A 57,671-nucleotide genomic window follows, 5' to 3' on the forward strand; every position below is an offset into this window, starting at 1 on the left:
TTATGGCCTGGCCCAAAGAATCGACAACAACAACACCCGGTATTGACTGAATCGATTGACTAATCACAATATTTAGCCTGCCTGGAAGAGGTTTGCCTATCGATTCATAAGTTTTTCTGCCCATGATAATAGGCTTACCCATGGTAATCGATTTAAAGTGCTGCAAGTCGGCTGGCAAATAGCAGAGTAATTGGTTGTTAATACCCAATCCTCCTGTTTCATCTATGGCTGCTATCAGGCTAATCAGAGACATTTCATTTTATCCTTGTTAAAGCCATATCTTTCGCCATCTTAACCGCCGCAAGCATACTCCCAGGGTTAGCTTTGTTCTTACCAGCTAATTCTAATGCTGTTCCATGATCTACAGAAGTACGAATTATCGGTAATCCTAGAGTTATATTTACTGCTTCATTAAATCCAGCATACTTTAAGACTGGCAGTCCTTGATCATGGTACATTGCCACATAAGCATCGCAGTGATTAATATTGTTTGTTATAAACATCGTATCTGCTGGTAACGGCCCTAGCACATCGATCCCTTGTTTTTTTAGAGTATTTAAGGCTGGAATAATAATTTCAATTTCTTCTCGACCTAAATATCCTGATTCTCCAGCATGCGGATTCAGACCAGCCACGTTGATTTTTGGATTTTGAATTCCAAAATCATGTTTTAATGAATGATGTAATTGTTGAATTACCTTTATGATATGCAAAGAGCTAATGGCATCAGGCACCATACGCAGAGGAAGATGCGTTGTGACTAATGCCACTTTCATTTGAGAACAGGCCAACATCATCACCACTGTTTCCACCTCAAAGAAATCAGCAAAAAACTCCGTGTGGCCAGTAAACGTAATACCGGCTGCATTAATGTTTGCCTTATGAACAGGCGCTGTCACTAATGCGGAAAACTCACCTTTGGAGCATAGCGAAGCCCCTAAAGTTAAAAGCTCCATAACATAAGACGCATTTTGCGGATTTAACTCACCACTGATGACCGGTGCAGCGCATGAAACAGGCCATACAGTTAAATATCCTGCTTTTTTTTCGAAGCTTTGGCGAGGGACGTACTCTAAAAATTTAATACTGAGATTTAACTCACTGGCTCTTGCCTCTAATAAAGACAGATCACCCAATATCACTACGGGAAAATCGGTTTCTGCCAAAGCCAGGCATAAGTCCGGGCCAATTCCAGCAGGCTCTCCACTACTAATAAGCAGTGGGTTCATGCTAAATCCTTATCAACTATATTAATATAAGCTTGAGAGCGCAAATGTTGTTGCCAGTTTTGTACTGCCTCTACAAACTTACGCTGTTGTAGAAATTGCCTGACCTGTTGCTTCTTAAAAGCTTCTGAATCATCCTTCTGTCTGCGTGCAATCACTTCAATGAGATGCCACCCGTATTGGGTTTTTACCGGTTTACTGACTTTATGTAATGGCAAACTGTTCATAGTTTTTTCAAACTCTGGAACTAATTCACCAGGATTAACCCATCCTAAATCACCGCCTTTCACTGCGCTGGCAGCATCGAGTGAATATTGTTTAGCCATAAGAGTAAAATCTTTGCCTGACTGTATTTGCCGGTAAATGTTATTAACTTGCTTAATTGCTTCAGTTGGCACCATGCTGGCATCAGGTTTAAGCAGTATATGTCTGACATGGGTTTGAGTGATCACATGACGCTGATTCTCGCCGCCAACAGCTACTAATTTGATCAAATGAAATCCATTTCCTGCTCTTATCGGACCGGCCACCTGACCTACTTTCATATGTACTACTTCCTTGGCAAATACCTCAGGCAGCTCAGCCAAATGACGCTCACCCAAATCACCACCTTCCAATGCAAACTCCCCACTCGATTCTTCTATTGCCAAACGGCTAAAGTCTTCACCTTTTTTAATTTTATTTAACAAGTTTTCTGCCTCGATTTTAGCTCTTTGAAGCTGTTTAGTCGTTGGTTCTTCGCTTAAAGGGATAACAATATTTTTTAAATGATAAGTCAAGTTAGAATTTTCTATGCGGCCTGAAGTTTTTAGGTATTGTTCCACCTGCTCATTAGTAACAATAATATCTTTACCTACTGCTTTTTGCTGAACCCTGGAAATCAGCATTTCTTTACGGATATTTTGTCTGTATTCTTGCCAGCTAATTCCTTGCTTTGTAATTTCATCGCGCATTTGCGATAAATTTAGATGATTTGAAGCAGCTATTTTTTCTATCGCTTCATCAATTTCAGCATTTTCAATAGTAATACCATTTTGTTTTGCCATTTGCATTTCCAGATCTACGTCTATTAAATGTTGCAATACTTGCTTACGTAATACAGACTCATCTGGCATTTGCATATTTTGAGCGATAATCTGCTTCTTAGATAACTCGACTTGAGCGTTCAATTCGCTGGAAGTAATGACATTATCATTTACTATAGCAACCACTTTATCTAACAGCTGCTTTCCTTCAGCGAAACATACTCCTGAAAACAAAGCGCATACCAATGCTATTCTTTTAAACATGCCATAATCCTCATTTACATTTTTCGGGCAATTTATGTTATTCTTTGTCAAAATACAAGCAAGTTTGCTTAATTTACACCATAATTCACAAAAAACAGATTAAAATATTTTCAACCTGTACTAACCTAAACACCTAAACCTGACTCGCTTTTATTGCGCCATTTATCTTTGGATTTTAACGGCGTCGGAAAGGGTCATAGTATCCTGGGATATAGGTATTCAATATACCGCTTGGATCACTGCTAGCTACTGATCCTAAGCCTTTTAGTAATATTTGCAAATAAATGTTGTTATTGTACCGAGGCTCAAATTCTTCATTTAAACTTCTAAAAGTTCGCCCTCCCAAAATACGCATGGCCCAGCAACAACTATCATATTGAACGCCAAGAAATGACATCATACTGTAATTTTTACTGATATTATAACTATAGGCTCCAATACCACTCCATTTTTCACTAAGCGGCCAGGCAGCGGATAAAATGGCTTGATGTAAGGCATTATTTTCAGTGTCATTATTTCTTACTTGAGTGACGTCACCATTAACTAAATAACTATACCCGCCATTGATGATAGCATTACGAGCTGGCTGATAGTGCAAATTCAAATCCGCATTATTTGTAGCCCTTGTTGCCGGATCCCAAATGTAATCCCCTGTTATTCCCCAAGCTGGATTAAATTTATATACCGCCCTTGACGCAACAGGCGATGTTCCAAAAGTAGAAGATAAGTTTCCAAAGGTATCTGGATTATCGGTACAAAACCCGGTAGGGCTTTGACAAAGTTGTACTCTTCTCTCACTGAAATATTTGATTTGGCCAATAGAAAAATTCGCTTTCTCAGCACCTGATTCATCTTCTAACCACCTTGTGGTAAGGGCATAACTTAGCTGATTTGCATCTCCAATTCTATCAAACCCTGAAAAGCGATTGGCTCTAAACAATTGATCGACATTAAAAATCATAAATCCTGAATCGTAAACTGGAATAAGTGTTTGGTTATAATATGGTACTCTTAAATAGAATAACCTAGGCTCTAAAGTTTGTATGTAATACGTACCATTAAGATGCAAATCTCGTTCGAAATACAATCCGCCATCAAGACTATAGCGAGGTATTGTCAGGTTATAATTAGCTCGAGATGTGCCCCAAGTATAATTTCTTGAAATATCGTAATAATTTTCCACAAATTGTACTGAGGGAGTAACATATCCCCAAGGCTTCATCATTGGCACTGATAAAATGGGATTCAAATGAAACCGGGGCCCCTGAGGCATATTATTAAGAGCTATATTCCAGGAGTCATTAGGCCAGTGAAACTGGTCGTATTGACCAAGGATGTTGAAATTGGCATTAAAAGGTAAATCATCATAATAACCTCGTGCCATGAGTTGCGGTAACCGTTCATAAACAGGTGAAACCGGGATTTCGTTAATTGGATGTAACGTTTGATAACTTTGTCCCATACCTCTGAAAGTCCAGTTTTCGGTAGTGTAGGTTAAATCAGCCTGGCGCAATAATTGTCTTTGAGTTACTGATGCCAAATTTGTACTGAAATCTTGCAAGTAATAATCATCAGAAACCTGTTGAAAATTAACATTTAATTGAAGATCAGAGAGAAATTGGGTTGAATCGACAAAATTTACTTCCCAACGATTCGTGGAAAGTCCTCGAACCTGAGGGAATTCTGCCTCATTGTCCTGTAAAAATCGGCCAAAGGCTTTATCTTTTGGTAAAAAATTTCCATTAAATGTTCCATTGCTCTTTGAAGTCAAATATCTAAATTGCCCTCCCAGCATCAAGCCGCGTTTTGTATAAAGGTGAGGAACGAGAGTCATGTCATAATTTGGCGCCATATTCCAATAATAAGGGATGCCCAAATCAGCTCCCCCTACATTGGAATAACCCACTATGGGCATCAGAAACCCCGATTTTCTATCTCTATTGGTAGGGAAACTTAAATAGGGGGTATAAAGCACCGGCCATTCGTGGATACGTAATTTGGCATTGCGAGCAATGCCCTTTCCTTTTTCGTTGTCTATGCTGATGGATTCGGCCTCGATAGCCCAAGCCTTATCTTGAGGCGCGCAAGTCGTGTAAGTTGCCTCTTTCAAGAAGTAGTCCTGATTTGCAAAACGCTTGATTAAACTTGCCCTACCCCAGGCAGGCAGCAATGCATTGCTTCTATTGGTATTAAATCGATAAAGAACATCTTCCACTTCACCCGATTTATCTTGAGGATACACAACTGCTTTTCTAGCGATCATCATTCTATCAGGTTCTAAATAACGTACATGATTCAAAAATTCAATTTTTGTTACTTCATTCGTTTTAGGATCCCTGTACACATAGGCTGTTTGAGCGTTAACTACTCTTTGGCCCTGCTGCATTTCTACATGCCCAGATAAAGTGGATCTTTGAGTACGATAGAAGGAAGCCGTATCTGCCAAAATACGTACTTCATCAGGACTAGATAACGGCGTCACCGTAATGGGTTTGTAAAAACCGAGACACAAAGGGGAACTTTGATCAGCTTGCCAACCCAAACATTGGGCAAATTTGGTTCTTATATCGTCTGTTAAATCAACTTCTCGCGCAATCACGCAAGCTTGAATAGGTTCATTTATCAAGGCAGCGGAGTAGGCTAACCCTTGATAATTTATCAAAGATAAAACACAAGCAGTTATCCCTATGGCCATTAAGACCCATTTCACTGAAAATAAAGATTCAAGCCATTTTTTAAATGGCCTTTTTAAATGGCAATAGAGTAAACCTCGCAATAAGGCGATAAATGAAATAAAACCGGATATAATTAGCTTTTTATAAAACCTCATGTTCACAGCTAACAAAATACCTTATTATTTGTGCGAGAATGAAATTACTCTTTATTAAGAAGGGAGTATATCAACCGCACTCTGTAAATAAAAACGGGAAGTATACCATGCATGAAAGAGAAAACGCACTGAAAGAGTGGTTAGCTCAAACGATTCAACAAAAAGACTTTGTCCTCCTTCCTTTAGCAGGAGATGCAAGTTTTAGAAGGTATTTTCGCATTCAATACAATGGATTATCTCAAGTAGTTATGGACGCTCCACCTGAAAAGGAAAATATTGAACCTTTCCTCCATATCGCTAACGTTCTTGATAAAGTTAAAATACCAGTCCCCGATATTCTGGCAATAAATAAAAGAGAAGGTTTCCTATTACTAAGTGATTTAGGGGATCAATTACTATTAAATAAGCTGAATCATGAAACAGTAGATAATTATTATAGCCAGGCAATGAATTTGCTATTACAAATTCAAAAATGTCCCACTGACGATCCTGAATTTCCCTTATTTGATAAGGGTTTCATGCTCAAAGAAATGAATTTATGTTTGGAATGGTTTTTGAAAGCCTATCTATCTCTTGATTTAAGACAAGACGAATTACAACTAATTCAGCATACCATCGAGTGGATCGCAAGTGAAGTAGCGACTCAACCAAGAGTTTTCATTCACAGGGACTATCATTCAAGAAATCTGATGCTAGTCAAAAATAAGGATAGCTGTTTAGCAACTATTGATTTTCAGGATGCTATGCTAGGTCCTGTTACCTATGATTTAGTTTCTTTACTCAAAGATTGTTATATTTCATGGCCGAGAGAAAAGGTTTTAGAATGGATAACCTATTTTCATGAAAAATGCCCCCACGCCAATATTTATTCTCTAACCGATTTTATTCGGGCCTTTGATCTATGTGGGTTACAAAGGCATTTAAAAGTGTTAGGTGTTTTTTGCCGTTTATATTTGCGTGATAATAAAGCAGGATATCTTAGGGATTTGCCTCTCACGTTAAAATATGCATTAGAATGCGCAGAAACATATGAAGAATTACACCCATTTTTTAATTTTCTGCAAAAACGGGTTTATTTACCATGAAAACCGCTATGATTCTTGCAGCAGGACGTGGAGAACGATTACGCCCTTTAACCGATAAAATTCCTAAAGCACTTTGTATGGTAAGAAACAAACCGTTAATTGAACACCATGTCATTAACCTGGCCAATGCCGGCTTTGAACGATTAATAATCAATCATGCCTACCTGGGCGGACAAATTCGCCAATATATAGGAAATGGAAAACAATGGGGCTTGAATGTTATCTATTCTCCAGAACCGCCTGGAGGCCTTGAAACAGGGGGAGGGATTGTGAACGCCTTGCCTTTGCTGGGCGAGGAGCCATTTTTAACAGTAAATGCCGACATTTATACTGATTTTGATTTTGCCAAGCTCCAACTCAAAAATATTGATACATTTCATCTGCTTTTAATTCCCAAAAATCCTTCTTTGCTTCATCATGGCGATTTTGGTTTAATCAATGGATCCCACTTAACCAATACAAATCAGGCTTACACTTTTTCAGGTATTGCCTACTATAACCCAAAGGTTTTTGCCAACTGCAGACAAGGAAGGTATTCTGTTACCCCTTTACTCAGAAAATATGTGGAACAAAATAGTGCCACTGGAAGTGTTCACTCAGGAATTTGGTATGACATAGGCTCTTTCGATAGACTGCAGGCAGCAAATCAGTTCACCTAAAAACCAAGATTGGTTTTTAGGTGAACCAGTATATTCCTATCTGATGGATTGAGTGGTTGGGGCTTCAGCACCGGATTCAATTTCTTGTCTGATTTCTTCTCGCTTGGTTTCCAATGCTTTGGGTTCTTGGTAGGTTCGTTGTGCCACATCCATGCTCACTCCTTTATCTGCAAAATATTTGGCGACTCCCTTTTCGCTATCGTTGATTAATTGTCTGATTTCCTCTGGATCTACTTTGGTTTGGTTGCCCGTGTTGTCTATTTTAACAACCGCACCTCCTGAAATAGCAAGACCATTCTTGGCAAGCCATCCTTCTAATAATCCATCCATCGTTTTGAGCTGATCTCCTTCTACCATTTTTCCATTGGAAGAAAATCCTCGCAATATTTTGGCATCGTCCCCAATAGCAACTTCGAGTTTTAATCCACTTGGCAACCCTTCCAAATGGCTTGCCAAAAATTCGGCTTTGTTTTCCTGCGTGTTTTGGTAATCTGAAGTTGGCCTTTCTTGGCCAGACCAAACTTGAGCAGAGGATAATAATTTGAATTTAACGAATTGAGCATATTCTTTTATTTTTTCCAGCATATCATTACATTCTGGTAATAACTTCGCTTTTGTTAAAATCTGCTCAAACCTTGTTGCCATATATTCAGCAGCTTCAATGGATGTTTCACCTACTTGCATCGCTTTTAATAAGGCATCTCTTGTGGGCAGTGTGTATTTTGGCATAACTTACTCTCAACAATGTATATTTGGTCCAGGAAATATAGTTTAATTATAGCAAACCAGCCTCATTTGGATTGATAGCTGGTTGGCAAATCGATGTTAAAAGTCTGTAAAAATCACTCCAAGGGAGATTTCATTTTTTCTATCACGGAATGCAATGCCTTCTTCTTCATGGAGTCGAAGGTAAATTCATCCACTAAAATGGCATCCCAACGTGCGTCTTCAACAGCAAGCAACTCTTCCATTTCCTGTTGTGACAACTGGCCAGATTCTACTTTTTCTTTTAACTTCCCTTTCAACTTACTCCACTTATAGCGCTTCAAATCACTCACTTTTTTGCTTAATCCATCCGCTTCAATAATAAGCTGTAAAGCATGTTCCATACGATCCACAGGCTGCTTCGAATCACCACTGAGAAAGACCGATTTTTTCAAACGGTCACGATAATGATTGTTGCCCGTCATCAAACGAGCCAACTGATGATCTAGTTTGTCTGAAGGATAACGCATGGTTTGCCCAAATGGAAACGCAACTACTCGGGCAATAAAACCTAAAAATTTGGAAGGGAAATTGTGACAAAGTGCAATCATGGATTTTTGCGCGTGGTAAAAACTATAGCTTACCGCCCATCTGGCATGCAATTGCTCATCAGGATGGTCTTGATTTAATTGCACATTTCGTAAAGCCGCCATTGCCATATAGAGATAAGACATGCCATCGGCCAATCTTGCAGATAATCGCTCCTTGCGCTTTAAATCACCTCCCAAATAAATTAAAGACAGATCAGCAAGCCAGGAATAGGCATAACTCAAACGTGCCAGTTTCTTATACTCTCTTTTCATTGAATTTTCGGGAACCGCAATAAACAAACCACTTGTCCATGCTGAACAGACTGTTTTAGCAAAATTCTGCATAAAATAATGGATATGCTTCCAAATTATCTCTCTAAATGCTTCTTTATTCTCACTGGAGATGGCGTAGAATTCATCACGAATAAACGGATGACAGGCCATAGATCCCTGCCCAAAAATCAATAAATTGCGAGACATAATATTAGCCCCTTCTACCGTAATAGAAATAGGAACACTTTGATATAAACTATTTAAGTAATTGCGTGGCCCAACAACAATGGCTCGTCCAGCATGAACATCCATAGAAGCATTCACAGTGATTCGTGCCAATTCCGTATTAAAATATTTGGTAATCGCCGAAGCTACAGAGGGTTTCTTATGCTCATTCACTGCAGCAACCGTTAACAACCGGGTAGAGTTGATCAAATAACTCAAACCCGCTATTTCTGCAAGTTTTTCCTCTACTCCTTCAAACTGAGCGATTTCTACATTAAATTGGCGACGAATTCTAGCAAAAGCACCTGTTGTTAAATAAGAAATAGAAGAAGAACCTGCTCCAAGTGCTGGCAGAGATATTGAGCGCCCTATAGATAAGCACTCAACCAGCATTTGCCAACCGGATCCCGCTTTCTTTTGACCACCAATGATGGTATCAATAGGCACAAAAATATCTTTGCCACGTAAAGTTCCATTCATAAAGGGCTGATCAGCTGGTAAATGCCTATTGCCAATTTCAAGATTTTCAGTATCTCTTGGAATCAGCAAGCAAGTTATGCCTTCCTCGCCTTCACCCTTCAAAAGCCCATCCGGATCTTTCAAGTTCACGGCCAATCCAATTAAAGTCGCAACAGGAGCTAAAGTAATCCACCGTTTATCCAAGGTGATATTTAAGCCAAGTACTGATTTTCCATCCATCTTCTTTTTAACTACAATGGCTTCTGACTGGATGGAGGTCGCATCACTTCCAGCCCCTGGCTCTGTCAATGCAAAACAGGGGATCTCAACACCTTTGGCAAGACGTGGAAGATAATATGCCTTTTGCTCATCGGTTCCATAATAATTTATTAACTCACCCGGGCCCAGGGAATTAGGAACCATTACCGTCACTGCCGCTACTCTTGAGCGAGTTGCAATTTTCATTACAATATCGGAATGGGCTCGAGCTGAGAATCCCTTGCCACCGAATTCCTTTGGTATCACTAATCCTAAAAATCCTTTCTCTTTAATGTAATTCCAAACCTTGGGAGATAAATCATATTCCTGGCTAATTTCCCATTCATCCAACATACTGCACAAAGTATGAGTTTCATTATCCAAAAAAGCTTGTTCTTCTGCTGTGAGCTCTGTAGAAACTGCTGATAATCTTTGCCAATCAGGTTTTCCTGTAAAAATATCTTGTTCCAGCCAGGTATCCCCCGCGTTTAAAGCTTCTTCTTCCGTTTTAGAGAGCTTGGGTACCGATTTTCCTGCAGTTTTATACAAATAATCGCCGATGAAAAGGCGTAATGGCTCCACTCGAACTACCAGCACGGCAGCTATAATAAAGAACCAAATGAATAAACCGATAATCCAGGGGAACCCAAAATAAAATGTTGCGGGAATGAGGTAGATTATGCTTCCAATTTCCCAAACCAATGGATTAATTCTTCTGGACAGTACTCCCAGAGTAAAAGCCAAATAAATTAAAAAGAACACAATAGCCATAAAATACCTTCCTTTGCTATTTTATTAATAGGTTTATAGAATAACCAGTATATACTTTTTACGCTTTATTTAGCGAGCAATAATCCTTTAAAAATTATAAGAAACATTTAAGTTAACCTTGCCAAAACAAATCAAATCATCTAGCGTAAGCAAAACAGAAAATGAAATACTAATAATGCAAAGACTGGTTTGGAACTTTGAATTTTCCTCTGAACAAACAACACCACTTACCACTTTAGGTCATGATGCTCAAGACAATCTAAAATGGGAAAAGCGCTATTTTTGGCCTACAGATCAAATCATCCGTTTAAATACTATTGACAGTTCGTTGCTTGATCTAGCCAACTATCAGAAAAAACATAAAGAAGACTATTATTATTTACTACCTGATTCTGATCATAATATAAAGCAAAGGCGTAATGAATTATTGTATAAACCTGTTATTAAGCAATCTGGCTCTGCACTAGGTTTTGGGCCTAAAGTTCATCTTGAAAACCCACAAACGCTCTCTTGCCATGACGATGCTGGGCAGTTAAATCGACAAGAACTATTGAAAAAAATAAAAGAAAAAGGAATCGTTGTTTTTGTTAAAAAAGAAGCCTTTGTTTTTAAATTACCCACAACGCCAACTGTCAAGCTTGAGCTTGCTCGTCTTGAAGTCAAGGATAAAGTGTATTTCAGTGCCTGTATTGAGGGGAGATCATTAAACCTGGTAGAAACCATCAGCGTCCTTTTACTCGGAACCCAACCTTCTTTTGAATACGTTACCTTCTTAAAAAAGACTTTAAAAATATGATAAAAACTTTCATTGAAATCATTTACAGTTTTGGGAAAATTGGCCTGATATCCCTAGGCGGCGGCAATTCCATGTTAAAATTATTAGAATATGAGGCGGTCACATACAGGCACTGGATAGGAAAAGAAGAATTTGTAGGTATGTTAGGTTCAAGTTTTTTATTCCCAGGATTAACGGGAATAAAACTGGCCGCACTAATAGGCTATAAGGCGGCCGGAGTAACTGGTTTAATTCTTGCGATCACCTGCCTGAATTTACCAGGATTAATCATGGCTCTTGTGGGATATCAGTGGCTTAATTCTCATAATGGTCCAATAACACGCAAAATTATGATCTCAGTCCAATACGGAGCATTGGCTTTGTTAGCGGCTGCTACATTTTCAGTAGTTCAAGGTGTTATTGACGTCTATTACTCTATTCCTATGGCTATTTGCTGTATTTTGTTTTTTCTTGCCTTGGCCTTTTGGAATCTATCACCCTTTTATGGTTTTTTAGCATTTATAGCCGTATGTTTTTTTGTGGTGCGTTAATATGAAAACAAACACTATCGCTTTTAATCCATTTTTTGAATAAAATTCAGGAAAACATTAATTTAAAGGAAAGTTATGAAAAGGATTTTTTTTGTTGTATTTTTGCTTTGTTTAGAAACCGCTTGCAATACAGCAAAAAATAATCCTCTCCCAGCACAATTGGCAGATAAGGCCTTAGTGCCTGGATTTAAAGAGGTACGCACTGAATTCACCCGCAGTGATGACCCAATAATTAAAAAGCAATCTCTTGAACGTGTAAAACAACTGGCTAAAGCTTACCCTGATACCATGTTCCATCAAAAAGGCTCTTTCAGCTTGCTGATTATTTCAGGTGGTGGCGATTATGGTGCTTTTGGTGCTGGATTACTGAATGGGTGGACAAAATCCGGTTCTCGGCCAACATTTACAACCGTGACAGGTATAAGTACTGGGGCATTAATAGCACCTTTAGCTTTTGCTGGACCCAAGTATGATGCTACATTAAAAAAAGTGTATACAACCATTACCACGAAGGATGTACTGAGTAATAAACCTGTATTATGGACTCTGTTAACAGGAGGCAGCGCCCTTAAAGGAACCAAACCATTACAAGACCTGATTGCTCGTCATGTCGATGAAAAATTGCTTGATGACATTGCCAAAGGCTATTATCAAGGACGGCGGCTTTATATAGGGACATCCAATCTTTACTCTCGAAAACTGGTGGTATGGGATATGACCCGCATCGCGGCAAGCAAAAACCCCGAGAGAGTTCAGTTATTTCGAAAAATTCTACTTGCTTCTGCCAGCATTCCCGTGGTCATGCCGCCTGTTTATTTTGATGTCATGGCCAACGGAAAACCCTACACAGAAATGCACGTCGATGGCTCAACAACGTTTGCGGTCTTTTTAAGTCGTCTTGGTTCTGATATCAAAACCGCGAAAAAACATTTCAAATTAAAACAAAAACCAAACGTTAAAATTTATGTAATACGCAATAACCAGAATCAATTCCATTACAAAGTAATCAAGCCCAAGTTATTGGTAATTGGCAAGCGAGCGATAGAAAGTGTCACGGCATCCCAGGGGGCTGCCGATGTTATTTTTATCTATCTTTGTGCTCTTATAGAGGGAGTTGATTTTAATTTAGCCAATGTTCCAAATGAGTTTGATTCGAACTCGGAGGAATTGTTTGATACTCAAAGAATGAATCAGTTATATCAAATTGGTTATTCCAAAGCGGTAAAAGGTTACCCCTGGCAAAAAATCCCTCCAGATGTAAGGGCTTTGCATGGTGACTAAATTGCCTATGAACATGAAATGAAAATACCTGGAGTTCCTCATGGATACTACTCTGGATAACCCAGATTATTATATTAATAGAGAATTTTCTGCTGTTGCGTTTAATCAGAGAGTACTCATGCTTGCTAATGATGAACGCGTACCCTTATTGGAAAGAATGAGATTTCTCAGTATCTGCAGCAGTAATCTTGATGAATTTTTTGAAATTCGGGTAGCCGGGTTGAAAGAAAAAATTGCCATGTCGTCAGGCAAGCTAACCATAGATGGATTACGGGCTGATGAAGCATTCAGCCAAATAAGCCATAAGGCTCATGCTTTAATCGATCAGCTTTACAATATTTTTAACAAACAACTACTTCCGGCATTGCGCAAAGAAAATATCCATTTTCTTGAGACAGATCAATGGACTGATGACATTCATTTATGGGCAAAGCATTACTTTAAACATGAAATTCTACCTGTTATAAGCCCTATTGCTCTGGATTTGGCCCATCCTCTTCCAAGGCTTATCAATAAAAGTTTAAATTTTATCATTTCATTGAGTGGGAAAGATGCTTTTGATAGAAATATCAATTACGCCGTAGTACATGCTCCCCGCTCGATTCCACGCATGATACATTTGCCTTCTGAGCTTTGTGGGGATGCCCATTACTTTGTTTATTTGTCTTCCATTATTAAAACGCATATTAATAGCTTATTTCCAGGGATGGAAATAAGCGGGTGTTATTCATTTCGGTTGACGCGAAATAGTGATTTATTTTTAAGAGAAGAAGAAATTGACGATTTGGCTAAAGCGGTGCAAAGAGAGATATTTTCCCGTCATTATGGCCATGTCGTGAGATTGGAAATTGAAAACAAATGCCCTGAAAAAATTGTTGACTTCCTCCTGCAGAAATATCATTTGCGACATGAAGACACCTATTATTGTGATGGGCCCGTTAATTTACAACGATATATGAGTGCTATTAACAGCATCGATAGACCTGATCTGAATTATCCCGCTTTTACCCCACAGTATCCCAAGTTCTCCAAATCACAACGTAATTTATTTAATATTCTCGACGAACAAGACATTTTATTACATCACCCCTATCAAGCATTTGATTTAGTCATTGATTTTGTCAGACAAGCTGCTTCAGACCCTAATGTACTGGCAATTAATCAAACGCTTTACAGAACCCACTCTGAATCAGTGATGGTCGATGCGCTGGTTAACGCCGCCCATTCAGGGAAAGAAGTAACCGCTGTCATTGAGCTAAGAGCCCGTTTTGACGAGGAATCCAACTTAAAATTGGCTAACAAACTCCATGCTGCGGGGATCCTGGTACTCTACGGAGTAGTAGGCTATAAAACTCACGCGAAAATGACGCTGGTAGTTCGAAGAACGCATGGTAAATTAAAACGATATGTGCACCTAAGCACAGGAAACTATCATGAACAAACAGCCAAGAGATACACCGATTTGGGATTATTAACTAGTGAACACACTATTACTTCTGACGCCCAGCTCATTTTTCAACAATTAACCGGTCTTGGAAAGGTTGTTAAGTTAAAAGCCTTGAGCCATTCGCCATTTACCTTACAAAAAACTCTTTTACAATTCATCGAACAATCCAGTACTGCTGCTGCGGGAGGCATTGATACTGAAATCATCCTGAAAGTGAATGGATTAACTGATAAAGTGATGATTCAAGCATTATATAAGGCATCACAGGCAGGCGTTAAAATTAATCTTCTTGTACGTGGGGTATGTTGTTTAAAACCAGGATTGCCTGGTGTGTCTGAGAACATCAGAGTCTTGTCTTTTATTGGCAGATTCCTCGAACATCACAGAGTGTTTTATTTTCGCATCAACGAAGAAGAACACTATTTTTGCTCCAGTGCCGATCTGATGGAAAGAAATTTATACAATCGTATTGAAATCATGTTCCCCATTTATGATGAGGGATGTAAAAAAAGAATAAAAAACGAAATCATTAAAAACTATCTTAAAGATAATAATAATGTTTGGGAAATGCAAAGTGACGGGACTTACAAGCACCTCATGCAAAACGGCGGCTGTGCTCAGGAAAAGCTGATTGCGCTTTATGAGGAAGAGGACAAATCGATTTAGTCAGAAAAACATGGCTATTGAATAAAACCATAAATAGTCAGGACATATCAAGCTCTTTAAATCAGCAAGGTTTTACTGGATCTTCCCGGCTCTTCTCGTGCGAGGCGAGGCAATAAATATCCTGGCACAAGGGATTGTAATTGATGGTAAATTGACTGAGCCCTAGGAAGCGGCATATCGAAATGTGCCGAGCCTTTTACTTTATCGAGCAAATGCAAGTAGTAAGGCATGATCCCGTAATCAAAAAGAGCATGACTTAACTTGGATAAAATCCCTGCATCATCATTAATCCCGGCTAATAAAACAGATTGATTCAGTAAATAACATGCTGCTTTCTTCAAATCAGAGCACGCCCGTAATACACTCTCATCCAACTCTTGCGGATGATTACAATGGACAACAATCACTTTCTTAAATCGCGTATTTGTTAATAAATCAAGTAATCCTTTGTCAATACGCTCCGGTAAAACAATAGGAATTCTTGTATGAATTCTTAAAGTATGTACATGAGAAATTTCTTCCAAAGATTGGAGTAATTCTTCCAAAACCAAATTGGCAGCGAGCAATGGATCGCCACCACTTAAAATAACTTCAGTAATACTGGGATCATTTGCGATGTAGGCACACACCTCTTTCCATCCCCGGCGGCCCGGATTATTCACTTGATAAGGAAAATGTCTTCTAAAGCAATAACGACAATTCACAGCGCAAACACCGGTTAAAGTTAATAAAACACGCCCGTGATATTTATGTAACATACCTTTAATAAGGGTATTACTTTCACTCAGGGGATCGATAACATAATCATCTGCTTCAGTAAGCTCATCTTCTTTTGCAAGAACCTGTAAAAGCAAGGGATCTTTGGGATTCCCTTTTTGCATTCGCTTAGCAAAACCTAAAGGAATACGGCTTGGAAATTGTTTTTCCGCGAATAGGTTTCCTTCAGATCTCGGCAATTCCAGAAAATCTAATAAATCAGTCGTTGAAGTAAATCCTTGTGCCAAAATTTTTTGCCAACTCAAAGAGGTATCTCGCATTAAAGTTACAGACTTGATAAACTGTGCGAACTTTAGCGAAAATACAGCAAAATCTCAACTATGGAGCAGAAATGGCAGTCTATAGCACAAATGAATTTAAAAACGGCTTAAAAGTAATGGTTGATGATGCTCCGTGCAGCATTCTTGACTGTGAATTTGTAAAACCTGGAAAAGGTCAAGCATTCACCCGTGTTAAAATTCGCAATCTAAAAACCGGGCGCGTTGTGGAACGTACCTTTAAATCTGGGGACACCTTACCCTCTGCTGATGTGGCTGACGTAGAAATGCAGTATCTATATAATGATGGGGAGTATTGGCATTTTATGGTTCCAGATACGTTTGAACAATATGCCGTGACTGAAAACGTATTAGCCGATGCAGCACAATGGCTAAAGGAACAGGACGTTTGTGTACTTACTCTATGGAATAATGAACCTATACAGGTCACGCCACCCAATTTTGTCATTTTGGCAATCACCGAAACAGATCCTGGATTAAAAGGAGACACTTCTGGCGGAGGCGGAAAGCCAGCTACATTGGAAACAGGTGCCGTTGTTCGTGTACCATTGTTTGTTCAAACTGGCGAACTGATTAAGGTAGACACGCGCAAAGGCGAATATGTGTCTCGCGCTAAAGAGTAATTATCAACAGAAATAGCCTTCATTTGATTTGAAGGCTTGCATTCTCCCCGGAAATTAGAAATCGTAATCTCCTCCCCAATATCCATAAGGACCTACAAAAGAAGGTGACGAATAGTAGTTGTTACCCCAATAAGGGCGATTGCTATAATATCCAACCGAATAAACGTAGTCATTGCTATAACCTGAATCGTAAGAAACATCATCAACAGCCACGCCATCAACCGCACATCCAGTTAGCAGCAACAATGATGCACCAGCAGTGACCTCAACAATTAACTTGTTCATAATTGCTTCCTGGCAAAATAGTTGTTCTTTAATTATAAGATAGTATTATTAATTGCTCAAATTGTTATTTATTTTAAACAGAAAGTGTCAGGATTGACTTTAGCCGGATTTACGCAAAACCATAAGGGGCATTAAAAAATTTTTTAATGAGAGAGCTTAATTAAACCAAATGACTGAATTAAAAACATTTTTAACTAAGCTATTGTGGGTTTGTCTATGATCTGTTCGACTTAACTCATTCTTTGATAAGAAAAAAAATTAGTTTATACAGATAATAGAAAAGAGTTTAGGTACAGGCAACGACTTCCCGGTTTCTGAGCCGCAACTGAAAGACACTGTGGAGATTTATGTAGAGCTTCAGGTTTCCTACCCTTTGTAGGCTTACACACCACCCTCCAAAACGACCTCCTAATCTGGCACTACTTACTGGTTCAGCCAGGATCAGTCATCACCTATATTTTAAATAATAGACTAACAGCCCTATTTTTGGCAAATTTTTGCGCAATTATTCGCCTGATTATCTGCCTTTCCTTGACAAATGATTTGCAGAAGCCTGAACTGTTGGCATAATAATCATTTGCTCAATATCGACATGCAGAGGTCTTGTGGCGCAATACAAAGCAGCATCAGCAACATCTTCGGCCATAAGCGGTTGAAAATCCTTATAGAAATCTATAGCTCGCTGTTTGTCTTTCCAGCGAACCTCGCTAAACTCTGTCTCAACAGCACCTGGTGCAATTTCAGTCACTCGAACTGCACTTCCTAACATATCCAATCGCATGGACTTTGATATCGCATGAACAGCATGCTTGGTGGCGGAGTAAACATTTCCATTAGGATAACACTCATGACCTGCTATAGAACCGATATTAATCACGTGCCCACTATTCCTTTCTAACATCCCTGGGAGAATTAACCGGCTAATATAAAGCAATCCTTTAATATTGGTATCTATCATGGTGTCCCAATGCTCCAATATTCCTTGATGCAAAGGCAAAGTGTCCAGAGCCAAACCCGCATTATTGATTAACACATCAATAGAGTTCCACTGACCGGGCAACGATTCGATTTGTTGTCTCACCAAATCTTTCTTACAGACATCCAGAGGAATAATATAATGTTCTTGATTATTATGATGTTTTAACTCGCTGGATAATTCATGTAAACGTTCAACTCGTCGTGCCGCCAAGATGAGTCGTGCTCCTTGTGCAGCAAAAAGTCGGGCGCAAGCCCGTCCAATGCCGCTGGACGCACCTGTTATCATTACAATTTTATTGTTTAAAAAATTCATCCTCTCCCCTATCATTATCAAGTACAGTATATTTGCCGTTAAATTGAACCAAAACATGAACAAAAACAACAGCAATAGAGTTCATTACAATCAAGATGAGCGCCCCATCAAATTCGATGAAACTCTGTGGGGACAGAAATCACAGGATCCTCTCCAAGATCAGAAGCCATACTCGATGATTGCATCAATTGATTTGCCAACTTAACTTCACTGAAACCCGATATCCCTACCCCTAAAGCATTTACAAATTGGATTGTAAATTCAGTAGAGTCTTCATCATAGACCTCTGTATTGGTAAAACAAGTCCAGTCGGAACGTATTCCAAAATACTCATTCCTTTTCATGTTTGCAAAACAATAATCTTTCAAATCTCCCACAAAATTTAACCAGGGGTCACACACGATATCGTTATCAATGATTAAAAAGGCATGGTTGGAAATGGTGATGATAGAAATTGGAATGCAAGTGGAAAAATTAGATAGCTTATCCTCAATCAATCGCGTCAATAAACGTTGAAATGCTAAAAAAGTTTGCTGCATACAATTTCCTGATTGCAGATCATCGATAATTTTTGCGCATTTTAAAAGACGCTCCAACAAACTGATTTTGGTGTTACTCAAGATCTTATCGCATTCTGTTTGACATAGATAAACCAAAGGCGCAAAAAATTTATTTTCTTTTTTTTGATTGGGGATATTACACGCTTTTATGTTGCCATGAATGTAGTCGACAATCTCCAGTGCTGCTTTCTTAATTCGTTCTTTGCTCATCAATGTTCCAATTATAACCATAGGTGGTTTTTCTTTTGTTATCTATTATAACTTTTTTAAATCAAAAATCGCTTACAATTTGACAAAAACACATCCCGTTAGGTCAACTTAAATGCAAAAATTAATGTTATCTTAATAATTAACTTATAAAATAGCAGTCTCAGTGAACCAGGCTCTGTTTTTACAGCAGTCCAACTCATTATCATCAGCGGTTCAACTTGTCATATCGTAATTAACTATTATAAAGAGAGTGTAACATGTTCACAAAATCCTGTGCCAAAGCGACTGATCAAAATAGACAGGAATTATTTATGAATGGTCTTTTAGGTGATTTTCAAAAAATGAAAGAAAAAGCACTTAATCAGCAACAAGAAAAACGCTCCAAAAAAAGAGAACTTCACTGCAAATCTTCTGAAAAAACAAAAAAGCCGAATCAGTATGCCGCCCTGACTCATTCTCAAATTCAGGAAGTTAAAGCAAAAGCCCGGACAGTTAATGATAAATTCCATCTCAATGCTGAAGAAAAAAAACTCTGGGAGCTGATTCTGCTTGGCAATCAATTGGCACAAAACATCAGTTCCTGTGATTTACCCACCGATAATGAAGACGATGCTTCACTGGTTAAGCTAACTCAAATTTTCGCTGATGAAACTCTGGAAAGGACTGATTTGACCTGGCTAAATAAAATTCTGAAGATAGCTCTGTATAGCAGAGGCTCCGGTTTTGGTAATTGCCAGGAAAAAGCTTTTTTTGCTTTTGCACTTCTGTTACACCAGGCGCAAAAACCAGAAAGCTTAATTGACTCCCTTCGATTAGCGACCTTTAATAACCATTTTATATTAATAGTCAATGAACGGTTTTTAATGGATCCCTGGTTGAATTTGGCCTTCCCCTTATCAAAGGGTAATCAACAACTGGAAATAGGTTATGTTTTTGAAGGATTCGGCCGACTTATCAATTATTTTTCAATCAATCAGGAAGGTCAATGTTTTACCCATGCAGTGCGGGAAGGAGTCACTACAGAGCGTGACCCATCATCTGAAAAAGACATGGCAAACTGTATTCATTCGCTACTTGATCACAGGGATTATTTTGATCTATCAATCGTTTCGGAGAGAGAAATTCATAACAATACAAAAAGAAGAAAATATGAGACTCAGGAACAAGAAGTGCCTCAACCTAGACAAGAAACATCCAATCAGCCTACAGAAACAGTATATACAGACTCAAACCATAACACTTGGGATATCGAAGGAGCCGCAGACGATTTTCTAGAGCATTTTGAGCAAACACACCCTGTCTACAATCCAGGTTTCTTTTCATTTGGCCAAGACGATGTTGGTTTACAACCAGACCTTCCAAAGAATTTATTTAAATTTTAAATCATCCACTGTTTACCCCTTTTCCCTGAGCTGCCGCTGTCTTTAAAGGCAGCGGCTACTTTGAATGAAAACAGAAAGACATAAGACAGCATAAGCGACGAGGAATCAAACCAATTCTACTGCTTGGTCAGTTCCTGTAGTAGTATTACCCGCACTATAAGAATGAGAACCAACCCCGGCTAAGCGGCCTTGAGACACGATCAGATATTCCTCCCTAATTGGTTTGTTCCCTAACCAACACTCTAATATTTCTCTGACTCCCGCCGCATATCGCGCTTGCGCGGACAGGGTAGTTCCTGATGTATGTGGTGTCATGGCGTGATTTGGCATCGATCGCCAAGGATGGTTTTTGGCTGGGGGTTGTGGAAACCAAACGTCTCCAGCATAACCAGCCAAATGCCCAGATTCCAGAGCATCAGCTACAGCACGCTGATCGCATATTTTTCCACGGGCGGTATTAATTAAATAAGAGCCTCGTTTCATCTGTTTTATTAATCGCTCATCAAAAAGATATTCTGTTTCCGGATGCAATGGACAATGAATCGATACCACATCACAAACTTTCACCATGGATTCGACAGAAGGGTGATAGGTCAAATTCAGTTCCTGCTCCAACTGTACTGGTAGTCTATGTCTGTCTGTGTAATGCAGTTTTACAGCAAATGGCTTTAAACGTCTTAAAACAGCTAATCCAATTCGGCCTGCAGCAACACACCCCACCTGCATGCCTTCCAAATCATAAGAACGACTGACGCAATCCGCAATATTCCACCCGCCATCAATTACCGTGTTGTATTGTGGAATAAAATCCCGCACCAAGGCTAAAATCATCATCACGGTATGCTCAGCAACACTGATGCTGTTACAATAAGTAACCTCACAAACGGTGATATTATGCTCCATGGCCGCTTGCAAATCGACATGATCTGAACCGATACCTGCGGTGATAGCGAGCTTAAGCTTGGGTGCACTTTCAATACGATCACGAGTTAAATAAGCGGGCCAAAAAGGTTGGGAAATGACGACAGTAGCTTCTTTTAGCTCCCTGGCAAATACTGAATCAGAGCCATCCTTATCAGAGGTAACTACCAATTGATGCCCATTGCTTTCAAGAAATTGTCTTAGTCCCAATTCACCACTCACAGAACCTAACATTTCACCTGGAATAAAATCAATCGAATCAGGAGTAGGTAAGCTTTGACCATCAGGATATTGTTTCAATTCTGGAATGGATTCTCTTGCATAGTTTGGAGGAAATCCCCCCTTAGGATCATCATAAAGCACACAAACAATTTTTTGCTGACTCTGGCTGAACATACCTGACTCCTTTTCATAGTTTGAAGTAAAAACATCCTGATTTTTTTACAGCACTCACTATACTTGATTTAAGTCATTCATCTCAATAAAAATACTATTCATAAAAGAATTCATGAGCTATTTTAGGGACTGCCCATGATGTATCATGAACAATGATGACTGAACAATTATGGAATAAATAACCATCTCAAAAGAAAGGAATAAGTATGTCAGAACGTGAGTGGCCAGCCAATGACTATGCCATTGGATCTTATATTCAATCGACTGTAGCTGAAGAATATTTATCGTACCTGAAAACAAATCCCACTGATAAAATATTGGATATTGGCTGCGGTAACGGCGCTTTTACAAAAAACATTCTCCTGCAAGTGCCTCAAGGCTCTGTATTAGGCATAGACGCTTCAGAGAATATGCTACATTTAGCCCAAGACATGAGTAAAAAATTCCCTAATTTTTCAGTCCAAAAAGCGGATGTACTCACTATGACATTCAACTCACAGTTTGATTATGTCGTCTCTTTTTGGTGCTTGCAATGGGCATGCGCCAATATTCAAAAAGCATTTTTTAATATCATTAACGCATTGAAAACCAGAGGAAAATTTCTCACTCTTTTTCCAGCAGGAGACGATCCGTTTATCATGAGTTATTATGCTTTAAGAAAATCAGGACAATTTCCATCTTTGCATAATTTTATCCCTCCCGTGGATTATTCTCACTTAAACAACCTCGAAAAAAAACTGGAGTCACTCACCTGCCGTGATCTTAATGTAAAACTATGCCAACAATCCATTACCCTGCCATCCCTGGATACTTTCAGGAAATTTGTCAATGGCATTGCTTTTTATCAAGGACAATTGCCCAATGAAGAGATAAAGCAAATCAACGAAGCGATGGTTTGTTATTACGATAGCGAATGCCAAACAAAGTATCATGGTGAATACCAATTCAATTTCACTATCTATCTGGTAACTGGCGAAAAATAAAAGAGGTAACAAATAAAAAAAAATCCGTTCTACGACTATAGATCTCCAGATAAAATGGGGGAGCGATGCACTTAAAGCGAACTTTATCATTAACACTGCTAGCCTTTTATGGGCTTGGAACTATATTGGGCGCGGGAATTTATGCTCTTGTTGGTGAGGTCGCAAAAGAAGCGGCACAATTTACCCCTCTATCATTCTTAATCGCATCCATCATCGCTCTTTTTACTGCCATTTCTTATGCAGAATTAAGCTCAAGGTTACCTCATAGCGCAGGTTCTGCTCTTTACGTGCGTAGGGCATTCCATCAAAAATGGCTATCTGGCCTAATAGGCTGGATCGTAGTCTTAACAGGTATTATTTCAGCAGCCACCCTATCCCATGGTTTTGTAAAATATTTTCAATTGTTTTTTCCATTACCACCCTCTCTCATCATCACCATATTAACCGTCATTTTAGCTGGGGTTGCTATTTGGGGTATTCGTGAATCAGCGACTGTTATCCTGTTCATGACGCTCATGGAGGTGGGCGGATTATTGATGATTATTTATTACGGTCGTTATTCATTTGCTTCTATCGACATCAAATCCTTCTCTTTTCCTCATTCTTTTGATGGGGTGCTTATTGGAGCTTTTATTGCTTTTTATGCTTTTATTGGTTTTGAAGATATGGTTAATACCGCAGAAGAAACAATAAATCCTGAAAAAACACTTCCAAAAGCTATTTTTCTTGCTTTAATATCCGCAACCATTTTATATATTGCAGTCGCCTGGGTTATCGTCTTGACCATACCATCGAATACTTTAGCCAAAACGGACATGCCCCTTATTGAAATTATTAAGCTTCAAGGACAATCTCCCCTGCTGTTTTCAATCATTGCATTAATTTCTATTACCAATGGAATTCTGGTGCAAATTATTATGGCTTCACGGCTTATTTATGGTATGGCCAATCAACAAAATGCCCCCCAAATATTCTCTTCTGTCTATTCCAAAACTCAAACACCAGTCCACTCGACCTTACTGGTATTTCTTATGATTTTACTCTTTGCCTATGCTCTCCCTATTACTACCCTGGCCAAATTAACCAGCAGTATCATATTGTGTATTTTTATCATCATTCATGCCTCACTAATTAAAATCAAACTGACAGAAAAAAAACCAACAACCGCCGTTTCTTTCCCTATTGTTTTCCCGATGATTTCGATTTTATTAACCCTGGCCTTTTTAGTCATACAGTTTTTTTTAAATTAGATTATTTCTCATAAATTTTTAACCCGGTGTCATATAAAATTTAGGAATCAAGAGAGTGATTGTCTGTTTTCAATTGGCTGCTCATCTCTGCCTGTATCCTCGTTTAAAATGCCGCGTGATTCCTCGACCCCTGCTTAGAAAATTATGATCATCTGCCATCCTTGTTTAGAAAGCGCTTAGCACCGCTATGCTATACTTCTTGTAAAAAGGCAAGCATTCTATGGATATTAGAGACATCAAATCCTTTCTCGCTGTCGTCGAATACCATTCTCTCACATTAGCAGCTAAAAAATTGCATGTCACTCAATCAGCCATGAGCAAACGCATTCGAAAAATAGAGGACGAGTTAAATGTACGGTTGATAATTAGTGAAGGCTCAAGGTTAATTTTTACCGAAGCAGCCAAGCAGCTTATCCCTTATGCCAGGCAAATGCTTTCCGCACATCAAAATATGGTTCATACCCTGAAAAACTCGCAACAATTCACGCAAAGCATCATCATAGGGGCTTCCGTGTATGTGTCTCACTACGTATTGCCAGGCTTTTTTAAATACTTAAAGGAAACCCATCCGACCATTCAAGCGCATCTGAAAACCATTAGTGAAAAGGAAGTCGAGTATATTCTGAACCACGGCACAGTTGATCTGGTAATCTGCCCAACGCGGGAAATATCTGAAAAGTTATTGGGCAATTGTTTGCTCTGGGAGGAAAAACTGAATTTGGTTGTAGCAGCAAATCATGAGCTTGCCCATAGAACATCAGAGCTTTCACTCTCAGAACTTTCAGAGTACCCGGCCATCTTAACTGAGAAAGGAGCAGCATTGCGTGACAAGCTTGATACCCTATTTGAAAAAAATCAACTGGTACTAATCCTGGGTTTTGAAATGAGTACTATCGATGCCATAAAATCTCTAGTAGAGTACGGTTTAGGCTGGAGCTATCTGCCTGATTGTTTACTGTCAGAAAAATTAAAAATCTTAAAAATAAAAGACTTTGAACTAACAATCTCATTTCATGCTTTTTATCTGAAAAAAAGAATCAGTGACCGCTTGATTAATGAGCTACTAAGCGACTTTAAAAAATGGCAAAATTGAGATAATTCACAAGCATGAATCCAGGATGAAAATAACCGCCTTCATCAAAATCGAAATAATAGACCGTTGTTAATTTATGTTTTTACGATACTGGCATTACAATAGACAGAACCTCCTCTTCATTGATCCTTTTGAACATATACTATAATTAATCATAAGATAAATCCAAGTCACAGCAATATGATGAAAATTGAATCATTTCAATACATTCAAAACCAGTGGTGGAGTATCCCAACATTTCCTGAACTCGACTCCGAAAATACCCTAATTTTAGTTTTTGCCAGCACCATCTTTAGGGCAAACACCAAACCAATTGAAGAATTGGCTCAAGCCTATAAAAAATCAAAAATTATAGGATGCTCCACTGCAGGAGAAATTTTTGGGCCTAATATTTTTGATAACAGCATTTCGGTTGCAGTAGTTCAATTCGAGTCAACGAAACTTCAATTGGCAAAAACAGAGGTTAAAAACACTGAACAATCTTATGAGGCAGGAATTCATTTATCAAAATCATTGCATCAAAAGCAAAATCCCCAAAGTATATTTGTTTTGTCCGATGGCTTAAATGTCAACGGTTCCGAATTGATTAAAGGATTAAACCAGCATGCTGGTAAAGAGGTTATTATTACAGGGGGGCTGGCAGGAGATGGTGCGGATTTTAAAAATACCTGGATTATTTACGATGGAAAAATTGTAGACCATTGCATTGGGGCAGTAGGGTTTTATGGTGATCAAATCCATGTAGGACATGGCTCAAGAGGAGGATGGGATATTTTCGGACCGGAAAGAGTTATTACTCAATCTAAAGCAAATATTCTCTATGAACTGGACAATCAGCCCGCGCTAAAACTCTATAAAACCTATCTTGGTGACAGGGCTTCTGAATTACCAGCGGCAGGTTTGCTTTACCCGCTTGCTATCCGTAACCCATCTGCACCAGATTCTCAACACATTGTGCGCACTATTCTGGGAGTCAATGAAGAAGAGCAATCCCTCATTTTTGCTGGCGATTTGCCTAAGGGATACTATGCTCAATTAATGCGTGCCAATTTTGACCGCCTCATTGTCAGTGCTAATGAGGCGGGAGAAAACGCTAATGATAGACTTTTTAAAAATGGAAACTTGAAGACGCAACCTGTTTTGGCAATCGATATCAGTTGTGTCGGCAGAAGATTGGTATTAGGTGAACTTACGGAGGAAGAGACCGAAACAACATTTCAATCACTGCCTCCCAAATCGATACAAATTGGCTTCTACTCTTACGGTGAATTATCACCTCTGGCAACAGGTGCCTGCGAGTTGCATAATCAAACCATGACCATTACGACCCTGTTAGAGAGTCCATAAACCAAAAAGGAATTCAGCAATAATGACAGAAATGCATCGGTTGTTGCAGCGACAGTTAAAAAAATTTGGTTTTACTGCTGATGGATTACCACAAAATCTGGAGAGTTGGACTCAATTTATTGCGCATATCAATAAAACATACTACGAAAACGATCAAGACAGATATTTATTAGAGCGCTCTATCGATATAGCTAATTTCATATAAATTGAATATAATCAATTATTTATGACTTATTCCTTAGATTTTAGGCGCCATATATTAAAGATAAAAGCAGAAGAACAGTTAAGTTATGATGAAACCTCATTACGATTTAAAATAAGCAAATCCAGTTTAGTTCGCTGGAATAAGGGACTAGAGCCAAAAAGGACACGTAATAAGCCTGCAACAAAGATCGATATGGATGCCTTAAAAGCGGATGTAAGCATCTACCCTGATAGTTATTATCATGAACGAGCCAAGCGACTTGGAGCCAGTAAGACAGGAATATATTGGGCATTGAAACGTCTAGGTGTCACCTATAAAAAAAACATTGTCCCATCCAAAAGCAGACGCCGAAAAGCGATTATTGTTCCAGAATAAGATTCAAAGATACCAGTTAACTTCCCGTCCACTGGTTTATCTGGATGAAAGTGGATTTGCGCATGATATGCCCAGAACACATGGATACTCTTTCAAAGGAGAGCGTTGTCATGGTACTCAAGATTGGGGAGCTCGTGGACGCACTAATGCTATAGGTGCATTACTTGATAATTCGCTACTCAGTGTGAGTCTTTTTGATGGGACAATAAATAGTGATGTATTTGAAGGATGGGTTGAGCAAGATTTATTACCTAAGCTTCCTCCGCACAGTGTTATCATTATGGATAATGCAGCTTTTCATAAAAAAGCATCAACAAAGCAACTAATCGACAATGCAGGACATACTCTGGAGTTTCTTCCTCCCTATTCTCCAGATCTCAATCCCATAGAGCATAAGTGGGCCCAGGCTAAAGCAATTAGAAGACAGCACCAGTGTTCTATAAATGAACTTTTTCAGAAATATTGTACATGAGCATTTTATATGGAATTAGCTATATTTCTTCTAAAGAAATGAGGGATATCAATTCAAAACTCGAATATGCCCAGGATATAGCACAAATGGGGTATTGGCATTATGACGCTGACACAGATACCGCAACATGGTCCAAAGGACTTTTTAAAATTCTGGGTTTGCCGCCTAGTAATGTGGCACTAAACTATTCTTCATTTTTAGATCGTGTGCATCCTAATGATAAAGCAGGATTAAAAAATGTGGTCGAAAAGGCCCTCAAAGAAAAAGAAGATTATGATTATGAGCTTAGAGTAAGAAATGGGAACAATGATTACAAATGGTACCGAACATTAGCAAGAACTAACCCTCATAAAAACGAAATTTCCGGGGTTTTAATGGATATCTCCAAAAGAAAAATTATTGAAGAGCAAGTTCATGAATTGAATAATAAACTGGTTTCAACAGCACGTCTTGCCGGGATGTCGGAAGTAGCCACCTCGATACTTCATAATTTGGGCAATATATTAAACAGCGTCAATGTTTCTGCAATTATTCTGAAAAAGAATATATCCAAAATTCATTACAAAAAACTGTCCGCTATAAAAACCATGCTTGACGAAAACATCAATCAATTAAGCGAATACTTGTTGCAGAATCCAAAGGGTAAATTAATTCTTCCCTATTTGGACGCGTTATCGAAAACCCTGCATGAAGAGTATGAAGAAAACATGAAGGAAGCCAGCAGTCTGGAAACTAACATTAATCATATTAAAGAAATCATAGCCATGCAGCAATCATTGAGCGGCTTATCGAATTTAACAGAGAAAATTTCAATCCATGATGTGATTTTTAATGCGGTAAAATCTGTCATATTGGACAAACATCAAATTGATGTCCGTATTGAGATTGAACCGGATATCAATGAGTTTATCACTGATAAATCCAAGTTATTTCAAATTCTTATTAATTTACTCGCTAATGCCAAAGATTCTGTTTTATTACACGAAGCGAATGATTCCAGGAAAATTGTTATTTCCATTGCTAGAACTGAAAAAAATCATATTATGATTAAAATAAATGATAATGGAATTGGAATTCAAAAAGATAACCTGGATCGAATTTTTTCTTTTGGATTTACAACCAAGAAAAATGGTCACGGTTTTGGGCTGCACTGTTCCGCAATTTATGCGAGAGACCTGGGGGGTACACTTTATGCTGAAAGTAATGGGAAAGGAGCTCAATTTGTATTAGATTTGCCCATCAATCCCAAAACCTTGAGTCCGAGGTAGAAATGAGTACTGAATCTTTTCGCATTCTGGTCATTGATGACAACCCGGCAATCCATCAGGATTTTATGAAAATCTTAAATGTCAGCAAGAACTCTGCTTTACTAAATAAATTTGATGCCGAGCTGTTTGATGATGAGACAGAACAACTTGGAATTTCTTTGCCTGAATTTGAAATCGATGTAGCGACTCAAGGCATTGAAGGCATAGAAAAAGTGAAACGTTCACTTGAAGAAGGCCGGCCATACCCACTCGCCTTTGTTGACATAAGAATGCCCCCGGGGATAGATGGGATAGAAACCATCAAGCGCATTTGGGCCATTGACCCGCAAATACAAATTGTAATATGCACTGCCTATTCCGATTACTCATGGGAAAGCACAGTGACTACCCTGGGTTTATGTGATAATTTATTGGTGCTAAAAAAACCCTTTGATGTTATTGCAGTAAGACAGCTGGCAAGTGCTTTGACACAGAAATGGGTACTTGCCAGGGAAACTCAAAAACACACTGAGTTTTTAAATCAATTGGTAGAGGAACGAACCGAATCATTACAGAAATCCTTCTCCTTATTGAGAGCAACAATTGAGTCCTCTTCGGATGGCATTCTGGTTGTCGATTTACAAGGAAAAATCGTTGATTACAACTCTCAATTCGTCAAATTGTGGAATATACCCGAATCCATCATGAAAGAAACTAGTGAAACCCAACTCATTCAGTACATGTCAACACAATTGCTCAATTCAGAACAGCATGCCCAGCATGTTAAAGAATTTTCTATTCACATCGATGATTCCAGTATACAAATTTATCATTTTAGAAATGGTAAAGTAGTTGAATGCTGTTCCAAACCGCATCGAATTGGTCCGCAAACGGTAGGCCGTGTATGGAGCTTCAGAGACATCACTGAACAAACGCAATTAAAGGAAAAACTGGAGTATCAGGCCACTCATGACGCATTAACCAATTTACCCAACCGCTTGTTATTAATTGATCGTATTGAGCATGCTATCAGTGGTTATGCCCGCCATAAAATGAAATTTGCCATATTATTTTTTGACTTGGACCGCTTTAAAATGATCAATGACAGCTTGAGCCATGAAGCAGGCGATCAATTACTGTGTGCCGTTGCTAAACGATTACGCTCTTTGGTGCGAAAAGAAGATACTCTCGCCAGACTTGGTGGGGATGAGTTTGTCATGCTTTTTCAATCGTTTAATTCTGAAGAGCAAATTGCCGGAGTAACTCAAAAAATCCTCAAATCTTTTCAAAAACCATTTCATATTGCTGAAAGAGACATCAATATTCATGTCAGCATAGGTATTAGCGTTTATCCAACGGATGGCAAAACAGTAAACACTTTACTCAGTAATGCGGATATGGCGATGTATCAGGCAAAATTTCGTGGCGGTAACCAATTCTCATTTTATACAGAGAAACTCAACAAAAAAACAAACCAGCAATTTCAGTTGGAGTTGGACTTGCAAAAAGCGATTATCCATCATGAGTTTTTCCTCCTTTACCAGCCTCAATTTACAGTTAATACTCATGAGATTCGTTCCATGGAAGCATTAATCCGGTGGAATCACCCGCAAAAAGGTATTATTTTACCCTTGGATTTTATTCCTACTGCCGAAAGTTCAGGGCTTATCGTACCGATAGGAGAGTGGGTTTTGCGGGAAACCTGTAAACAAATTGGTACGTGGCGCACAATGAGGCTGCCTGAAATTCGTGTCGCCTGCAATGTAGCAAGTAAACAGTTAAGACAATACGATTTTCCTGCAATGGTGGAGGATCTTTTAAAAGAATATTCAGTCGAACCTCATTGTCTGGAGCTGGAAATTACTGAAAATGTGATTATTGATAAAGAAATACAAAGAACGATAAAAAAGTTGAAATCATTGGGTGTGTTGATTATTTTGGATGATTTTGGCACAGGAAATTCCAGCCTGAATTTATTGAAACAGGTCGCTTTGGATAGTCTTAAAATCGACCAATCATTCATTCAGAATATTTCAAAATCGCCAGGAGACGAAGCGATCATCGATGCGATTATTGCTATAGCGCAAAGCATGAATTTTAATATCATCGCTGAAGGAGTCGAAACGCAAAACCAGCTTAAATTCCTCAAGAAAAGGCGATGTAATGACATTCAGGGCTTTTTAATGAGCAAGCCTATACCACCAGAAGAGATAGAAAAACTGCTGCAAGGAAATAGGACAAAATAAGATAAAAGTAGTATTGGCATCTATAAGAGCTATCCGATGGATTGCAATTATAGATGCAAGACAAATTACACCGTAATCATAACGGTTTGGCCACGTAAATCGTTCTCATCATAATCCATCACATCCACATCCATGACTTCAATATCCATTGGTTCTGGACTCAAAGGTCTCCCCCTCCTTCTGGCTTCCTTAAAGAAACCATAGTTTGCCTCACCTGAACAATGATAAATAACCTTAGGTTTAAGATCTTCTATAGCCTGTTCGAGCTCACGCATCAATTTCATGCCACTATGGTGAAGTTGGTACACATCATCCGTTGGCAACTCTTCCACAAGCACTGGTTTCGGGTCTCCATCCGTATTTTCTTCCATGCATGGAGTATCAAGATTTGCAAAAATTTTGGAAGTATAATCACCAACAGATTTGGCTTTTACCAAAGTACAATTCATTTCTTTCAACTTCCAGGAGAGGTCATCAGACATAAATGTAATCGCGGTTCTGTCATTTTACCATGCTTATAAATTTGCTCGAAAAGATTATTGAGATCCTTTTCCATCTCACGGTATGCATTGCTATCTAAAATTTTAGGCATATTGATTTCTCTATTATTAAAACATGCAATTAACGGTAATAAATTACTTTTATTTCTCAAAAAGTAAAATTATCATACTAAAATTCCTTGTCAGGTCAATCTGTGGGCAAAAAATGCAATTCCGCCTTTTGGAATTGCATCAATCCGTACTTATTGCAATCACAAACTAGTACTGTCCTGAATCAAACGAGCTTCGATGATTAGAGGCACATTTCCTCAACCAGCGCTTACACTAACCAAACTTTGACTAGAGACCTCATGGTGGTGTGCGTCTTCCTTGGAGCAAAATGGCTCTCTTACTTCAGGTATTGTGTTAAAAAATCTATGCTGATGGGATAATATATGTCCGGATTCAGTATATCCCGTTTTTCTATCCCACTCTTTTTTCAAAGAATACGTCTCTTGTTGAGGAATGGTTAAATCTACTTTTTTCTTGGTTTCTGTCGATTTCCGTTGCGCATGATATTTCTTTTCGAAACTCTTTTCTGCCTCATGAAGATGACCGGAACACAAACCAGGCGATGTTTTTTTAGCATAAGTCCCTTTTTCAGACAGATACTCGATTAATTTATCGGCATTACCATCCTCCCAACTGAGGCCGGATGTTAAAAGGCCATCTTCATTATCTTCATGATGTAATAATACAATTTTATCGTCCATAATAGGCATAGCCATTTGTTCCATGACACTTAAACCACCCCCACGGATAACCACACAGTTACTCCGGGTCATTATCGGTGCCATTTCAACATCAGATTGATTCCCGAGGAGAATAATTTTTTTACGTATCTCATCACGCCTGGAGGCAGGGTAAGAGTTGATGATCTGATCGATGAGTTTGGCAATGGAATCATTAAGTCCGCCGAAAAGAAAAATATGATCATAACCTTGATTCAATAAATATTTCGCATAATCAGCGGAAGAATTTGCTGCCAGAGAACCTATCATGATGGAAGCAATTTTAGCATGCGGTTTGATTGTAATTGTTTCTTTACCATTCAGTACTGGCAGTGCATTTTGTTTTTCCTTTTTATAAACATTAAAGTGCAAATCAAATGACTGGCACTTATCCAGATATTTTGTCAATGAAGGGTCTTTAAAGGTATTACGAATCATTGGGTTATTACGCGGATCAATATTATGAACCGCTTTAAAGCCTTGTTCTTTACCAAAATGCGCCTCTTTAAATGGTTCACTCATATTTACTGCATGTATCTCCATCAATTGCCTTTGCTCTGATGTGAGCTCCTCCAAATTATTCATAAAATGAATACAACCCAATGAAGGTAAATCGGTCATATACTGATCAATGGTAATAGGCTGATAGGAGGTTCCTCTTTCAGCATTGTATACAGGCAAAAATACCGTATTGTAGTATTTAACGGCATCGCAAATAGCTCCCAAAGAAAGGGCCTGTGTGGAAATTAATCTTGTGTAAGGAGTACTCTGTTTCGCCGCATGCATAAGGCGTTGTAATATATTTTGATAGACTATATTCCTGTTATCCTCTTCAACATGCCCCTTGAAGCTTATCATCGTTTGAATGTCTTCAATACTGGAAGTCAAGTGAGTCGCGTTATTGAATGCTGTGTATTCATATCCCTCTGGGTATATATCCAACAGCATGTCCACATAAGGACGGGTTCTGCCTGTTTCAATTCCATTTTCTTTTTTAGTTTCACTCTGCTGTATTTTAGACATTTGATCCCAAAAGATGGAGGAGCTCGGTAAAACGGGATATCCGATAAACCTCATAACTCCTTTCAGTATGTCCTCCAGGATAGGAAGGGAGGTAAACCAAACACCAATACGAATCAGAACAGATGTAATTGAGAAAGGCTTGTTTTTGTAGAGCTCCGCATGATGCTGCGTAATGACAACATTATCTGTTTTACTCTGCAAGTAATTAATGATGCCATGAGTAGCAGAGATATGCCCTGTTCCTCCACTGCTAGCAATAATTAAGGGACGCTCTTTATGATTAGATAGTTGCAGTGGAATCCCATCTACATCCTTTTCCCTCTCTTCAGCCAAAGCTACTGGACGTATTGCGCGATCCAATTGAAATTTTTCCCGCAAGCGGTCAAGGAAATAATCATGATTGGTATATTCCTCTCGATGACCAAGCTCAGCTACCAAATCTTGTCGAGAAATAAAATGCGGGCCTTTGTATTTTGGATTTTTTAAAACACTTTGACTTGGTTTAAAATGGTGAGAAAACTGATCATCACACAAAATTTGTTTTTCTTCCTCAGTAAGCAGCTGATCAGTGGATAATTTGTATAAAATAGAATTAATTTGAGAATCAACCAACGACGCAATGGAACAGAAGTGATCGTGAATTACTCCATCGTACAAGCCATTGTCTTTATCTCGCACAACAGAATACATTTTATCCTGAGCAGGTATTCTATTCCAGGCTTTGGTCACATCAACTGGCCATCCTGCCAGCCAAATTAAAGGCGTGAGTAAAGCATAAACTACACCGGCCAGTAGGAAGCGACCATAAGTCAAAGGACTCCACCAATTTGCCGTTTGCAATTCAGGTACAATAAAACCAAATACTAGAGAAGAAAGAGAAGTAAAAGAGCGTTCATTATTCAACTTGACTTTCATGCCCTTCTCATGAAGTTTTGCTGCGGCAATTGTTGCTACTGCCCCACCTATACACATACCATCAAGGCAGATGTTCTTAGAGTCGGCACCAAGGCTAATTAGCCTTTGCACCTGAGCCAGAACATCGTCGACAAGATTATTTTCTGTCCAGACAAGACCGCGACTGTAATCCACGCCTCTATAGTTGAAACTGATGGCTGTGGCGCCCAGATTTTTTGCCGTATAATTTAAATCCTTTATCCAATTGATGAAATTTTGATCCCGCGCAATACAGGTAATAATAAACTTGCGCTCCCCCATTGGTTTTTTTTCTTCATCTTCACCTGTAACTTGCACTGAATCCAATTCAGATCCATCAGGAGTTTTTAAGGTGAAAAATTCAATATTAGGTTTGCGTTTTGTTGTATATGAGACATCACCATATTTTTCATGCAGTTGTTCATAAACATACCCTCTCATTTTAGGGTCCAGGAACTCCAATCCCTTCAGATGAATTTTTGACCAATCGAATACCCTGCCTTTGCAATACTTTTGTTTTGATTTGCCCTGAATAAGCGCATCGATCTCGGCAAGCAACTTGTTCACATGATTGATATCATTCTCATTATCGTAATGTAATCTTGTACGTAATCTTGGTGTTACAAAAGGAAGAGCTGCAATGGTATTGGCAATTTTAATCAACGTGTCATTAAACCATTTGTGAGGAGGCCGTTTTTTGAAATTAACAACAACAATATCATCCTCTGGACGATTACTTATTTTAGTAAGATGTATTAAACGTTGTTGTGGAACATTATTAGGATTTAATGCCACATGAGTAATATTCCGTGCCAGGAAAAAAGAAACGATCCAACCAGGTAGTCTAAATGGGGCTTTCAGAATATCCAGTACATGTTGCCAGAAAGTTTTTTTTTCTTTTTCAAGACTGTAGTAGTTGTATTTTTTATGCATATTAACTTCTAAAAATTAAATAAATCAAAGTGGCACTATCTGTTGCAATCCCATAGGGTTAATATATATGCAAACAAATAGTAAAAATTGTGCACATTTTATCATGTTTTATTACACTTATACAATCAGAAAATTAGAACTTTAGGGTTATTACCATATGTTTCTAAAATTGCTGTGCAAAGTATGGGATTATATTTTTCAAGTTTTAAAAACATTTTTCTCTAGTTAATAATGTTTCTAACTGTTGTTATTCTAACAAAGCAACCTGAAGAATTTATTAACAGACACACCTAATTTGCGACACAATGAGGCCTTGCATAACCTGACATCGCTCTCTAAAAAAAGCACGCACTCCGAACTTTTTTGATTTGAACTCAGATCTGCTAGAATGACACAAAATACTTGCTTTTATTGTTATTTTGTAAAAAAATCAATAAATCTTCGTATCTTAGGCTGTAAATATCGGCTTGCCTGATAATAAAGGTACACCGATAAACTGGACTCTTGGAATTCAGACAAAATCTCAATGAGGCGTCCATCTTGCAATTCTTCAGCCGCTATGTATTCATGTAATTTGATAATTCCCATCCCAAGTAAGGCGCACTCACACAAAGCACGACTATCATTGAGCCATAACACAGGTTCAACATAAATCTGCTCATTGTCTTTAAATGTAACCAAATTATCAGGCTTTCGCATGCTGTGAGTGATATAACGGTGCTTCCCAAGTTCAAAAGGTGTTTTGGGAATACCATTTTTTGCGAGATAATCCGGCGATGCGCAAAGCACATACCGTGTTGTAGAAACTCGTTTGCGCACCAGTTCAGGTGGGCCCTCCATAGAAACACCAAAAAGCACATCAACGTTTTCCTGAGCTAAATCAGGAAATCTTTCCGCCAATTCAATTTTAATCTGCAATTTTGGATTTAACTCCATGAATTCTGGTAAATAAGGGAGAAGAAATCTCATAGCAAAATAACGGCTGCTCGTAACATTTAATATGCCCACCGCCTCACTTCGACTATTAGCAATCGCTATTTCTGCTTCATTCAACTCCAAAAGAGTCTTTTTGCATTGCTGATAATAGCGAGCCCCGATGTCAGTTAATGATAATTTTCTAGTTGTTCTCACCAACAGCACTGCTTTTAGCTCCGCTTCAAGACGTGCGATCTGCCTGCTAACAGCGGCTGTAGATACGCCAAATTTTCTTGCGGCTGCTGCAAAACCATGCTCTTCAACAACAGCAATAAAGTAAGTCACTTGATCAAATTTACCCATGATTTCGATTTTATTATTGCAATATAGTTAATAAATGTTAATTAATTATGATATTGTTAATTATTTTGTCAATAATTATACTGGTCTTAACTGTTAATCGTTAAAATTATTCTCATCATGTATCCAAAAACCAAACTTTCTTTCGTGACTTTATTGTTGTTAATTTCTTTTGCTTCCGTGAATGCAGTCTTATTTACATCGGCATTGCCCAACATTACTGCATTTTTCGGGATCACAGAACATGCCGCACAGCAGACAATCACCAGTTTTTTGGTTGGTTATACCATAGGGCAACTTATTTATGGCCCTATAGCGAATCGCTATGGAAGAAAAAAAACACTTTATATAGGTATTGGCTTGCAAATTATCAGCAGTCTTCTATGTGTATTGGCCGGAATGACTTCCATGTACCCGTTGCTTGTTTTAGGACGATTTCTATTAGCCTTAGGATCAGGTGTAGGACTGAAGATGACTTTTACTTTGGTTAATGAATGCTATGAGCGCCAATTAGCCGTACAAAAAACTTCCTATCTGATGCTGGCTTTTGCGATAGCACCCGGTTTGAGTGTTGCACTTGGCGGCATTTTAAACTGCCATTACGGTTGGGAAAGTTGCTTTTATGCAGGTGCTATTTATGGTTGCATTCTGCTTGCTATGGTCAGACAACTTCCCGAAACACAAAAAAATCTTCAACTCGAAGCGTTGCAAATGAAGCATCTGCTCCAGGGATATGTATGTCAATTTAAGAACAAGCCATTAATCTCTGGTGGGGCGCTAATGGGTGGCGCATCCTGTTTTGTCTATATCTTTGCAGCGACAGGACCATTTATTGCCATCAATTTGCTAGGAATGAGTACAACAGAGTATGGCGCTGCCAATATATCACCCTCCTTAGGCCTGGCCCTCGGTTCAATTCTGTCTGCTCAATTTGCAAAAAAATACTCGCAGCGTGCAGGAATCCAATTGGGCATTTCAATCTCAGGGTTTGCCGCACTGGCAATGATGATGGCAGCATTGACCCATCATTCAGCGCTTATCAAGCTATTTTTTCCCATGATATTCATATATTTGGGACTATCTTTCATTTTTGCAAATGCCTCGACATTTGCTATGAATCATACCTCCGATAAGGCCCATGGCTCTGCGGTTATGAACTTCATCAATATGGGATTGGTTACAGTGGTTATTTTGGTATTAAGCCTACTTCCAATGTCACAATATTTATTACCAACCATCTACATCATTCTATGCATTTTAATGATGTGGCTATTCTTTTCTTTCATAAAAAGTAATGAAATAATTTCTTCTATCGACAGGAACAAGGAATTATGATGAGTATACAATTGAATCATACTATCCTATGGGTAAAAGATCGCGACAAATCAGCTCACTTCCTTACAGAAATTTTGGGGTTGCCTGAAGCAATTCCATATGGCCCATTTATGGTCGTTGAAATGAGCAACCATGTGAGCCTTGATTTCTGTAAAACAGATAAAGAAATTAGCCCTCAACATTATGCCTTTTTAGTAACAGAAGCTGAATTTGATGATATTTTTAAACGAATTTGCGAACTTAAAATGGATTATTGGGCTGATCCGGGACAAACCCGATTAGGTCAAATGAATTATAATGATGGGGGTCGAGGATTATATTTTAATGATCCCAATGGCCACCTTCTTGAAATTATTACGAAACCTTATGGTAGAGGGCCTTAAAAATACGCCGGGTTTCCTTCGACCGCGAGCTCCATCATCAATTAGTGAGCTCAAAGCTACAAATTTACAGATCTTCTTATTGTAAATTATTAAGCAAATTTGAACTATTAATTATGTGAGTGCCTTGTTTTATCAATTCTTTTTTTATTCTTATGAAATCATCCTTCACAAGCGCTTGAGTTGCATCCTCAATTAAATAGCAATCAAATCCTTGGCTGAGGGCATCCTTAATTGTAAAATAAACACAAATATCAGCACACAAACCACAAAAATAAAGTTCTCTCGCGCCTTTTTCGTGCAGATAACCGGCAAGTCCTGTGGTTTTTTTATGCAAATTGTCATAAAAACCACTGTAGCTATCTATATTGGGGTCTGTACCTTTTCGAAAAATAGCTTCAATAGGATTAGTATTTAATTGCGCATGAAATTGCGCTCCAATACTACCCTGAACACAATGATCTGGCCATAAAGTTTGTTCTAAATTCCCCAGCTTGATTTTTTCAAAAGGTTTCCTGCCAGTATGATTGGAGGCGAAACTGATATGATTAGAGGGATGCCAATCCTGCGAAGCAACAATCAGATCAAAACAATGCAAAATGCTGTTAATAACGGGAACAATCGCATCACCATTCGTTACCCCCAGTGAGCTGCCTGGCATGAAATCATTTTGAACGTCGAGGATGATTAAAGTCTTCATAAAATTAGCTTGAGTGTTCAGCTATCAGTTGATCTCTTTTCATTTTAAGCTCGGTACTTAAACCCACTTTATAGATATGAGGATTAATAAAACGCTTGTATTCCAAAGGCAATCGATCAAAACATTGCTGGCTAAACCTGGCTATTTCTCCAAGTGATTTTTTAGGCAGTAACCGTTTTCCGTTTTCCATCACTTTATGCAGTAATGCTTCTTTTTTATAGTGCTTAATCGAAAGCGATTTTAGAATTTCAAAAGGATGATGCATCATATCAATTTTTTTTTCCGTTTTGAGACAGACAACATCCGCACCTCGATATGTCCCATCTCTTTCGAACACCCTGTAGACTTGCTTTTGATAAGGAATAGTGATCTTGGCAGGGGTATCCGATAATTTAATCCTAGGTTGACCATTTATAAACGCTAATTTATAAACCCCATCAAGAGCCGCATCCGGGGCACCAATCGCCAGATTGGTCCCCACACCAAAAGCATCAATAGGTGCATCCTGCTCTAACAAATTCTTGATGACATATTCATCGAGTTGATTGGAAGCTGTAATAGCCACATAGTTTAAACCAGCCTCATCTAACATGTGGCGAGCCCTCTTAGCTAACCATGCCAAATCACCACTATCCAGACGAATGCCTTTGAGTCTATGTCCTCTATTCTCCATTTCCTTAGCTATTTTGATTGCATTAGGAACACCACTTTGCAACGTATTATAAGTATCTACTAACAAGATGCAATTCTCCGGCCAAGCTTCAGCATAATCAGAAAAAGCTTGTATCTCGCTATCGTAACTTTGGATAAAGGAATGAGCCATAGTACCCGATACAGGAACTGAATAATCACGCCCTACTCTGACATTGCTTGTCGAATCAAAGCCACCAACTATGGCTGCACGGCTTGCAAAATACCCTCCAGCACCCTGTGCTCTCCTTAGTCCAAAATCAATTAAAATCCGTTCTCCCGCAACCTGTCTGATGCGTCTGGCTTTTGTCGCAATAAGTGTCTGAAAATTAAGAATATTTAATAATAATGTTTCTATGATTTGTGCTTCAATCAAATTGGCTTCGATAATAACCACTGGCCGCGTAGGAAATACAACATCTCCCTCTAGCGACGTATACACTGTGCCATTGAACTTAAACTGTTGCAAATAGTGAATAAAGTCAGGATGCATATTCTGATGTTGTAAAAACTCTATATCTTGTTGTTCAAAGCGAAGTTGTTCGAGAACATCCAGTAAATCCTCCAAACCCGCAAAAATCGCATAACCTCCTTTAAAAGGAAGAACACGAAAAAAATAATCGAATGCCGCTATACGCTCATGCTGCCCTTTTAAAAAACACACTTGAGCCATAGCCAATTGATATTGATCAGTGTAGGTTCCTGTGATGTTTATCATGTATATCCTTATCGATTATATTGGTTTTATTTTGACCATGCACGGTATAAGTTAAAAATTTAATATGGAAGACAACTGGCCTAGTTCCTTTTACTCTTAAACAAAGACAAAATCGCTCTGGTGAGTTCCCTAAAAACTTGACGTACCACTTGTCGGAATAAGGTGTTTTTACTTAAACTATTCAACACCGAGGAATTGTTTTCTTTCTGACTGGTCTGTTGTTTTGCAACTTGTTGCTCAGAGATTAGCTCAGCCAATTTCTCTTTCGCAGAAGGCGCGTCTATCATTTGAGAATATTTGCCAAAAAGGAATGATTCATCCAGTAAAACCTTTAACTCCTCATTGCTTAAAGGCCCCATACGTGATTCAGGTGCTCTAATCATCGCATGAACTAAAGGTGTCGGTTGACCCTTGGCATCCAATGCACTCACTAAAGCTTCCCCTATACTTAAAGTAGTGAGTAGTTGCTCAGTATTATAGTAACTGGATACTGGAAAATTCTGCGATACTAACTTTAAGGCTTTTCGATCTTTTGCAGTAAAAGCACGTAATGAGTGTTGGATTTTTAACCCCAATTGGCTTAAAACAATCTCAGGGATATCATTAGGCGTTTGAGTGCAAAATATCAAACCGATTCCTTTGGATCGAATTAGCTTAACTATTGTTTCTATTAAATTAAGCAATGCTTTGCTGGAATAATTAAATATTAAATGCGCCTCATCGATAAAGAGAACCAATCGTGGTTTGTCCGGATCACCTAATTCCGGCATTTGGCGATAAACATCAGACAATAGCTTCAGCATAAAACTGGAGAATAGTTTAGGTTTGTCCTGCATGTTTAATAATCTTAGTATGGAAATGACACCATAACCATTTGCATCCGTTCTCAGCAAATCCTGAATTACAAAGGAAGGTTCACCAAAAAACTGTTTCCCTCCCTGAGACTCGAGTTCGATGATTTTACGGACAATAGTCCCAATGGATGTGGAAGCAACTCCGCCATATTGGTCGGCAATCAGCTGGTTGCCTCTATCCGTTTGAGCAAATTGGAGCAAAGATTTAAAATCATCCAAATTAACCAAATTCAGTTGATTCGCCTTGGCATACTCAAATAATACAGTCACGACTCCTGCTTGAGTATCATTCAGATCCAGCATCAGCGAAAAAAGCAGGGGACCAAAATCATCAATTCTCGCACGTAATGGAACACCGGGGTCTTCTGGAGTCAGAGTCAATAACTCTACCGGGAAACCTCGCGGAGTAAAATCTATATGCAGCTGCTGACCTCTGTCCAGTAATTTAGTCGAAGTTTCACCTGGCATAGCCAGGCCAGAAATATCCCCCTTGATGTCCATCACTAAACTGGGGACTCCATTTAGGGATAATTGCTCTGCTAATACCTGCATGGTTTTCGTTTTACCTGTTCCAGTTGCTCCCGCAATTAAACCATGTCGATTGAAAGCCTTTAACACTAGGTGAATAGGCGTTTCAGAGAGTAACTGACCATTTAAAACAATGCCGCCCAATTTTAAAGAGGGTAGGTCGGTAGATGCATAAGGCTTCCATAGATCATCATACATAATGCTTATCTTCTTGATAATAAGAGTTTTTAAAAGTATAGAGGATTCGTTTTGATTCACCAACTTTTAATCTGTCTTGAAGGATCTTTAACATGACATCTGGCAGGATGTGTTGAAAGCAAATACAAATGGCACTATAAAAAAATAAGTTGCTCTTTGAGTAAATCCGCTTTTAATTTTTCAAAACATAATCGGAATTATATAGGGATAGAATTAAAACAAAAATCAAACAAGAGGCTAGCTCTCCACGAGACACTCACAATCTATTGGAAAACCCAGGCTATAAAAAAAGAGTTTGTCAATATCATTTAAGTCTCCTATCCTTAAACTATATGAGGAAATTAATCGAATAAGGATGAGCATTCAAATGCATTCGTTTGATTCAATCGCCGTTGAATTTGATTTAAAAAATCATAGTATGCAAAAAATTGCGATTGATGATTTAAATATCGATCATCAGGATAAAGATAAAATTTATTGGATACATAGCAATTTAAACCAAAAAAATATCTTTAAAAAATTGCGAGAGAAATTACGATTACCCGAGCAAGTGATTCAATTGTGTGGAGAAAAAGACAATAGATCCACAACCATAGAGATCGATGAAGCACTCACATTGCAAATTCAAGGTTTGTGTTCAATGAAGTTGAATGATAATTATAATGCTGATTTTAGCAATTTGATTATTCATCTCACACCCAATTATTGCTTTACTGCCTCTAAAACACTTTCTTCAGTTTTGTTTGATCTGTTAAAAAGCTGCCCAAAATCCTTGCCCTATGCTAAAACACCCTGTTTTTTGTTATTTTTGCTCCTAGAAGGAGTAATTAACGATTATGCCAAGATTCATTTGGCCTATGAAGAATTGGCCGATCAATTGGACGCGCAAGTTCGCACCCCCAATAAAAACACGTATTCGCAAGTTTTGGAATTAAAGCATGGCGTAATGAAAGTGAAGCGTTACACCATAGCAATAAGAGAAATATTAATGCGTATCACTAGCCGAAATATTTTAGTCATCTCAGAGCAGTGTCGAACCTCTTTATATAATTTATCGAATCACTGCCACCTTATTGTCAATGAAATAGACTCTCTTCGCGATATGTTAAATGGCTTATTAGGACAAATCGACAATCAGTTGATGCAAAACATGAATGAAACCATGAAAGTATTAACTGCCTTCGCTGCCATTTTCTTGCCTTTAAGTTTAATTACCGGAATTTATGGGATGAATTTCTATTGGATGCCGGAATTAGGCTGGAAATATGGCTACTTTGGGGCACTTGGCTTGATCGTGCTGTGTGCTCTGCTATTGTTTTTAATTTTCAGAAAAAAGAAGTGGTTTTAGGCCAATTCATAGAACTAACCGACACTAAAATTTTCTCCTACCCCTTTGACTACATGCCACATACATTCAGCCCCATGATAACTAAGCGCCTGAATATCCGGTTGCGCAGGCCCATTAGCCGTGATAACAAACACACAGGCTTTTGATTGAAAACCCTGTTCTTTACTTACAGCCGTTAAAGTATATGCCAGGTTAAAATCTGCGTCTTTGCTGAATTTAAGGCCATAGCTCAAAGGGTTATTCTGAGCCAATCCTGTTTCAGTTATTTCTGCACACGAGGGTTCAACAAATTGACCATTCTGACTGATCATTTTTAAAGTGATTTTCCACGAACCCGATTTCGAGGTTACTTCATGCCAGGTATGAGCTCCGCATCTCCCCATTTGCTCAAAAGCGTATGCAGAATTTAAAACTATCCCAATCATCGATGTTAAAAAAATTCTTTTCATTATTTTCCCTATAAAAAACGCCGAATCACTCATCCTTCATGAATCATTGCAACTTGAAGACATGGTGTAATTCCAGTAAATGAGAACAATAATACAAACGAGAATTATTTGCAATTGCGCGACTGATTCTCAAAATTAATCCTAATAATCCCTAAAATCAGCGATTTGCTTACTGCGTTATTAACTGATAAAAATAATAGAACTATCATGTACATGGAAAGACCATCAAAATGACCAATACAACAGACTTTTATCGACTTACTCCTCTCACCGAAGTCCATTGGAAAAAAATTCTAATCAATAAAATTACAGTGCGGACTTTGAGTCAAATATCTTTTGTTATCATGATAGCAACTCTCATGATAACTCCTTTTAAGCCCTCTTATGCAGCAGATAGTAAACGTAAACCGACGGTCATAACCGTCAGTGAGGAAAAATTCCAGGTCGATGGTAAAGGAGAAAAAACAAAGGAATTTAAACTCACTTTTACCCATCCGGACGGCACAAAAGACAACAAAGGGTACTTTGCCAATAAAGGAGATATGTTTCATGTTTTAGTTGAAAATAAAAGTGCGTCACCAATAACTCTTCATTGGCATGGATTAATTGTCCCAAGCGATCAGGATGGAGTGCCTGACGTGAGTCAAATCCTGATTCAGCCAGGGCAAAATAAATTATTTAACTACAGATTATTGCAAGCCGGAACCTATTGGATGCACTCGCATCAAAAATTTCAAGAGCAAAAGCAACTTTCTGCCCCTTTGATTATTTATGACAAGGATGACCCGCATAAAGACTTACAAGAAGTCATCCTGTTTTTAGAGGATTTTACTTACAAGGATCCCCAGTTAATATTTGACCAGTTAAGAAATGCTAAAATGGACATGAAGAAAATGGATGCTGGTAATGATTTGAATGACGTGACCTACGATGCATTTCTCGCCAACAAAAAAACATTGGCTGCACCCGATGTTATTTCAGTTCAACCCTTAAAAAAAGTAAGATTACGAATCATCAATGCGTCTTCTTCCACCAATTTTAAAATTGATACAGAGAAACTATCAGCCACTTTGATTGCTGTTGATGGTGAAAACATTGAGCCTATTGTGGATAGTTCTTTTCCTATTGGCGTTGGTAATCGTATGGATTTGCTTGTTGAGATTCCTTCTGCAGGCGGAGCATTCCCTATTAAAGCCCTGGCAGAAGGAACAAACAAACAAACCGGTTTAATTCTAAAAACAGACAATACACCTACCCCAACACTATCGCCCAATACCAATAATAAAATGGGACGAGTCAATTACTATAAATTGGAAAAAAAGTTAAAAGGAAAAAACATTTTAGCCAGTAAAAAAATAAATGCTCGTTTGCACTATGTGCTTGATGGTCAAATGAACGGTTATATTTGGACCATCAATAATGAAAGCTGGCCAAATGTCACGCCCAAAGTAATCCATTTCGGTGATCGTGTTGAAATGATCTATGCAAATAAATCCTCCATGTCGCATCCCATGCATTTCCATGGGCATGTCTTTCAAGTGACTGAAATTGATGGCCAGCCATTGAACGGGGCTGTGCGTGATACCCTGTTAGTGCAACCGCATTCGACAGTGAAAGTACAGTTTGATGCACTAAACCCTGGTATCTGGGCTAACCACTGCCATAATTTGTATCATTTAAATGCAGGAATGTTTACAACGTTTGAATATCAACATTATCCAAAGCCCGATTTTTATTTAAAAACTATAGGGCAATCCAAAAATAACAATTAACAGCTAAACAGAAATCCCAACAGACATTACCTGCATAAGCGCCTATACTTTTACTTATGACGCAAGGACTAATTGTTTTACTTTTTTAACAAATGTTGTGCCAGGATCTGTTTTATCGGTTTGATAATTTGGATCCTTCTCCAACCACAAAGCCGTTCTCTTGAACTGCAAATACTCATTATGACCAATAAGGTATTTTATTTGCGGGTATTTGTTCTTAAGATAGCACACAAGAAAAGCATTTGCCTTGGCTTGCTCCTCAGTCAAATCGTCTTTACTATCAACACCGCCAATATTTTCAATACCAATCGCGTAATGATTCAAGCCAATCACATGCCTTGCCATCCATGTTTCTGGCATCAGTTGATAAATAGTTCCATCCCGATCGACTAAAAAATGGCTTGATACATTTAAATCCCCGGGCAATTCATTTCGTCTTGGCGAACTGGTCGGTAAAGCGGGTGGATCAAATATGCGGAAAGTAGTATCAAGGCTTGGTATACAAGTCCAATGCAATACAATCATTTTAGGCTCAATTTCTATCGACTCGGAATCAATACCATAATGAGTTCGTTGATATTCCCGAGTTAAGGCAATCCGTTTTTCATCAAACTGAATGGGTTTTTGAATGATGGTCTGTGGATCATAGCAAGAAAACGCATGCCCAGAGGCGCTAATGAAAGCAAACAATATTGATATAATAATTTTCATATTAGAACAAAGTTTATCATAAGAAATAACTTGTAAAAACAAAGAGTCGAATTCTGTTTTTCAAACTCATACTGAGCTTCAAAACAGGGAAAATCAGTCTTACCGGAATTTTTCTTATTCATTTTCATGAACCAATAATAATAGTCCGCCTCCGATGATAAAAAAAGGAATAAGAACAGCCATCCCCAAACGCTGACTGTCAGCGAAAGCAGTAGTTGTACTAACCAGGAAAGGTCCTAAAAAACTGGTTGCCTTACCAGAAAAAGAGTAAAAACCATACATTCGCGTCATTTCTTCGGGTTTTGCCAAACGAGCCAAGAAAGTACGACTGGCAGCCTGAACAGGACCAACAAAAATACCAAACACCGGTGCAAAAACCCAAAATAACGTATTTGAGTGGATGGTTAACAGAAAACAAAAAGTGAGTGTCAGGCACGCTAAAGCAATTAGAATAGTTTTTTTAGATCCAATCCAATCATCAAACCAGGCGAATAATCCGGCGCCAAGACCTGCAGTAATATTTAAAATGATTCCAAACACCATAATATCGCTAACACTCAAGTGAAAGTTGCCAGCCGCATAAATACCGCCTAGTGCCAATATAGAATTCAAGCCATCGATATAAAAAATTCTGGCTATTAAAAATAAGAACAGATCACGTTGTTTAGGCAGGCTTTTTATTGTTAACCGCAATTCTTGCAGACCTTTCCTAATCGCACTACCCACTGTCAAATGCTCTCCTGTTTTCTGTTGCACCATTAAAAACAAAGGCAAACTGAACAAACTAATCCACAAAGCCACAAATACAGTAACAGCACGAATATTGGCAAAATTCTCTGTTCCAAACCATAATCCACCAAGTTCACCTTTCACAAAAACAAATAAGGATAGAATCAGGCACAGCAATCCTCCCAGATAACCACAACCCCAAGCCCAGCCAGAAATCCGCCCCAGATAGTTTTCCGGGGCCAAATTTGCCAAAAAGGAATTATAAAATACAGCTCCTACTTCCAATGCAAAATTGCTAATCAAAATACAAGTTAAAACCAAGGGAATAGAATGGCTGTCAGGATAGGCAAACCACAAGCAACCTGTTGAAATAACACCCAAATAGGTAAAAACGAACAGCCAGGATTTATGATGCCCACTGAAATCAGCTATTGCACCAACGATAGGGCTCACCAGGGCAATGATTAACGCAGAAACCGAAATCGTATACCCCCACAATTCGGTTCCCAGGATAGTATTGGGGGCAATGTAGCTTGTGAAATAGGTTGCAAAGACAAACGTAAATATCACTACAAAATAGGAAGAATTGGCAAAATCATAGAATGCCCAGGCAATCACTTGCTTAATATCTAATTGTTTTAAATCCTTTTGGCTATTCATATTCTTTCCAGTCTCTGTTCAATATTCTTCACCCCCTCAACTCCCTATTTCTTACAGGTAGCGAGTATATGATGTTTTTTTAAGTTTCTTTCTTTAAAATAGGACTGATACAATAGATTAACTATAGGACTTAAGCAAAAAACTCCAAGGCCAAGGCAAATAATGTCTTTAACAAAGAGATTGGAGATGCGTAAGTACCAAACTACAAAAGGTAAGTCTAATCTATAATCCGGATTTTATTAATATCATGAGTTTTTTATGCCAGATGTATTGAACAATTACTACCTGCAGACTATGGGGATTGAAGTCTGGGTGATGCGTAAGTCCAATCCTTCTTGTGAAAAGCATTTAGCGACTTTAGCGGATGAGGTGGCATCCTGTGTACGTTGTTCCCTCCATAAAACACGCACCCAAACTGTTTTTTCTCGCGGGAATCCAAAAGCAAAACTGATGATTATCGGTGAAGCGCCTGGTTTTTACGAGGATCAGAAAGGACAACCTTTTGTGGGGAAGGCTGGTTTTTTATTAAACAAGATGATACGCAGTATTGAAATGACAGAGAATGACGTCTACATTGCCAATGTTTTGAAATGCCGTCCTCCCAATAACCGTGATCCAGCGCTTGAGGAAATTTCTCAATGCAGCTCATTCCTGACCCGCCAAATTAAGCTCATTAAACCGCACTTAATCCTTGCTTTAGGACGTTTCGCCGGACAATTCTTACTTGATAAACCACTTCCTCTGAAGCAGCTGCGTAATCATATTCACTACTATGACAATACCCCTTTTATCGTAAGCTATCACCCTGCCTATCTTTTGCGCAACCCCTCGGATAAAAAGAAAGCTTATATTGATTGGTTAGCTGTGAAAAATTTTCTGGTGGATTACGGCCAATAAACTGTTTAGCATGAAATTGGCGTAAGAGAACCCGATAGAAAATGGCTGATAAATCCATCTTCTACCGGAAAAGACGATCCAGACTTTACATGGTATGCTGAACTGCTGATCTGGTTTCTGCAGTTTCTTCATTGCCGAGTTTTTCAAGCTCCTTAAAATTAAACCGGTGATTAAAGACATCAATAGCATTTGCAACACCCGGAATTGTTGAAGGAAGCGAGGTGATAGCCTTAAACAAAGCATCAAATCCCCTATACGTATTTAACGCCATAGCAACTGCTTTAACCGATTCGGGGGCTTGTTTACACATTAAAGTGATAGCAGTCAGCGCGTGAATAGAGATATCAATGACGTATTCAGAGGGTTCAGCCTCAGGATTACTCCATAAGCTATACAATACTGCCAAGCCTGTAAGCCCGTTATAAACGACAGCAAAATTTCTCAGAGTGATGTATTGTTTGTAATCACTAAAAAAACCAAACATAGAATATTCCTTTCAAAATAAAACGCATCTAATGTGACTTAATAGTCTTCGTACCATTTTGGCCGCAAAAGCATAGCACTATTTTATAGCTGATGAAAATAATTTGATTCTAAGGTATTACTTATCAATTCAACTCACATTATTCCATGGCTATTGGCCAATATGAATCCGCCTTGCTGTACACTCTATATCAACTCAATATCAAACTCACCATCTTCCCAAGTGAGTGGGCCACAGGCTATACCCAGATCCGCTTTAGCATTTTGGGAAACAGGTAAACCGCCAATAATTTGCGCTGCCAGCAGCGGCTTCATATCACTTGTTGCGATGTTAACTGTTTGAACATAGAAAAAATGTTTCCATGGACCAGCTGGAATGTTATTTACACGTAATGTGCCGGTATATATACCGGCCATAACGAACCAGAACAAACACCCGCTCCAGCAACTTTTCATCATCTCGTTGCTTCACTACGGTTAGCAAATCTTGAAAAATCTGGTTTTTTTGCGCAAAGACTGGCTCACGCAAAACAACTGGAAAAGCACGATCCTGCGTCGTTGGCGTAAGAATGGCAACAGGGTGATAACGATCACAACGGCACCGTTTAGGATTAATGACAGCAGCCCTTGTATTCGTACGACGCGCTGGCGAAGAGGCAATGCCAGAATCCATTGTGACTACCAGCTCAAAATTGATACTTGAAGCCACATTAGGATAATGAGTTATATCTTCCAATTCCCGGGGACTAATTGGTTGACGATCGTCCCTGGAATGGGCAATTCAGGACAATCCATTTTAACTTTTTGGGTTTCAAATAATGTTTTAGATAATGGTCGCACGCCATTTCCCTTCAAATGGAATTTTCATATGACCTCCTTGTCATTAAACTATGAAACTCACGTTTTGATCAATTTTTATTTAATTTATTAAATTAAGGCTGGTCTAAAAAATGCTCACAGTCAAATTACTAGCTAAAAATTAACACTAGGAAATAGAAAAAAACAGAATATATCGCACTCTTGATTTCAACACCTTCCATGATTTTAATGAGTATCGATATACACATAGGCACTGACGCCTATACTTAACGGGTAATGCGCCGGGTCATAGTCTGTTATTTGAATTTGTACTGGCAGGCGTTGAGGCAATAAAAACCAGTTGCTTTCGCTATTGCGAACAATTTGTATTTGCCTTGCCCGATGGGTTTCCAGGCGGCTTGCAGCCCAGTTTCTGGAAAGAATCACTCCATGATAAATTTTAGATCCAAAATACATTCACGGGAAAATAGAGACTTTATTCCCTGGCTGTAACCTTCTTAAATCCGTTTCGTTGAAATTAGCCTGGATAAACAAAGTATCGGTATCTGCTATGGCAAAGACTGGCTTTCTGATCTTGATGGGGGTTCCCAATGCAACAAACATATCCTGAACTGCCATATTTTGTTTGGCATAAACTGTAGTTTCATCCAAATCGATTTTGGCATTCTTCATCACTGCAATTACGGTAAATAATCGTTGGCCTTTTTTTACTTCCTGTTCATTTTTAACATAAATATTGGTGATATAACCTTTTACATTGGCAGCGACTGGACGAACATTCGCAACAACAAATGCATTGTTTGTAAAAGGAAATAAATACGAGTAATGATAAATCAGAATGAATAGAAACACGCATAATAAAATAATTGCAGGAAATCCAGCTTTGAGTTTGTCACTCATGTGTCTCTTTCATCCTCATTTCTATTGACCCCTTCCCAAGAGGTATGTCGTTATAATTCAGCAATACAATAGTAAGCGTTACAGCCCCAATGGTACCAATATACGTTTTATCTCCCCCCATGAAAAATAGGTATAAAGAAACAGACCAGGTACTAAAGCCATGATGTTAATCAACGGGCTATTGGCAAAAAAATGGACAACTATCATTCCATAAATAGCACTCAAAGCCGTGCCTGCAAAGCGCAAAAAGCTTTTTGTCAGTACGACACCAACGGTGGAATATTCATACATGACAAACCATATGGTCACTAAAGTCCATGCGCTTTCTGGGGCTTGGTAGTACCAGGTAATTAGAAAAAGAAAAATACACGTCAGGGATAAGCGCAAGGTACGGAAGGTCTTTTGCTGAACAATGCCCACGGTAACCACCTCCTAAATCCTGATATAAAGTGACTATGGATAGCAGTTTTTCCAGCTTATTCTGGTTTATCACCAACTTAAATTCGTCTAACAGGATTTGGCATTTTATTAAATTTAAATAGCCATCAATTCCGTGAAGATAACGAACTTCTGCCAAATGGCATTGCTGTTTTTCATCGCTTAAAGCCGATAAATTATTATTTAATTGCTGGCTGGAAGTTGAATAGGCAGACAAGTCATTAGCAACATCACGCAAGGCCTTACGAATAGTAGTAATGTATTTGATATAGATTGCCTTATATTGAGCTTTACTCACATCATCCTGAGCAAATAGAGGCAAATTAATGATGTAGGCAGGATATGCAATTGCCGTAGTCCCCGGATTACCTAAAACGGGAAACTGGGTGTAACCTGCAAGCCCTGTGAGATTAGGCAACCAACTTAACTGGACTTGCTGCAATTGCCCCTGTGCGGATTCAATATTTACCATAGCGAGGTGAATCTGGTGATTATTTTGTAATGCCTTTTGGATAGAAGCATTGAGCTCCTTACTACATGAGCACACAAACAGATTCTTTCTCTGGTGGCTTCCATCGCAAACGATTATATTCCTGTGCCAGATATTCCTTATTAAGAAGTTGTGACTTGATGTCTTGGGCAAAGTCCGGTTGCAAGCGATAACTATCCTTAATAAAAGCGATAATGCCCTCCAAATACGCCTGTGTATCCTTACCAGGCACCATCCCCAGATGAAATGTTTTCTTTTCTTCATCAAATACGAAAAGCTCTTCCCCTTTTCCATATTGAAGCTTCAGCTTGAGCATCCCTTCCATCGTTTCTCGAACTTTTTTGTGGATATTTGACTCATTTCCAGAAAAAATAATGTTAATCCCAATGACGTCACCATACTTATTAAAAGCAAATTGAATCGATTGCAAACAAACCCAATCTCTTTGTAACCCACTGGGCATTAAAATAAATGCACAACAATCATCAACCCTTCCCTCAGTATAATTACTGTACATTTTGAAATATAAAATCGGATCAGTATTCAGAGGCTTAAACATTTTGTTGTACATTGAGCACTCCTTTCTCGCAGGTAGAACCAAATATTCACTCAATTAAAGAAAAATACCAATCTTTTTTCATTCTATTTTATTGTGTATCTGATTATTTCATGAGTTGAGCTGTTTAACCCAGAGAACAAGGGATTACTATATCGAGACAGCCAAGTGGTCTTTATCGGTTGCAGCATAGTTCAATCTCTGTATTAATCGCTCTTTTACCGCTGGCCACTCCGAGAAAAGAATACTAAACATAATAGTATCCGTTATCACCTGATTATGAAGAATCATATGTTGGCGCAACACCCCTTCCTCCGTCGCACCCAGCTTTTTGATAGCACGATAGGAATGAATATTACGAGAATCTGTACCCAGTTCTACTCGATTAATCCCCCAGGCATCAAACGCCTGATGCAACATGAGTAATTTTGATTCCGGGTTTGCCGTTGTTCCCCATACTTTAGGAATGTACCAACTATAGCCTAAAGCCAGCCGTTTGTTTTCTGGTTGAATATCGTAAAATGAAGTAGCTCCTTTCAGATACCCTTCTTTTTTACAACGCACTGCATAAGTAATTTGGTCTCTTATAGACATTTTCTCAAGACAATCATCAAACCAGGAATTAAATAACTTGCCCGTTGCCTTTTGCGGCATGTATTGCCAAATTTGTTCATGATTTGCTGCTTTTCGCAACTCCTCACGGTGCTGGCTGGTAATGGGTTCTAGCTGAATGTATTTGCCATTTAAAATCTTGAGGTCTTTTGCAAGCAACCTTAAACCAGTCAGCATCATCAATCCTTATTTTGAAAATGGTGTCAAGATACCTTTATGCCATTAATTTATTGGTAGTTTTTATACCAAGAATACTTAAAACCAGACCATAAACCGGAACAAAAGCAATTAAACTAATCATGATTTTAAAAAAGACATCGACCATCGCAATTTCAGGCCAATTCTGACTTAAAAATGGATTGGAGCAGTGATAAAACGCGATGGTAAAAAATAATGCCGTATCTATGAAATTGCCTGCAACCGCCGATAGAGTTGGGGCCAGCCACCAGGCAGGCCGATTTCTATAGCGTTGGAAAACTGCCACATCCAGCAATTGCCCAACAACGTAGGCTATAAAACAAGCCAGGGCGATACGTAATGGCATGAGGTGTAAAACAGATAGACCGTTCTCATGCAAATTATTGCCTGCCTCAATATAGCTCGCAACAAGATAGGACAATATTAATCCTGGGGTCATACTCAGCATAATAATTTTCCGCGCCTTATTAGCGGTTGCTATCCTTGTTGTCAAATCAGTTAAAATAAAAATTGCTGGATAAGTGAACGCCCCCCAGGTCGTGTGAAATCCCATCATAGCAAATGGATATTGAACCAGAACATTACTGAGCGTTATTAGAAAAATATGACCAAGTGAGAACATCCATACTGAATTCAACCCAATTTTACCCTTCTTCAGGGAAGATTGCTCATCAAAAAAACCTTTCGCTTTCATGCTGACTATTATCACCAAATACTATGGTTGTTATTTTTGCATATGGGATAGATAAAACACAAGAAAATAAATGGCTCACTCCTTAACTAAGCAAAATAAACAAGACATACTTACAAATAACTGTTATAATAGCTCCAAATATTGCATGAATTCTTTCAAAAAACCTTTGAAAATTCCTATTTTTCCCCTCTAATTAATGCCTCATTTTCCCCACAAAATAATGAGTGATTAAACTCAGAGCCCACAATACCAATAGATATCAATAAGGAAAACAATGAGTTTTAAACAATTAGCGCTGATTGAGCCGCTAAACAGGGCAGTTAGTGAGTTAGGCTACACTACCCCTACCAGTATTCAATTAAAAGCCATCCCGCTCATTTTAAATGGGCATGATTTACTTGGTTCCGCTCAAACAGGAACAGGAAAAACAGCAAGCTTTGTATTGCCTATCTTACAAAAAGCCTGTCAGCAAACTCAAACCAGCCGTAATCGAGTTAAAGTACTAATTTTAACGCCCACACGAGAATTAGCCATCCAGGTCCACGAGAGCATAATCCAATATGGCAAATACCTAACACTGCGCTCGGCTGTGATTTACGGAGGAGTAAAAAGCCGCAACCAAATTAAACAATTAGACTCAGGCCTTGAGATACTGGTTGCAACACCAGGAAGATTATTGGATTTATATCAGCAAGGTGCTGTTAAATTTGATGAGATTGACACCCTGGTACTCGATGAGGCGGATAGAATGCTGGATATGGGGTTTATTCATGATATAAAAAAAATTATCAAATTATTACCTTTAAAAAGACAGAACCTGCTTTTTTCAGCAACCTTTACTCCTGAGGTACGTACTTTAGCCAGAAATATACTGAATAAAGCGGTTGAAATTGATATTGCACCAAGAAATACCGCGGTAAAAACTATAAAACAAACTGTTTATTCAGTAGATAGAAACCATAAGTTAGCCCTTCTGAGTCATTTACTTCATAAGAATAACTGGGGACAAACTTTGGTTTTTTCTCGAACCAAACATGGAGCCAATAAACTAGTTAAGCAACTGGCCGAATCCCAAATATATTCGGTTGCTATTCATGGCAACAAATCACAGGCTCAACGAACAAAAGCCTTGGCTGATTTCAAGTCAGGCAAAGTACAAACATTAATTGCAACAGACATCGCAGCACGTGGCATAGACATCGACAAACTTGCCTGTGTAGTGAATTTTGACCTGCCTCATGTGCCTGAGGACTACGTTCATCGGATCGGACGAACAGGACGGGCAGGCGCCTCTGGATTGGCTGTATCCTTGGTCAGCACAGAAGAAATCAAGCTGCTGCTGTCTATAGAAAAATTAATCAATCAAAAACTGGAGCGCATTAAAATTAAGGATTTTGAGTTTTTGCATAACTTTTCAGATTTAGTCTCAGCCAAAATTCAAAAATTTGCGCCGCCAAAAGCGGGATATAAAGGCAATATCAGCAGAAAATCCAGGACCGCTTTTAATAAGATCGCGTAAATAATTAGCTTTTTAAATGCCACTAAGATAAAAATAAATAATATATACTTAGTGAATATAAAGATATTCTTACATATCGCTTTGCCAATTACACAATTTTAGGCACCAAAGAGGAGAAATGATGTTTGGTTTTTTAAATATGACTTTATGGGGATATCTTTTGACCGGTTTTGTCCTGACTCACATCACCACCACTGCTGTTACCATTTACCTGCATCGCTACCAGACACACCGCGCATTAACTCTGCATCCTCTTGTCAGCCATTTTTTCCGCTTCTGGCTTTGGTTAACGACCGGTATGACCACAGCGGAATGGGTTGCGATTCATCGGAAACATCATGCCAATACTGACATGGAAGGGGATCCGCATAGCCCTCAGGTATTTAATATAAGAAAAGTATTTTGGCAAGTTCCAGAGTTATACCGAGAAGCCTCTAAAGATAAAGACATGATTAAAAAATACTCCTATGGTACCCCCAACGACTGGATAGAGAGCAAATTATACTCTCCCCATGCGAACAAAGGCATATTTTTAATGCTCATACTTAATCTTTTCTTGTTTGGAATTCCTGGAATTACCCTTTGGGCAATCCAAATGATGTGGATACCTCTTGTTGCTGGCGTGGTCAATGGAATAGGGCATTATTGGGGTTATCGCAATCATGAATCGTCAGATTCTTCAACCAATGTTTTTCCCTGGGGTTTATTGATTGCTGGTGAAGAATTGCATAATAATCATCATACCTTCGCCTCCTCAGCCAAATTTTCCATTAAATGGTGGGAATTTGATTTGGGTTGGTTTTACATAAGTTGTTTATCTTTTTTAAAGCTTGCCAAAGTAAAAAAATTACCCCCAAAACTGATCATTGACAAGAATAAATCTCATATAGATGTAGATTCGGTAAAAGCTATCCTTGGCAATCGCTTTCAAGTGATATCTGATTATTACAAGCTGGTTATATTTCCTACTCTGCGTGATATGCAATACCGCATAAAAAATAGGGATTTAAAGAATGCTCGTCATTTACTCAAGAAACCGAACGAACAGCTATCCCATGCTGATCAGTTGCGATTGAAAACATTACTTAAGCAACATGACAACTTGCAAGCGGTTCATAATTACCGCGAATTATTACAGCAGATATGGCTAAAAACGTCCCTATCCAATAAGGATCTTCTTAATTTAATACAAAAATGGTGTAGCCAGGCCGAAGAATCCGGACTGCTTGTGTTAAGGCAATTTGCATCACAATTAAAAAGCTATTCTCTCTGAAGTTTTGCAAATGCTTTTATTCCTTACCATGACAGTGAGATTAGTCATGGTATCAGGATTAAATTTATATTATCGTACAATAAAGACTAATCAAACAGCTCCAGGATTTTCTCTGGCGGGCGCCCGATAGCAGCCTTACCTTTAAATGTGACAATTGGGCGTTGCATTAATATAGGTTCTTTTACCATAGCTTCTAAAACTTGCGACTCATTAGCCAGAGACAAACCCAATTCTTTAAAAACATTTTCATTCGTGCGCACCAAATCTTCAAGAGCCAGGTGAGTCCGTAATCTTTTCAACTGTTCCAGATCAAGAGGAGTTTTAAGATATTCAATGATAATGGGTTCAAAACCTTTGTTTTGCAGTATTTCCAATCCTTGTCTAGATTTTGAGCATCGAGGATTATGATAAATAGTAATTTTTTCCATATTCTTTTTAAATTCTTTGCCAAATAAATTAAAACTATAACACTTTTCTTCGCTTTTATCCTTTCCGCTTTGCAAAAACACAAGCAGAGGGTTTTAAACTGAAATCTAACATTCATACTAATTTAACAACTCACCTGATATAGAATAATCAGATGGTACTTACCGTTGATGACAAACCACGCATCCATATCCCGAATTAAACATAATCGACTGGTTGGGGTCATTGGATTTTTGATTAAAATGTTGCACATTGGCTTTCGCATTCAGAATACGTTTCTCTAACATGTCTTTATACGGCCATTTATTGTAATTTTTAGTCAATTTGGCATTGCTGTATATTTTTATCCCTGTTTCGGGATCTCCTGATTTAACTAACATATCCCCCATATTCATAAAAAAACCTTCAAAATTATGAGGCGCAATTTCTGAATTCCAACAGGCTCTTTGGGCACCTATTGTTGTTTCCCTCTTCATATAAGGCGTAAAATCAGGATTCTGTCTACTAATCTTCTCACCAGCACAGATATCCAAAGTTTTCCATTGCCAATCCAAACCCTTTTTAAAATGATCCGAATCAGCACTTAAACTACTCATGGGGTACCCTGCAGTAAAATAATTAAATTCAGGCCAATTGCTTATCGCTTTCTGTAAAGTAAAGTATCCCCTGACTTCTTCTTGTTTGTCTTTAAAAATCTGCCCTTCTACTAATTGGGTATCGCCATAAAATCCTTGATAAATTGGGTTTTCCGGATCCAGTTGCAGAGCATCAGCAAAGTATTTTTTAGACAAAATAATTTCATTGGGAAGCAAGGGAGAGTTATTTTTTA

The 57,671-nt window shown here is 38.5% G+C and carries 50 protein-coding genes and 5 pseudogenes (2 of these 55 cut by a window edge); 24 read left to right on the forward strand and 31 right to left on the reverse strand.

Annotation, left to right across the window (positions count from 1 at the left end; translation table 11 throughout):
- The 4 genes from OQI99_RS10350 to OQI99_RS10365 form a co-directional block, all read right to left on the reverse strand.
- A protein-coding gene (locus OQI99_RS10350; protein ID WP_061514604.1) for a dihydrofolate reductase crosses the window boundary here: on the reverse strand, positions 1 to 253 show its 5' portion. 239 nt of this gene lie to the left of the window's left edge; 253 of the gene's 492 nt are visible here — the first part of the coding sequence; the start codon lies at positions 251 to 253; its stop codon lies off the left edge, out of view.
- Position 254: 1 nt separating this feature from the next.
- A complete protein-coding gene (gene pdxA, locus OQI99_RS10355; protein WP_265731857.1) occupies positions 255 to 1,229 on the reverse strand; it encodes a 4-hydroxythreonine-4-phosphate dehydrogenase PdxA in 975 nt (324 codons plus the stop codon).
- Positions 1,226 to 2,515, reverse strand: coding sequence for a peptidylprolyl isomerase (locus tag OQI99_RS10360; RefSeq protein WP_265731858.1), 1,290 nt, complete (start codon positions 2,513 to 2,515; stop codon positions 1,226 to 1,228). Before OQI99_RS10360 ends, pdxA begins: the two co-directional genes overlap by 4 nt.
- Positions 2,516 to 2,690: 175 nt before the next feature.
- A complete protein-coding gene (locus tag OQI99_RS10365; RefSeq protein WP_265732365.1) occupies positions 2,691 to 5,210 on the reverse strand; it encodes an LPS-assembly protein LptD in 2,520 nt (839 codons plus the stop codon).
- A 242-nt stretch (positions 5,211 to 5,452) separates the two neighbouring features.
- On the opposite strand from OQI99_RS10365, the gene OQI99_RS10370 reads away from it, so the two are divergent.
- On the forward strand, positions 5,453 to 6,430 hold the full coding sequence (locus tag OQI99_RS10370; protein ID WP_265731859.1) for an aminoglycoside phosphotransferase family protein: 978 nt from the start codon (positions 5,453 to 5,455) through the stop codon (positions 6,428 to 6,430).
- On the forward strand, positions 6,427 to 7,089 hold the full coding sequence (gene murU / locus OQI99_RS10375) for an N-acetylmuramate alpha-1-phosphate uridylyltransferase MurU (RefSeq protein ID WP_265731860.1): 663 nt from the start codon (positions 6,427 to 6,429) through the stop codon (positions 7,087 to 7,089). The genes OQI99_RS10370 and murU overlap by 4 nt, the downstream gene beginning before the upstream one ends.
- A gap of 36 nt (positions 7,090 to 7,125) precedes the next feature.
- Here the strand turns inward: murU and OQI99_RS10380 are convergent, their stop codons facing one another.
- Both OQI99_RS10380 and OQI99_RS10385 read right to left on the reverse strand, forming a co-directional pair.
- Entirely contained in the window at positions 7,126 to 7,818 is a 693-nt protein-coding gene (locus OQI99_RS10380; RefSeq protein ID WP_061514599.1) for a lpg0294 family Dot/Icm T4SS effector, read from the reverse strand.
- 113 nt (positions 7,819 to 7,931) lie between these two features.
- Complete coding sequence (locus OQI99_RS10385) at positions 7,932 to 10,370, reverse strand: acyl-CoA dehydrogenase (RefSeq protein ID WP_265731861.1); 2,439 nt, start codon at positions 10,368 to 10,370, stop codon at positions 7,932 to 7,934.
- Between the two features lie 175 nt (positions 10,371 to 10,545).
- On the opposite strand from OQI99_RS10385, the gene OQI99_RS10390 reads away from it, so the two are divergent.
- The 4 genes from OQI99_RS10390 to ppk1 all read left to right on the forward strand — a co-directional run bounded on the left by OQI99_RS10390 (position 10,546) and on the right by ppk1 (position 15,090).
- On the forward strand, positions 10,546 to 11,166 hold the full coding sequence (locus OQI99_RS10390) for a hypothetical protein (protein WP_265731862.1): 621 nt from the start codon (positions 10,546 to 10,548) through the stop codon (positions 11,164 to 11,166).
- Positions 11,163 to 11,696, forward strand: a complete 534-nt coding sequence (locus tag OQI99_RS10395) for a chromate transporter (RefSeq protein ID WP_061514596.1) — start codon at positions 11,163 to 11,165, stop codon at positions 11,694 to 11,696. Before OQI99_RS10390 ends, OQI99_RS10395 begins: the two co-directional genes overlap by 4 nt.
- A gap of 75 nt (positions 11,697 to 11,771) precedes the next feature.
- Positions 11,772 to 12,977: a patatin-like phospholipase family protein gene (locus OQI99_RS10400; protein WP_265731863.1), complete on the forward strand. Its 1,206-nt coding sequence runs from the start codon at positions 11,772 to 11,774 to the stop codon at positions 12,975 to 12,977.
- Positions 12,978 to 13,017: 40 nt separating this feature from the next.
- Positions 13,018 to 15,090, forward strand: coding sequence for a polyphosphate kinase 1 (gene ppk1 / locus OQI99_RS10405; protein ID WP_195911940.1), 2,073 nt, complete (start codon positions 13,018 to 13,020; stop codon positions 15,088 to 15,090).
- Between the two features lie 56 nt (positions 15,091 to 15,146).
- Here ppk1 and epmB read toward each other — a convergent pair whose 3' ends face one another.
- Positions 15,147 to 16,127, reverse strand: coding sequence for an EF-P beta-lysylation protein EpmB (epmB, locus tag OQI99_RS10410; protein WP_061514593.1), 981 nt, complete (start codon positions 16,125 to 16,127; stop codon positions 15,147 to 15,149).
- A 71-nt stretch (positions 16,128 to 16,198) separates the two neighbouring features.
- On the opposite strand from epmB, the gene efp reads away from it, so the two are divergent.
- Positions 16,199 to 16,768: an elongation factor P gene (efp, locus tag OQI99_RS10415; RefSeq protein WP_061514592.1), complete on the forward strand. Its 570-nt coding sequence runs from the start codon at positions 16,199 to 16,201 to the stop codon at positions 16,766 to 16,768.
- A 54-nt stretch (positions 16,769 to 16,822) separates the two neighbouring features.
- On the opposite strand, the gene OQI99_RS10420 is transcribed toward efp, so the two are convergent.
- The 3 genes from OQI99_RS10420 to lem2 all read right to left on the reverse strand — a co-directional run bounded on the left by OQI99_RS10420 (position 16,823) and on the right by lem2 (position 19,135).
- On the reverse strand, positions 16,823 to 17,053 hold the full coding sequence (locus tag OQI99_RS10420; protein WP_265731864.1) for a hypothetical protein: 231 nt from the start codon (positions 17,051 to 17,053) through the stop codon (positions 16,823 to 16,825).
- Positions 17,054 to 17,570: 517 nt separating this feature from the next.
- Positions 17,571 to 18,344 carry an SDR family NAD(P)-dependent oxidoreductase gene (locus OQI99_RS10425; RefSeq protein ID WP_265731865.1) on the reverse strand — a complete coding sequence of 258 codons (774 nt, stop codon included), beginning with the start codon at positions 18,342 to 18,344 and terminating at the stop codon, positions 17,571 to 17,573.
- A 107-nt stretch (positions 18,345 to 18,451) separates the two neighbouring features.
- Positions 18,452 to 19,135 carry a Dot/Icm T4SS effector Lem2 gene (lem2, locus tag OQI99_RS10430; RefSeq protein WP_265731866.1) on the reverse strand — a complete coding sequence of 228 codons (684 nt, stop codon included), beginning with the start codon at positions 19,133 to 19,135 and terminating at the stop codon, positions 18,452 to 18,454.
- A 236-nt stretch (positions 19,136 to 19,371) separates the two neighbouring features.
- Between lem2 and ceg10 the strand changes: the two genes are divergently transcribed.
- Positions 19,372 to 20,496: a Dot/Icm T4SS effector Ceg10 gene (gene ceg10 / locus OQI99_RS10435; protein WP_265731867.1), complete on the forward strand. Its 1,125-nt coding sequence runs from the start codon at positions 19,372 to 19,374 to the stop codon at positions 20,494 to 20,496.
- A gap of 105 nt (positions 20,497 to 20,601) precedes the next feature.
- Here ceg10 and OQI99_RS10440 read toward each other — a convergent pair whose 3' ends face one another.
- Positions 20,602 to 21,813, reverse strand: a complete 1,212-nt coding sequence (locus OQI99_RS10440) for an NAD-dependent formate dehydrogenase (RefSeq protein ID WP_265731868.1) — start codon at positions 21,811 to 21,813, stop codon at positions 20,602 to 20,604.
- A gap of 206 nt (positions 21,814 to 22,019) precedes the next feature.
- Between OQI99_RS10440 and OQI99_RS10445 the strand changes: the two genes are divergently transcribed.
- The 9 genes and pseudogenes from OQI99_RS10445 (at position 22,020) to narR (ending at position 31,031) form a co-directional block, all read left to right on the forward strand.
- Positions 22,020 to 22,796, forward strand: coding sequence for a class I SAM-dependent methyltransferase (locus OQI99_RS10445; RefSeq protein WP_265731869.1), 777 nt, complete (start codon positions 22,020 to 22,022; stop codon positions 22,794 to 22,796).
- 65 nt (positions 22,797 to 22,861) lie between these two features.
- Positions 22,862 to 24,046, forward strand: coding sequence for an APC family permease (locus OQI99_RS10450; protein WP_265731870.1), 1,185 nt, complete (start codon positions 22,862 to 22,864; stop codon positions 24,044 to 24,046).
- A gap of 220 nt (positions 24,047 to 24,266) precedes the next feature.
- Positions 24,267 to 25,139, forward strand: a complete 873-nt coding sequence (locus OQI99_RS10455; protein WP_265731871.1) for a LysR family transcriptional regulator — start codon at positions 24,267 to 24,269, stop codon at positions 25,137 to 25,139.
- A 183-nt stretch (positions 25,140 to 25,322) separates the two neighbouring features.
- Positions 25,323 to 26,486: a nitric oxide-sensing protein NosP gene (nosP, locus tag OQI99_RS10460; protein WP_265732366.1), complete on the forward strand. Its 1,164-nt coding sequence runs from the start codon at positions 25,323 to 25,325 to the stop codon at positions 26,484 to 26,486.
- A 22-nt stretch (positions 26,487 to 26,508) separates the two neighbouring features.
- Positions 26,509 to 26,682: pseudogene (locus OQI99_RS10465) on the forward strand (ATPase); the annotation flags it as partial.
- A 30-nt stretch (positions 26,683 to 26,712) separates the two neighbouring features.
- Positions 26,713 to 27,066, forward strand: coding sequence for an IS630 transposase-related protein (locus OQI99_RS10470; protein ID WP_061512513.1), 354 nt, complete (start codon positions 26,713 to 26,715; stop codon positions 27,064 to 27,066).
- The gene (locus OQI99_RS10475; protein WP_265731315.1) at positions 27,017 to 27,538 is read left to right on the forward strand and encodes an IS630 family transposase; all 522 of its coding nucleotides are present in this window, start codon (positions 27,017 to 27,019) and stop codon (positions 27,536 to 27,538) included. Before OQI99_RS10470 ends, OQI99_RS10475 begins: the two co-directional genes overlap by 50 nt.
- Positions 27,539 to 27,561: 23 nt before the next feature.
- Positions 27,562 to 28,806, forward strand: a pseudogene (nahK, locus tag OQI99_RS10480) (NosP-associated histidine kinase NahK); the annotation flags it as partial.
- Between the two features lie 2 nt (positions 28,807 to 28,808).
- Positions 28,809 to 31,031: a NosP-associated response regulator NarR gene (gene narR / locus OQI99_RS10485; RefSeq protein ID WP_265731874.1), complete on the forward strand. Its 2,223-nt coding sequence runs from the start codon at positions 28,809 to 28,811 to the stop codon at positions 31,029 to 31,031.
- 65 nt (positions 31,032 to 31,096) lie between these two features.
- On the opposite strand, the pseudogene OQI99_RS10490 reads toward narR, so the two are convergent.
- From OQI99_RS10490 to OQI99_RS10500, 3 genes and pseudogenes are all read right to left on the reverse strand, one after another.
- Positions 31,097 to 31,507 (reverse strand): annotated as a pseudogene (locus OQI99_RS10490) (Ras GEF/LegG2); the annotation flags it as partial.
- Positions 31,508 to 31,839: 332 nt separating this feature from the next.
- The gene (gene sdbA / locus OQI99_RS10495; protein ID WP_265731875.1) at positions 31,840 to 35,190 is read right to left on the reverse strand and encodes a Dot/Icm T4SS effector SdbA; all 3,351 of its coding nucleotides are present in this window, start codon (positions 35,188 to 35,190) and stop codon (positions 31,840 to 31,842) included.
- A 414-nt stretch (positions 35,191 to 35,604) separates the two neighbouring features.
- Complete coding sequence (locus tag OQI99_RS10500) at positions 35,605 to 36,468, reverse strand: LysR family transcriptional regulator (protein WP_061514237.1); 864 nt, start codon at positions 36,466 to 36,468, stop codon at positions 35,605 to 35,607.
- A gap of 117 nt (positions 36,469 to 36,585) precedes the next feature.
- Between OQI99_RS10500 and OQI99_RS10505 the strand changes: the two genes are divergently transcribed.
- Positions 36,586 to 37,800 (forward strand): MFS transporter, encoded by a 1,215-nt coding sequence (locus OQI99_RS10505; protein ID WP_265731876.1) that lies wholly within the window; start codon positions 36,586 to 36,588, stop codon positions 37,798 to 37,800.
- Positions 37,800 to 38,183, forward strand: a complete 384-nt coding sequence (locus OQI99_RS10510) for a VOC family protein (protein ID WP_061514235.1) — start codon at positions 37,800 to 37,802, stop codon at positions 38,181 to 38,183. The genes OQI99_RS10505 and OQI99_RS10510 overlap by 1 nt, the downstream gene beginning before the upstream one ends.
- Before the next feature lie 76 nt (positions 38,184 to 38,259).
- Here the strand turns inward: OQI99_RS10510 and pncA are convergent, their stop codons facing one another.
- From pncA to OQI99_RS10525, 3 genes are all read right to left on the reverse strand, one after another.
- Positions 38,260 to 38,880 carry a bifunctional nicotinamidase/pyrazinamidase gene (gene pncA / locus OQI99_RS10515; RefSeq protein ID WP_061514234.1) on the reverse strand — a complete coding sequence of 207 codons (621 nt, stop codon included), beginning with the start codon at positions 38,878 to 38,880 and terminating at the stop codon, positions 38,260 to 38,262.
- Positions 38,881 to 38,884: 4 nt separating this feature from the next.
- Complete coding sequence (locus OQI99_RS10520; protein WP_265731877.1) at positions 38,885 to 40,288, reverse strand: nicotinate phosphoribosyltransferase; 1,404 nt, start codon at positions 40,286 to 40,288, stop codon at positions 38,885 to 38,887.
- 80 nt (positions 40,289 to 40,368) lie between these two features.
- Entirely contained in the window at positions 40,369 to 41,868 is a 1,500-nt protein-coding gene (locus tag OQI99_RS10525) for a helicase HerA-like domain-containing protein (RefSeq protein WP_061514232.1), read from the reverse strand.
- Between the two features lie 367 nt (positions 41,869 to 42,235).
- Between OQI99_RS10525 and OQI99_RS10530 the strand changes: the two genes are divergently transcribed.
- The gene (locus tag OQI99_RS10530; protein WP_195911935.1) at positions 42,236 to 43,216 is read left to right on the forward strand and encodes a magnesium transporter CorA family protein; all 981 of its coding nucleotides are present in this window, start codon (positions 42,236 to 42,238) and stop codon (positions 43,214 to 43,216) included.
- Between the two features lie 14 nt (positions 43,217 to 43,230).
- On the opposite strand, the gene OQI99_RS10535 is transcribed toward OQI99_RS10530, so the two are convergent.
- Positions 43,231 to 43,665, reverse strand: a complete 435-nt coding sequence (locus OQI99_RS10535; RefSeq protein WP_061514230.1) for a hypothetical protein — start codon at positions 43,663 to 43,665, stop codon at positions 43,231 to 43,233.
- Between the two features lie 230 nt (positions 43,666 to 43,895).
- Here OQI99_RS10535 and OQI99_RS10540 point away from each other — a divergent pair, with 230 nt between their 5' ends.
- Positions 43,896 to 45,437, forward strand: coding sequence for a multicopper oxidase family protein (locus tag OQI99_RS10540; RefSeq protein ID WP_061514229.1), 1,542 nt, complete (start codon positions 43,896 to 43,898; stop codon positions 45,435 to 45,437).
- Between the two features lie 54 nt (positions 45,438 to 45,491).
- On the opposite strand, the gene OQI99_RS10545 is transcribed toward OQI99_RS10540, so the two are convergent.
- Positions 45,492 to 46,148 carry a peptidoglycan recognition family protein gene (locus OQI99_RS10545; RefSeq protein ID WP_061514228.1) on the reverse strand — a complete coding sequence of 219 codons (657 nt, stop codon included), beginning with the start codon at positions 46,146 to 46,148 and terminating at the stop codon, positions 45,492 to 45,494.
- A 114-nt stretch (positions 46,149 to 46,262) separates the two neighbouring features.
- Positions 46,263 to 47,537, reverse strand: a complete 1,275-nt coding sequence (locus OQI99_RS10550; protein ID WP_265731878.1) for an MFS transporter — start codon at positions 47,535 to 47,537, stop codon at positions 46,263 to 46,265.
- Positions 47,538 to 47,795: 258 nt separating this feature from the next.
- On the opposite strand from OQI99_RS10550, the gene OQI99_RS10555 reads away from it, so the two are divergent.
- The gene (locus OQI99_RS10555; protein ID WP_265731879.1) at positions 47,796 to 48,434 is read left to right on the forward strand and encodes a uracil-DNA glycosylase; all 639 of its coding nucleotides are present in this window, start codon (positions 47,796 to 47,798) and stop codon (positions 48,432 to 48,434) included.
- A gap of 85 nt (positions 48,435 to 48,519) precedes the next feature.
- Here OQI99_RS10555 and OQI99_RS10560 read toward each other — a convergent pair whose 3' ends face one another.
- The 9 genes and pseudogenes from OQI99_RS10560 to OQI99_RS10600 all read right to left on the reverse strand — a co-directional run bounded on the left by OQI99_RS10560 (position 48,520) and on the right by OQI99_RS10600 (position 53,624).
- On the reverse strand, positions 48,520 to 48,918 hold the full coding sequence (locus tag OQI99_RS10560; RefSeq protein ID WP_061514225.1) for a lpg0260 family Dot/Icm T4SS effector: 399 nt from the start codon (positions 48,916 to 48,918) through the stop codon (positions 48,520 to 48,522).
- A gap of 185 nt (positions 48,919 to 49,103) precedes the next feature.
- Positions 49,104 to 49,232, reverse strand: coding sequence for a hypothetical protein (locus OQI99_RS10565; protein WP_265731880.1), 129 nt, complete (start codon positions 49,230 to 49,232; stop codon positions 49,104 to 49,106).
- Between the two features lie 64 nt (positions 49,233 to 49,296).
- Positions 49,297 to 49,626: a hypothetical protein gene (locus OQI99_RS10570; protein WP_265731881.1), complete on the reverse strand. Its 330-nt coding sequence runs from the start codon at positions 49,624 to 49,626 to the stop codon at positions 49,297 to 49,299.
- 335 nt (positions 49,627 to 49,961) lie between these two features.
- A pseudogene (locus tag OQI99_RS10575) lies at positions 49,962 to 50,636 on the reverse strand (HlyD family secretion protein).
- A gap of 78 nt (positions 50,637 to 50,714) precedes the next feature.
- Entirely contained in the window at positions 50,715 to 51,065 is a 351-nt protein-coding gene (locus OQI99_RS10580; RefSeq protein WP_322783700.1) for an FUSC family protein, read from the reverse strand.
- Positions 51,049 to 51,609, reverse strand: a pseudogene (locus OQI99_RS10585) (TolC family protein); the annotation flags it as partial. The gene OQI99_RS10580 and the pseudogene OQI99_RS10585, both read right to left, overlap by 17 nt.
- Positions 51,608 to 52,135, reverse strand: coding sequence for a hypothetical protein (locus OQI99_RS10590; RefSeq protein WP_265731884.1), 528 nt, complete (start codon positions 52,133 to 52,135; stop codon positions 51,608 to 51,610). The gene OQI99_RS10590 and the pseudogene OQI99_RS10585, both read right to left, overlap by 2 nt.
- A 135-nt stretch (positions 52,136 to 52,270) precedes the next feature.
- Positions 52,271 to 52,909: a GNAT family N-acetyltransferase gene (locus OQI99_RS10595; protein ID WP_265731885.1), complete on the reverse strand. Its 639-nt coding sequence runs from the start codon at positions 52,907 to 52,909 to the stop codon at positions 52,271 to 52,273.
- 37 nt (positions 52,910 to 52,946) lie between these two features.
- Complete coding sequence (locus tag OQI99_RS10600) at positions 52,947 to 53,624, reverse strand: 7-cyano-7-deazaguanine/7-aminomethyl-7-deazaguanine transporter (RefSeq protein ID WP_265731886.1); 678 nt, start codon at positions 53,622 to 53,624, stop codon at positions 52,947 to 52,949.
- Positions 53,625 to 53,898: 274 nt separating this feature from the next.
- Between OQI99_RS10600 and OQI99_RS10605 the strand changes: the two genes are divergently transcribed.
- Both OQI99_RS10605 and OQI99_RS10610 read left to right on the forward strand, forming a co-directional pair.
- Positions 53,899 to 55,143 carry a DEAD/DEAH box helicase gene (locus tag OQI99_RS10605; RefSeq protein WP_265731887.1) on the forward strand — a complete coding sequence of 415 codons (1,245 nt, stop codon included), beginning with the start codon at positions 53,899 to 53,901 and terminating at the stop codon, positions 55,141 to 55,143.
- Positions 55,144 to 55,261: 118 nt separating this feature from the next.
- A complete protein-coding gene (locus OQI99_RS10610; RefSeq protein WP_265731888.1) occupies positions 55,262 to 56,416 on the forward strand; it encodes a fatty acid desaturase in 1,155 nt (384 codons plus the stop codon).
- 86 nt (positions 56,417 to 56,502) lie between these two features.
- On the opposite strand, the gene arsC is transcribed toward OQI99_RS10610, so the two are convergent.
- Both arsC and OQI99_RS10620 read right to left on the reverse strand, forming a co-directional pair.
- Positions 56,503 to 56,844 (reverse strand): arsenate reductase (glutaredoxin), encoded by a 342-nt coding sequence (arsC, locus tag OQI99_RS10615; RefSeq protein ID WP_265731889.1) that lies wholly within the window; start codon positions 56,842 to 56,844, stop codon positions 56,503 to 56,505.
- Positions 56,845 to 57,003: 159 nt separating this feature from the next.
- Positions 57,004 to 57,671: the 3' portion of a hypothetical protein gene (locus OQI99_RS10620; protein ID WP_265731890.1), read on the reverse strand. Its footprint extends 286 nt past the window's final position; the window shows 668 of its 954 coding nt (coding positions 287-954); the start codon falls outside the window, past its right edge; it ends in the stop codon at positions 57,004 to 57,006.

The sequence above is a fragment of the Legionella sp. PATHC039 genome, assembly GCF_026191275.1.
Taxonomy (GTDB): domain Bacteria; phylum Pseudomonadota; class Gammaproteobacteria; order Legionellales; family Legionellaceae; genus Legionella; species Legionella pneumophila.

What these genes read in the sequence shown, in the direction of transcription:
- OQI99_RS10380 (WP_061514599.1), bottom strand. Translation starts at nt 7,818, where the DNA reads ATGCCAAAATACACACTGCCCACAAGAGATGCCTTATTAAAAGCGATG.
- OQI99_RS10385 (WP_265731861.1), bottom strand. Translation starts at nt 10,370, where the DNA reads ATGGCTATTGTGTTCTTTTTAATTTATTTGGCTTTTACTCTGGGAGTA.
- OQI99_RS10535 (WP_061514230.1), bottom strand. Translation starts at nt 43,665, where the DNA reads ATGAAAAGAATTTTTTTAACATCGATGATTGGGATAGTTTTAAATTCT.
- OQI99_RS10610 (WP_265731888.1), top strand. Translation starts at nt 55,262, where the DNA reads ATGATGTTTGGTTTTTTAAATATGACTTTATGGGGATATCTTTTGACC.
- OQI99_RS10525 (WP_061514232.1), bottom strand. Translation starts at nt 41,868, where the DNA reads ATGTATGATGATCTATGGAAGCCTTATGCATCTACCGACCTACCCTCT.
- lem2 (WP_265731866.1), bottom strand. Translation starts at nt 19,135, where the DNA reads ATGGTTATAATTGGAACATTGATGAGCAAAGAACGAATTAAGAAAGCA.
- OQI99_RS10425 (WP_265731865.1), bottom strand. Translation starts at nt 18,344, where the DNA reads ATGAATTTTTTAAACAATAAAATTGTAATGATAACAGGTGCGTCCAGC.
- OQI99_RS10550 (WP_265731878.1), bottom strand. Translation starts at nt 47,537, where the DNA reads ATGAATAGCCAAAAGGATTTAAAACAATTAGATATTAAGCAAGTGATT.
- OQI99_RS10590 (WP_265731884.1), bottom strand. Translation starts at nt 52,135, where the DNA reads ATGTACAACAAAATGTTTAAGCCTCTGAATACTGATCCGATTTTATAT.
- nosP (WP_265732366.1), top strand. Translation starts at nt 25,323, where the DNA reads ATGAAAATTGAATCATTTCAATACATTCAAAACCAGTGGTGGAGTATC.
- OQI99_RS10365 (WP_265732365.1), bottom strand. Translation starts at nt 5,210, where the DNA reads ATGGCCATAGGGATAACTGCTTGTGTTTTATCTTTGATAAATTATCAA.
- OQI99_RS10500 (WP_061514237.1), bottom strand. Translation starts at nt 36,468, where the DNA reads ATGGGTAAATTTGATCAAGTGACTTACTTTATTGCTGTTGTTGAAGAG.
- OQI99_RS10565 (WP_265731880.1), bottom strand. Translation starts at nt 49,232, where the DNA reads ATGAAGCCGCTGCTGGCAGCGCAAATTATTGGCGGTTTACCTGTTTCC.
- ppk1 (WP_195911940.1), top strand. Translation starts at nt 13,018, where the DNA reads ATGGATACTACTCTGGATAACCCAGATTATTATATTAATAGAGAATTT.
- OQI99_RS10560 (WP_061514225.1), bottom strand. Translation starts at nt 48,918, where the DNA reads ATGTTTGGTTTTTTTAGTGATTACAAACAATACATCACTCTGAGAAAT.
- OQI99_RS10540 (WP_061514229.1), top strand. Translation starts at nt 43,896, where the DNA reads ATGACCAATACAACAGACTTTTATCGACTTACTCCTCTCACCGAAGTC.
- OQI99_RS10595 (WP_265731885.1), bottom strand. Translation starts at nt 52,909, where the DNA reads ATGCTGACTGGTTTAAGGTTGCTTGCAAAAGACCTCAAGATTTTAAAT.
- OQI99_RS10470 (WP_061512513.1), top strand. Translation starts at nt 26,713, where the DNA reads ATGACTTATTCCTTAGATTTTAGGCGCCATATATTAAAGATAAAAGCA.
- epmB (WP_061514593.1), bottom strand. Translation starts at nt 16,127, where the DNA reads ATGCGAGATACCTCTTTGAGTTGGCAAAAAATTTTGGCACAAGGATTT.
- pncA (WP_061514234.1), bottom strand. Translation starts at nt 38,880, where the DNA reads ATGAAGACTTTAATCATCCTCGACGTTCAAAATGATTTCATGCCAGGC.
- narR (WP_265731874.1), top strand. Translation starts at nt 28,809, where the DNA reads ATGAGTACTGAATCTTTTCGCATTCTGGTCATTGATGACAACCCGGCA.
- OQI99_RS10395 (WP_061514596.1), top strand. Translation starts at nt 11,163, where the DNA reads ATGATAAAAACTTTCATTGAAATCATTTACAGTTTTGGGAAAATTGGC.
- OQI99_RS10450 (WP_265731870.1), top strand. Translation starts at nt 22,862, where the DNA reads ATGCACTTAAAGCGAACTTTATCATTAACACTGCTAGCCTTTTATGGG.
- OQI99_RS10505 (WP_265731876.1), top strand. Translation starts at nt 36,586, where the DNA reads ATGTATCCAAAAACCAAACTTTCTTTCGTGACTTTATTGTTGTTAATT.
- OQI99_RS10510 (WP_061514235.1), top strand. Translation starts at nt 37,800, where the DNA reads ATGAGTATACAATTGAATCATACTATCCTATGGGTAAAAGATCGCGAC.
- pdxA (WP_265731857.1), bottom strand. Translation starts at nt 1,229, where the DNA reads ATGAACCCACTGCTTATTAGTAGTGGAGAGCCTGCTGGAATTGGCCCG.
- arsC (WP_265731889.1), bottom strand. Translation starts at nt 56,844, where the DNA reads ATGGAAAAAATTACTATTTATCATAATCCTCGATGCTCAAAATCTAGA.
- OQI99_RS10605 (WP_265731887.1), top strand. Translation starts at nt 53,899, where the DNA reads ATGAGTTTTAAACAATTAGCGCTGATTGAGCCGCTAAACAGGGCAGTT.
- OQI99_RS10555 (WP_265731879.1), top strand. Translation starts at nt 47,796, where the DNA reads ATGCCAGATGTATTGAACAATTACTACCTGCAGACTATGGGGATTGAA.
- OQI99_RS10360 (WP_265731858.1), bottom strand. Translation starts at nt 2,515, where the DNA reads ATGTTTAAAAGAATAGCATTGGTATGCGCTTTGTTTTCAGGAGTATGT.
- murU (WP_265731860.1), top strand. Translation starts at nt 6,427, where the DNA reads ATGAAAACCGCTATGATTCTTGCAGCAGGACGTGGAGAACGATTACGC.
- ceg10 (WP_265731867.1), top strand. Translation starts at nt 19,372, where the DNA reads ATGTTCACAAAATCCTGTGCCAAAGCGACTGATCAAAATAGACAGGAA.
- OQI99_RS10370 (WP_265731859.1), top strand. Translation starts at nt 5,453, where the DNA reads ATGCATGAAAGAGAAAACGCACTGAAAGAGTGGTTAGCTCAAACGATT.
- OQI99_RS10520 (WP_265731877.1), bottom strand. Translation starts at nt 40,288, where the DNA reads ATGATAAACATCACAGGAACCTACACTGATCAATATCAATTGGCTATG.
- OQI99_RS10400 (WP_265731863.1), top strand. Translation starts at nt 11,772, where the DNA reads ATGAAAAGGATTTTTTTTGTTGTATTTTTGCTTTGTTTAGAAACCGCT.
- OQI99_RS10455 (WP_265731871.1), top strand. Translation starts at nt 24,267, where the DNA reads ATGGATATTAGAGACATCAAATCCTTTCTCGCTGTCGTCGAATACCAT.
- OQI99_RS10440 (WP_265731868.1), bottom strand. Translation starts at nt 21,813, where the DNA reads ATGTTCAGCCAGAGTCAGCAAAAAATTGTTTGTGTGCTTTATGATGAT.
- efp (WP_061514592.1), top strand. Translation starts at nt 16,199, where the DNA reads ATGGCAGTCTATAGCACAAATGAATTTAAAAACGGCTTAAAAGTAATG.
- OQI99_RS10390 (WP_265731862.1), top strand. Translation starts at nt 10,546, where the DNA reads ATGCAAAGACTGGTTTGGAACTTTGAATTTTCCTCTGAACAAACAACA.
- OQI99_RS10445 (WP_265731869.1), top strand. Translation starts at nt 22,020, where the DNA reads ATGTCAGAACGTGAGTGGCCAGCCAATGACTATGCCATTGGATCTTAT.
- OQI99_RS10530 (WP_195911935.1), top strand. Translation starts at nt 42,236, where the DNA reads ATGCATTCGTTTGATTCAATCGCCGTTGAATTTGATTTAAAAAATCAT.
- OQI99_RS10420 (WP_265731864.1), bottom strand. Translation starts at nt 17,053, where the DNA reads ATGAACAAGTTAATTGTTGAGGTCACTGCTGGTGCATCATTGTTGCTG.
- OQI99_RS10545 (WP_061514228.1), bottom strand. Translation starts at nt 46,148, where the DNA reads ATGAAAATTATTATATCAATATTGTTTGCTTTCATTAGCGCCTCTGGG.
- sdbA (WP_265731875.1), bottom strand. Translation starts at nt 35,190, where the DNA reads ATGCATAAAAAATACAACTACTACAGTCTTGAAAAAGAAAAAAAAACT.
- OQI99_RS10600 (WP_265731886.1), bottom strand. Translation starts at nt 53,624, where the DNA reads ATGAAAGCGAAAGGTTTTTTTGATGAGCAATCTTCCCTGAAGAAGGGT.